Below are 55,982 nucleotides of genomic sequence, written 5' to 3'. Positions count from 1 at the left end.
GTCCACCACCAGCGCCAGGCGCCGAGGCGGCCGGCGAAGGTCAGGATCAGCAGGCCCACCGCACCGAAGGACAACCAGAAGCCCGGCTGCAGCACCACCAGGGGCTCGTCCAGCAGCACGATGCAGAGAGCGGCGAGCAAGGGCGTGAGCAGACCCAGATGGCGAAAACGCAGGCGCCAGAGCAGGACTACCGCGATCATCACGCAAGCCCGGCGGACCGGTACATCGAAGCCCGCCAGCAGCCCGTACCCGAGGGCGCCGGCCAGGCCCAGGGCACAGGCGCAGGGCAACCAGGGCAGGCGCTGCGGCCAAAGGCCGAATCGCGCCAGGGCGGCCACCAGGCCATAGAGCACGCCGGCGAACAGGGTGATGTGCTGGCCGGATATCACCATCAGGTGAGTGGTTCCGGTGTCCTGCAGCAGACGCCAATCCCGGTCCTGCAGCCCGGAGCCATCCCCCAGCACCAGCGCGGCGAGCCCTCCCGCCCGGCCATGGGGGTCCACCCGCAACAGGCGCTGGCGCAGGCCGTCGCGCCAGGCGGCGGCGCCACTGGCGGGCTGCAGCAGCTGGCCGGCCTTGACCGAGCCGCTAGCGCCTATTCGCCGCGCCAGCAGCCAGGCCCCATGATCGAAAGTCGCCGGGTTCACCAGCCCGCGTGGACGCTTGAGCCTGACCGCCAGGCGCCAGCGCTCGCCGGCCAGCACTGGCGGACCATCGCGCCAGGACAGTCGCAGGCGCATCGGCAGCCGCGCCCTCGCGGACTCGATGTCCTCCAGCTCGAAGCGCACCACGCCATCGGCTGCGCCGGGCAGGCCCACCACTCTGCCCTCCAGCCAGCGCACCTGGCCGTCCAGCGCCGGGTCCAGCCGGTCGTCGAGCGCCCACTGGGCGCTCAGGCAGGCCCAGCCGAGCCCGAGCAGGAAAAACCCCAGGCGCCAGGCGCGCCCCATGAGCAGCAGGAGACCGAGAAGCAGCTGCAGATACAGCCACCAGACCGGCGGCAGGCTGGGCATCCAGCGCAACAGCAGGAGGCCGGCGGCAAGCGCGACCAGGCCCGAAACCATGGGCATTCCATTTCCCCTCCCTGGGACGGGCGCCGCGGCAACGTCTTGTTCCACGGTGCGCCAAGCGATCCGGCCGGCGCTGCACCCTGTTAATCCGCCGACACAAAGTGACCCGGCGATGTCATATCTTTGCGTGCATAATACCCGGCGCTTTCGTCCGCCAGAGACCGCCCATGCCGCGTCGCATCTTCAAACGCTACATGCCGAATCCGGACACCATCAGGGAACACAAGTCCCTGCGTTTTCTCGGCACCCTGATCCACGACCCGAACCTCTGGCACCTCAATCGCCACTCGGTCGCACGCGCCATGGCCATGGGCCTGTTCGCGGCCTTCGTGCCGATTCCCATGCAGATGCTGCTGGCCGCCGGCCTGGCCATCCTGGTCCGCGCCAACCTGCCGATCTCCGTCGGCCTGGTCTGGCTGACCAACCCCATCACCATGCCGCCGGTCTTCTACTGCACCTACAAGATGGGTGCCTGGATCATGCAGATTTCCCCCCGCGCCCTACCCGATCAACTGACGTGGGACTGGATCACCCAGGAGCTTTCCAGCCTCTGGCAGCCCTTTCTCCTAGGTTCCCTGGTCTGCGGCGTGCTGGTCGGCGCCCTGGGCTACATGCTGACCATGCTTTATTGGCGCTGGTGGGTCGGACACAGCTGGCGCAAGCGCCAGAAAGCGCGACGGGCAGCCAGCCGCTGAAATGAAAAACGCCGCATCGAATGCGGCGTTTTTCGTTGCGTGCGCAAGCCCTTATTCGTAGCGAAGGGCCTCGGCGGGCTGAGTCTGGGCTGCGCGCCAGGCCGGGTAGAGAGTGGCGAGGAAGCTCAGCACCAGTGCTGCGACGCAGATCAGCACCACGTCGCTCACCTGCAGCTCGGACGGCAGGTAGCTGACGAAGTAGACGTCGGAGCTGAATATCTGCCGGCCGCTGGCGCGTTCCAGGGCGGCTATCCACTGGCTGACGTTGAGGGCGGTGATGATGCCCAGTACGGTGCCGATCAGGGTGCCGATGGTGCCGATCACGCTGCCCTGGACCATGAACACGGCCATGATCTGCCGCGGCGTGGCGCCCAGGGTGCGGAGGATGGCGATGTCCGCGCGCTTGTCAGCGACGACCATGATCAGGGTGGCGATGATGTTGAAGGCAGCGACGGCCACGATCAGCAGCAGAAGCAGGCCGATCATGGTCTTCTCCATCTTCATGGCGCTGAACAGGCTGCCCTGGGTGTGGGTCCAGTCGTCGGCGCGGTAGCCCTGGCCCAGTTCGGCGACTATCTGCTGCGAGACCTCGGGGGCCAGGTAGAGGTCCTTCAGGGCGATGCGCACGCTCTGCACCTGGCCTTCCTTCAGGCGCTGGATGGCCGAGGCGTCGGCGACATTGATCAGCGCCAGGGAACTGTCCAGCTCCGCACCGACCTTGAACACCCCCACCACATTGAGGCGCTGCATGCGCGGGGTGATACCACCCGGTGCGCTGCTCACCTCGGGGACGATGAGGGTCAGCTTGTCGCCGACATTGAGGCGGAAGCGCCGCGCGGTGATCTCGCCGATGACGATGCCCGACTCGCCCGGCTTCAGGTCATCCAGGTCGCCTTGCACCATGTGCTTGCCGATGATGGAAACCTTGGTTTCCTGCTGGGGATCGATGCCGTTGATCTGCACCGGCTGCATCATGCCCTTGAACGAGAGCATGCCCTCCAGCTCGGCGAAGGGCACTGCGCCCACCACTTCCGGATGCTTCATGGCGGCATCGGCCACGCGCCGCCAGTCATCCAGGGGCTGTTCGCCGCTCAGGGTGGCATGGGAGACCATGCCGAGGATGCGCGAACTCATTTCCTTCTGGAAACCGTTCATGACCGAGAGCACCACGATCATGGCCAGCACACCCAGGGCCAGGCCGATCATAGAGGTCAGCGAGATGAAGGAGATGTAGTGGTTACGGCGCTTGGCGCGGGTATAGCGCGTGCCGATGAAAATCGAGAGAGGTCTGAACATCTCAGGCAGCCACCAGTCGGCCTTCTTCCAGGCGCAGCACCCGGTCCATCTGGTGGGCCAGCTGCAGGTCATGGGTCACCACCAGGAAGGCGGTCTGCAAGGAGCGGTTCAGCTCCAGCATCAGCTCCTGGATGCCGTGAGCGGTGTGCTGGTCGAGGTTGCCGGTGGGCTCGTCGAGCAGCACCAGTGCCGGCCGGTTGACCAGGGCACGGGCAATGGCCACACGCTGGCGCTCGCCGCCGGACAGCTCGGCCGGCTTGTGCGACAGGCGATGGCCCAGGCCCACGCGCTCCAGCAGCGCCGTGGCGCGCTGGCGCGCTTCGCTGATGGCGGTGCGACCGATCAGCAGCGGCATGCAGACGTTCTCCAGGGCGGTGAACTCCGGCAGCAGGTGGTGGAACTGGTAGACGAAACCCAGGGCGCGGTTGCGCAGCAGGCCGCGGGCGGTTTCGCTGAGGGAGGACAACTCCTCGCCGGCCAGCCAGACGCTGCCTTTGCTCGGGGTATCCAGGCCACCCAGCATGTTCAACAGGGTGCTCTTGCCGGAGCCGGAACTGCCGACGATGGCCACCCGCTCTCCCGGATGCAATTCCAGCTCGACGCCGGACAGCACTTCCACGGACTGCGGGCCTTCGTCGTAGCTCTTGCCCAGGTTGCGGCAACTCAGGACTGCCTTGTTACTCATAGCGCAAAGCCTCTGCTGGCTGGGTGCGCGCGGCACGCCAGGCGGGGTAAAGGGTGGCGAAGAAGCTCAGGACCAGTGCGGCCGAACAGACCAGCACCACATCCTCGGCCATCAGCTGGGATGGCAGGTAATCGATGAAGTAGACGTCGGCGTTGAGGAACTTGTGCCCCAGCAGCCGCTCCAGCAGGGCGATAGCGTCGCTCACGTTCAGCGCTGCGAGGATGCCCAGCACGCCGCCGATCAGGGTGCCGACCACACCGATGACGGTGCCCTGGACCATGAACACGCCCATGATCTGCCGCGGCGTGGCGCCCAGGGTGCGGAGGATGGCGATGTCACCGCGCTTGTCGGTCACCACCATGACCAGGGTGGAAATGATGTTGAAGGCGGCCACCGCGACTATCAGGAGCAGCAGTAGGCCGATCATGGCCTTCTCCATCTTGATCGCCTGGTAGAGGTTGCCGTGGGTGCGGGTCCAGTCACGGGCATAGAAATCCTCGCCCCGGAGTTCGCCGGCAATCTGCCAGGCCACCTGGGGCGCCTGGAACAGGTCGTCGAGCTTCAGGCGCAGGCCCTGCACCTGGTCAGGCTTCCAGCGCTTGAGGCGGGCGACGTCGGAGAGATTGGCGATGGCCAGGTAGCCATCCAGCTCACCGGCGCCGACATGGAAGATGCCGACCACGGTGAAGCGCTTCATGCGCGGGAATACGCCGGCGGGGGTCACGGCCACCTCTGGCAGTACGAAGGTGACCTTGTCGCCCAGTCCGACCCCCAGCTTGGTGGCGGCCTTGTCGCCGATGACGATGCCGAACTCGCCGGCCTTGAGCTCCGCCAGACTGCCCTGGCGGAAGAAGTCGCCGATGATGGAGACCTTGGCCTCTTCCTGCGGGTCGACGGCGTTGACCAGCACCTTCTGCACCTTTCCGTCGGCGGTCAGCAGGCCCTGGACCTGGGTGTAAGGCGCCACCGCCTTCACCTCGGAGTGGCGGGCGACGCCTTCGGCCAGCTTGCGCCAGTCATTGATGGGTACGGCGGACTCCACCGTGGCGTGGGGCACCATGCCCAGCACGCGGGTACGCATCTCGTGGTCGAAGCCGTTCATGACCGAAAGCACCAGGATCATCACCAGTACGCCCAGGGCGAGGCCGATCATCGAAGTGAGGGAAATGAACGAGACGAAGTAGTTGCGGCGCTTGGCGCGCGTGTAGCGGGCGCCTATGTACAGGGACAGCGGTCTGAACATGGAAGTGAGGTTCGCTGGCGAAAGAAGAGACGTCCTTGTGGCGGGCCTTGGCGAGCAGCGTTTACACTCAAATTCTGTTCATGATCTGCTGCGTCGCTGGGCGGCGCTGCAAACGGGCTCGCGAGATGCTGAACAGCTCTTCGACCACCACTGCTGCCATGGGTTCGCCATGTCGACACGAGACGCGGATGACCGCCGCGAATACTACCGCATCGAAGATTCGATCGCACTGGAATTTCGCCCATTGCAACAGGGCGAAACAGGTGGGGAAGGCAGCGCCGACAACGCCTCGACGCTGTTCAGCCTGCTCAGCGACCTGCACGTGATGGACTTCGAATCCCAACACCTGCTGCGGCATATCCACGAACGCGATCGCACCCTGGCCAGTTACCTCAAGGTGATCAACAAGCGCATCGACCTGCTCGGCCAGGCTCTGGCGCAGAGTCTGTTGCGCGACATCGGCCCGGCGCGACAGGTGATCCTGTCCGAAGGCGGTATCGGCTTCACCAGTCCGGAACCCATCGAACCCGGCACCCAGCTGGCGATCAAGATGGTGCTGATGCCCCAGGCACTCGGCCTGCTGGTGCAGGCCGTGGTGATCCACAGCCAGGTGCGCGCCGATGGCGAGTTCGACATAGGCACCGAGTTCGAAGCCCAGACCGACGCCCAGCGTCAGTTGCTGGCACGACACATATTGCAGAAGCAGGCCCAGCAGAGACGCGAGGCCCGCGAACGCTCCTCCCCGCCCGCCTGAGACCTCGCATGACGCGCCCCGGCCTTTTGCTGACCTGCCTCCTCCTCGCGCTGCCCGCCGCCGCCGAGACTATCGAGATCCCTGTCGGCGACCAGGGCCACCCGGGGCTTTCCCTGCCCGCCCGTGGTGAAAGCCAGCGCGCCGTGCTGGAGCGTTTCGGCCTGCCCGCCCAGGAACACCCAGCGGTCGGCAAGCCGCCGATCAGCCGCTGGGACTATCGTGAATTTTCCGTCTACTTCGAAAGCGGACAAGTCGTCGACAGCGTCCGCCACCACCAACCCAGAACACCAAGGGAATACAAGTGACCCTGATCTACGGCCATCGAGGCGCCAAGGGCGAATGCCCGGAGAACACCCTGGCCAGCTTCCAGCACTGCCTGTCACATGGCGTGAAGCGCTGCGAACTGGACCTGCACCTGTCCCGCGACGGCGAGCTGATGGTGATCCACGACTCCAGCCTGAAGCGCACCACTGGGCGCCGCGGCAAGGTATCGGAACACGACGCCGAGGAGCTGGAGAGCTATGACGCCCGCCTGGGCGGTCCGGGCTGGAACCAGCCCTGCCCCGTGCCGCGCCTGGCGACCCTGTTCGAGCAGTGCGAGTTCGAGCACTGGCAGCTGGAAGTGAAGAGCGCATCGAGGGTGCGGGCCGCGCGGACCGTGCTGGCGATCCAGGAGCTGGTCGAACGTCATGGCCTGGCGGACAAGGTGACGGTCACCTCCAGTTCGCGCGAGGTCCTGCGCGCGCTCAACCGGCTGACGCCGAAACTGTCTCGCGGCCTGGTGGCGGAATATGCTTGGCTCGACCCGCTGAAGGTGGCCAAGCACCACGGCTGCGAGCTGCTGGCGCTGAACTGGACCCTCTGCACCCCGGAACGCCTGCTAAGGGCGCAGAAGGAAGGGCTGCACGTGTCGGTATGGACCGTCAACGAGCCGGCACTGATGCGCCGACTCGCCGACTTCGGCGTGGACAGCATCATCACCGACTTCCCCGGGTTGGCCAGTACCACTGTCGGGATTCGCTGAGCGCCGGGCCGGCTTCAAGGTATCTTCGGAGCCACGACCCGTAGGGTGGATAGAGCTTTTCTATCCACCATTTCCGCGCTCAGGCCTGACGCGGCGGTGGAAATCCACCTTGTGGATTTCCACCCTACGCAGCAACAACACCCGCTGGTGGGCCGCCCCAAAAGAAAAACCGGCACAAGGGCCGGTTTTCTTTTAGGCGTCGCCTGATCAGAAGCTCTCACGGTTCGGCCAGCGCCAGAAGCGCGGATCGCCGAGAGGATCCTCCCCGGCCGGCTCAGGCGCCCGGCCGGTGCCGCTCAAAAAAGCCGGTTCAGGCCGTCGAACGCCGCCACCCGATAGGCCTCGGCCATGGTCGGGTAGTTGAAGGTGGTGTTGATGAAGTACTTGATGGTATTCGCCTCACCCTTCTGGTTCATGATCGCCTGGCCGATGTGCACGATCTCCGAGGCCTGGTAGCCGAAGCAGTGCACGCCGAGGATCTCCAGGGTGTCGCGGTGGAAGAGGATCTTCAGCATGCCCACCGGCTCGTGGGAGATCTGCGCACGGGCCATGCCCTTGAAGAAGGCCTTGCCCACTTCGTAGGGGATCTTCGCCTGGGTCAGCTCGCGCTCGTTCTTGCCGATGGAGCTGATCTCCGGAATGGTGTAGATGCCGGTGGGCACGTCGTCGACGAAACGCCAACTGTCATTCTCCACCGCGCTGCCAGCGGCCGAACGACCCTGGTCGGCGGCGGCGCTGGCCAGGCTCGGCCAGCCGATCACATCGCCAGCGGCGAAGATATTGCTGACCTCGGTGCGGTAGTACTGGTCGACGTTGATCTGGCCACGGCTGTTGACCTTGATGCCGATGTTCTCCAGGCCCAGCTTGTCGGTGTTGCCGGTACGGCCGTTGCACCACAGCAGCGCGTCTGCCTTGATCTTCTTGCCGGATTTGAGGTGCAGGATCACCCCGTTCTCCAGGCCCTCGATGCGCTCGTACTCCTCGTTGTGACGGATCAGCACGTTGTTGTTGCGCAGGTGGTAGCTGAGGGCGTCGGAGATCTCGTCGTCGAGGAAGCTGAGCAGTTGGTCGCGGTTGTCGATCAGGTCCACCAGCACGCCCAGGCCGCTGAAGATCGAGGCGTACTCGGAGCCGATCACCCCGGCGCCGTAGATGATGATGCGGCGCGGCGTGTGGGTCAGGCTGAGGATGGTGTCGCTGTCGTAGATGCGCGGATGGTGGAAGTCGACGTCCGCCGGACGATAGGGGCGCGAGCCGGTGGCGACGATGACCTGCTTGGCCACCAGCTTTTCCACCACGCCGCTGGTGCAGACCACTTCCACGGTCTGCTCGTCGGAGAAACTGGCGGTGCCGAAGAACACGTCGACGCGATTGCGCGCGTAGAAGCCGGTGCGCGAAGCCACTTGCTTGGAAATCACCCGCTCGGCGCTCTTCAGCACGTCGGGGAAGGAGAACCAGCGCGGCTCGCCGATCTGACGGAACAGCGGGTTGGTGTTGTACTGCATGATCTGCCGTACCGAGTGACGCAGGGCCTTGGACGGGATGGTGCCCAGATGGGTGCAGTTGCCGCCGACCAGCGGGCGGTTGTCCACCACCGCCACTTTGCGTCCGGCCTTGGCGGCGTTCATCGCCGCGCCCTCACCCGCCGGGCCGGAACCCAGCACCACTACGTCGTAGTTGTAGACAGCCATGCTTACTCCTCATAACGGGCCGGGGCGCCCTCTGGCGCCCCCGGCAAGGTCCGCGATGAACGACACCGCGGAATTCGGAACCTGTTTCGGCGATCCGCCGGGGACCTTGAACTGGCGTGCAGACTAGCCGAGCCGCTTGGCGCTGCACATTAGCGCTTGGTCGCGTCGTAGGCGAGCTTTGAATCCACTACATCGCCCTGCTGTGCTTCTTCGCACTTCTGGCGATCGCCGCCGCAGATGGAACACTCCTTCTCGATGCCGAGGTTGGCGACGCCGCCGCAGGATCCGGCGATGGGTTTGCGCCCCATGATCACGCCGACGGCCATGCCCAGCACCACCAGCAGCATGATCAGGAATACCAGCAGGAAGGTCATGCTCAGTTCTCCTGTTTGTCGAACAGCTGCCCGAAGCGACTGCTGCCATGACTGACGAAGGCCTCTCCCTCCCGGGTCACGAACAAGGCGGCGATGCCGTTCGATTCAGCGTAGTCCTCACCCGCCTCCGGCCCCAGCACCATCAGCAGGGTCGACAGGCCATCGGCACGCAGGGCCGATGCGTCCACCACCGTCACCGCCGCCAGCTTGTGGCTGATCGGGGCGCCGGTCTTGGGGTCGAGGGTGTGCGAATAGCGCTTGCCGTTCTTTTCAAAGTAGTTGCGATAGTCGCCGGAGGTGGACACCCCGAGACCGTCCAGCGAGACGATCTTCTGCGCCACCTGGCGGTCGTCCCATGGCGCCTCGATGGCGACGCGCCAGGGCGAGCCATCTGGCTTGCGCCCTACCGCCTTGAGTTCGCCGGTGATTTCCACCAGGGAGCTGGCGACGCCCAGTTCCACCAGGCGCACGCTGACGCGGTCAACCGCGTAGCCGGCGGCGATGCTGTTGAAGTCCAGTTGCACCGCCGCATCCTTGCACAGCTCCTGCCCGCGGATGGACAGGTGCTGCTGGCCGACCTGGGCGCGCGCTTGGGCGATGGCTTCGGCGCTGGGTACCTGGTCGCCTCGGGATTGCGGGCCGAAGCCCCAGAGGTTGAGCAACGGCTCCACCGTCATGTCGAAGGCGCCATCGCTGTCCTTCGACAGCTCGCCGGCGAAGGCCACCAGCTCCAACATGGGCGCCGGCAGTATCATGCAGCTACTGGCCGGCAAGGCGTTGAAGCGCTCCACCTCGGAGTCCGCACGGTAGGTGGACATCTGCCGGTCGATCTCCGCCAGGATTCCTTCCACCTCGCCGCGCGCCTGCTCCACTGAGGGGCCGGATGCGCTGCGCACATACTTCACCGAGTAACTGCTGCCCATGGTCGGGCCGCCGAACTGCTCGAGGCGATCGCCGCAGCCAGCGAGCAGCAGGCTGAACGCCAGCAGCCAGGAGCGCGCCCCAGGCATCGACGGTTTCGCCCCACGCTCGACTCTCATCATGATCTCGGCATCGGACTCCAGGGGCCGACATGCAGAAACGGGAGCCGCAGCTCCCGTTCGCCTTCGCCTCAGTCAGCGGTTGCCCGCGCGGCAGAGCGTTTGAAGAAGTAGCAGATGGCGATGAAGCCCAACCAGAACGGAATGGCGTAGACCGACACATTGATGCCCGGAATCATCAGCATCACGCCGAGGATCAGCGCCACGAAAGCCAGGCACAGGTAGTTGCCGACGGGATACCAGAGCGCTTTGAAGAAAGGCTGGATTCCCTGGGACTCCAGGCTCTTGCGGAACATCAGGTGGGACAGGCTGATCATCGCCCAGTTGATCACCAGGGCTGCCACCACCAGGGCCATCAGCAGCTCCAGCGCCTTCTGCGGCGCCAGGTAATTGACCACCACGCAGAGCAAGGTGATCAGCGCCGAGAGACCGATGGCCAGCACCGGAACGCCGCGATCATCCACCTTCATCAGCGCCTTCGGCGCATCGCCCTGCTCCGCCAGGCCGTAGAGCATCCGGCTGTTGCAGTAGACGCCGCTGTTGTAGACCGACAGGGCCGCGGTCAGCACCACGAAGTTGAGGATGTGCGCCGCCGCATCGCTACCGATCAGCGAGAAGATCTGCACGAAGGGGCTGCCACTGTAGGGGTCGCCGGCGGCCCCCAGGGTTTCCAGCAGCTTGTCCCAGGGGTAGAGCATCAGCAGCACGCTGAGGGCGCCGATGTAGAAGATCAGGATGCGGTAGATCACCTGGTTGATCGCCTTGGGGATCACCTTCTTCGGCTCGCTGGCCTCGGCCGCGGTGATGCCGATCAGCTCCAGGCCACCGAAGGAGAACATGATGATGGCCAGCACCATCACCAGGCCTTCCAGGCCATTGGGGAAAAAGCCGCCATGGCTCCAGAGGTTGTCGACCGCAGCCTGGGGACCACCTTCACCGCTCACCAGCAGATAGATGCCGAGTACGATCATGCCGATGATGGCCACCACCTTGATCAGCGCGAACCAGAACTCCGTCTCGCCGAACGCCTTCACGTTGGCCAGGTTGATCAGGTTGATCAGCACGAAGAAGGCCGCCGCCGACGCCCAGGTCGGCACTTCGGGCCACCAGAACTGGATGTACTTGCCTACCGCGGTCAGCTCGGCCATGCCCACCAGCACGTAGAGCACCCAGTAGTTCCAGCCCGACAGGAAGCCGGCGTAGCCGCCCCAGTACTTGTGGGCGAAGTGGCTGAAAGAGCCGGCCACCGGCTCCTCGACTATCATCTCGCCCAACTGGCGCATGATCAGGAAAGCGAAGAAGCCGGCAATGGCATAGCCGAGAATCATCGACGGCCCCGCCGACTTGAGCACCCCGGCCGAGCCCAGGAACAGGCCGGTACCGATGGCGCCGCCCAGCGCGATAAGCTGGATGTGGCGGTTTTTCAGGCCCCTTTTGAGCGGCCCCTGGTGAAGGTGATGTCCTTCCATCTGGGTAATCCCCAAGCGATTCTTGTTATCCGATTACAGACGCAAAAATGAAAAACGGGAGCCCGAGAGCTCCCGTTTTAATGCCGCAGTGGCTTAGTTAGGGAAAGACGGCGGGTTGACCCCGGCCATGTCTTCCATCACGCGGACCACCTGGCAGCTGTAGCCGAACTCGTTGTCGTACCAGACATAGAGGACGACGCGGTTGTCGTTGCAGATGGTCGCCTCGGCGTCCACCACACCGGCGTGGCGGGAACCGACGAAGTCCGAGGACACCACTTCCTGAGAGGAGACGTAGTCGATCTGCTTGTGCAGGTCCGAGTGCATGGCCGCATGGCGCAGGTACTCGTTGATCTCGTCGCGAGTGGTGGCCTTCTCCAGGTTCAGGTTCAGGATAGCCATGGAGACGTTCGGCGTCGGTACGCGGATGGCGTTGCCGGTCAGCTTGCCTTTCAGCACCGGCAGGGCCTTGGCGGCGGCGGTGGCGGCACCGGTCTCGGTGATCACCATGTTCAGCGGAGCGCTGCGGCCGCGGCGGCTGCCCTTGTGGAAGTTGTCGATCAGGTTCTGGTCGTTGGTGTACGAGTGAACGGTTTCGACGTGGCCGTTGATGATGCCGAACTGATCGTTGACCGCCTTCAGCACCGGCACGATGGCGTTGGTGGTGCAGGAAGCCGCGGAGACAATGCGGTCTTCAGCGGTGATCTCGCCGTGGTTGATGCCATGGACGATGTTCTTCAGCGCGCCTTTGCCCGGAGCGGTCAGGACCACGCGATCGATGCCCGGGCACTTCAGGTGCTGGCCCAGGCCTTCGGCGTCGCGCCACTTGCCGGTATTGTCGACCAGCAGGGCCTTCTTGATGCCGTAGGCGGTGTAGTCGATCGAGGCCGGATCGTTGGAGTAGATCACCTGGATCAGGTTGCCATTGGCGGTCAGGGTGTTGTTTTCTTCGTCGATGACGATGGTGCCGTCGAACGGACCGTGTACGGAGTCGCGGCGCAGCAGGCTGGCGCGCTTGACCAGGTCGTTCTCGGCGCCCTTGCGGACGACGATGGCGCGCAGACGCAGGCCGTCGCCACCACCGGTCTTCTCGATCAGGATGCGCGCCAGCAGGCGACCGATACGGCCGAAGCCGTAAAGGACGACGTCGGTGCCTTCGCGGCCGGAGCCGTTCTGCTTGCCGACCACATCGGCCAGCTCGTCCTTGGTGAACTGCTCGATGCTGCGGCCATTACCTTCGGCCTTGAACTTGGCGACCATCTTGCCCAGGTCCACGGAGGCGGCGCCCAGCTTGAGCTCGCTCATGGCCTTGAGGATGGGGAAGGTCTCGTGGACCGACAGCTCGGCCTCATCGGCCAGGCGATGACGCGCGAAGCGGTGGGCCTTGAGGATGGCAATCACGGAGCGGTTGATCAGGCCACGGCCATAGATCGAGGTCACAACGTTGTTGTTGCGATAAAGCTGGCCGATCATCGGAATCATGGCTTCCGCGAGGGCTTCACGATCGATCCATTCACCGAGACACTGGTCGGGCTTCTGAGTCACGGGCAGTACCTTCCACATATGTAGGGGATGAAAAAAGGGGCTACATTATGACGGCGCGCGTAGGCGTCGGCAATCAGTAGCAGCCTGAAGACTGACATCCGCTAGTCGGGATAGTTACAATCCGCCGATCATTTTTCCGACCGGAGCCCCCCTTGCCCGCGTCCGTATTGCGCCTCCCGACCCTGCCCTCCACCGCCGGCAAGCAGCACTGGGGCAACCTGCCCGGTGCCGCCCTGAGCCTGGCGATTGCCGAAGCGGCCAGCGCCGGCAAGCGCTTCACCTTGCTGCTCACCGCCGACAGCCAGACTGCCGAACGCCTGGAACAGGAGCTCGGTTTCTTCGCCCCGGGCCTGGACGTACTGCACTTTCCCGATTGGGAAACCCTGCCCTACGACCTCTTCTCGCCGCACCAGGACATCATTTCCCAGCGGGTCGACAGCCTTTACCGACTGCCCGGGGTAAAGCGCGGAGTTCTGGTGGTGCCCATCACCACCGCCCTCCACCGCCTGGCGCCGACGCGCTTCCTGCTGGGCTCCAGCCTGGTGCTGGACGTCGGCCAGAAGCTGGACGTGGAACAGATGCGCCTGCGTCTGGAAGCCGCCGGCTACCGTTGCGTGGATACCGTCTACGAACACGGCGAGTTCGCCGTGCGTGGCGCCCTGATCGACCTCTTCCCCATGGGCAGCGACCTGCCCTATCGGATCGACCTGTTCGATGACGAGATCGAAACCCTGCGCACCTTCGATCCCGAGACCCAGCGCTCGGTGGACAAGGTGGAGTCGATCCGCCTATTGCCGGCCCGCGAGTTCCCCCTGGACAAGAAGGCCGTCACCGACTTCCGTGGACGATTCCGCGAGCGCTTCGATGTCGATTTCCGTCGCTGCCCCATCTACCAGGACCTGGCCAGCGGCATCACCCCGGCCGGCATCGAGTACTACCTGCCGCTGTTCTTCGAGGAATCCGCCACCCTCTTCGACTACCTGCCGGCGGACACCCAGGTGTTCTCCCTGCCGGGCATCGAGCAGGCCGCCGAGCAGTTCTGGACTGATGTACGCAATCGCTATGAGGAACGCCGCGTCGATCCCGAGCGCCCACTGGTGCCGCCCGCCGAACTGTTCCTCCCGGTGGAGGACTGCTTCGCCCGACTCAAGGGCTCACCGCGCCTGGTGCTGAGCCAGGACGACATCGACTCCGGTGTCGGCCGCGAGCGCTTCTCCGCCCGCGCCCTGCCCGACCTGGCGATCCAGGCCAAGGCCACCGAGCCCCTGGCCGCCCTGCGCCGCTTTCTCGACGAATTCCCAGGCCGCGTGCTGTTCAGCGCCGAATCCGCCGGGCGCCGCGAGGTGTTGCTGGAGATGCTCGCCCGTCTCAAGCTGCGTCCGCAGGAAGTCGAGGGCTGGCCGGCGTTCATCGCCAGCTCCGAGCGCCTGGTCATCACCATCGCCCCGCTGGACGAAGGCCTGTTGCTGGATGATCCGGGGATTGCGCTGATCGCCGAGAGTCCGCTGTTCGGCCAGAGGGTGATGCAGCGTCGCCGCCGCGAACGCCGTGGCGACGCCGGCGACAACGTGATCAAGAACCTCGCCGAATTGCGCGAGGGCGCGCCTGTGGTGCACATCGACCACGGCGTCGGCCGCTACCTGGGCCTGATCACCCTGGAGATCGAGGACCAGGCCGCAGAATTCCTCGCCCTGCAATACGCCGAGGAAGCCAAGCTCTACGTGCCGGTGGCCAGCCTGCACCTGATCGCCCGCTACACCGGCAGCGACGACGCCCTGGCGCCGCTGCACCGCCTGGGCTCGGAAACCTGGCAGAAGGCCAAGCGCAAGGCCGCCGAGCAGGTGCGCGATGTCGCCGCCGAACTGTTGGACGTCTATGCCCGCCGCGCCGCCCGCGAAGGCTATGCATTCAAGGACCCCAAGGCCGACTACGCCACCTTCGCCGCCGGCTTCCCCTTCGAGGAAACCCCAGACCAGCAGTCCGCCATCGAAGCCGTGCTGGAGGACATGCTGACGCCCAAGCCCATGGACCGCCTGGTCTGCGGCGACGTCGGCTTCGGCAAGACCGAAGTCGCCATGCGCGCTGCCTTCGTCGCGGTGCACAGCGGCAAGCAGGTCGCCGTGCTGGTCCCCACCACCCTGCTCGCCCAGCAGCACTACAACAGCTTCCGCGACCGCTTCGCCGACTGGCCGGTGACGGTCGAGGTGATGAGCCGCTTCAAGTCGGCCAAGGAAGTGGAAAGCGCGGCGCAGCAGCTTTCCGACGGCAAGATCGACATCATCATCGGCACCCACAAGCTGCTGCAGGATGACGTGCGCTTCAAGAACCTGGGCCTGGCGATCATCGACGAAGAACACCGCTTCGGCGTGCGGCAGAAGGAACAGCTGAAATCCCTGCGCAGCGAGGTCGACATCCTCACCCTCACCGCCACACCCATTCCACGCACCCTGAACATGGCCGTGGCGGGCATGCGCGACCTGTCCATCATCGCCACGCCGCCGGCACGCCGGCTGTCGGTGCGCACCTTCGTCATGGAGCGGCAGAAGACCGCGATCAAGGAGGCGCTGCTGCGCGAGCTGCTGCGCGGCGGCCAGGTGTACTACCTGCACAACGAGGTGGCGAGCATCGAGAAATGCGCCGCCGAGCTGGCCGAACTGGTGCCGGAGGCGCGTATCGCCGTCGGCCATGGGCAGATGCGCGAGCGCGATCTCGAACAGGTGATGAGCGACTTCTACCACAAGCGCTTCAATGTGCTGGTGGCCTCGACCATTATCGAGACCGGCATCGACGTGCCCAGTGCCAATACCATCGTCATCGAGCGGGCCGACAAGTTCGGCCTGGCCCAGCTGCACCAGCTGCGCGGCCGGGTCGGTCGCAGCCACCACCAGGCCTACGCCTACCTGCTGACGCCGCCGCGCAAGCAGATGACCCCGGACGCGGAAAAGCGCCTGGAGGCCATCGCCAACGCCCAGGACCTGGGCGCCGGTTTCGTCCTCGCCACCCACGACCTGGAAATCCGCGGCGCCGGCGAATTGCTGGGCGAAGGCCAGAGCGGCCAGATCCAGGCCGTCGGCTTCACCCTGTACATGGAAATGCTCGAGCGCGCGGTGAAGGCCATCCGCAAGGGCGAGCAGCCCAACCTGGAGCAACCGCTCGGCGGCGGGCCGGAGGTCAACCTGCGGGTGCCGGCATTGATCCCCGAGGACTACCTGCCTGACGTGCATGCCCGCCTGATCCTCTACAAGCGCATCGCCTCGGCGGCCGACGAAGACGGCCTGAAGGAACTGCAGGTGGAGATGATCGACCGCTTCGGCCTGCTGCCCGAGCCCACCAAGAACCTGGTGCGCCTGACCCTGCTCAAGCTGCAGGCGGAGAAGCTCGGCATCCGCAAGGTGGATTCCGGCCCCCAGGGCGGCCGCATCGAGTTCGCTGCCGACACCTGCGTCGATCCGCTGGTGCTGATCAAGCTGATCCAGGGCCAACCCAAGCGCTACAAGTTCGAAGGCGCCACTCTGTTCAAGTTCCAGGTGCCCATGGAACGCCCGGAAGAACGCTTCAATACCCTTGAAGCGCTGTTCGAACGCCTGACCCCGCAGTAGTCTGCGGAACGATTGCCCATACCAAGGAACAACCCATGCGTGCCATCCGTAACTTCGCCCTGCTGCTCGCCCTGCTGGCCCCGACTGCCTTCGCCGACGGCCTCTATTCGGTGGAAATGATCATCTTCCGCCAGGCTGGCGACCCCATCCCCGCCAGCCAGCCCGCTCCGGACGACTGGGCGGCCGGCAGCCAGTCCATCGCCGGCAGCGAGCGCGGCACGGCGCTGGACGGCGAAGCGGCCAAGCTGAACCCCAACGCCGGTTATGAGGTGCTGCTGCACAAGGCTTGGTCCCAGGACCTCTCCGCCATCCCGAGCAAGGTTTCGCTGACCTCCGGCGAGCAGCAGCTGGGCCACTTCCCCGTTGAAGGCACCCTGGCCCTGGCCATCGACCGCAGCATCGACGTCCAGGCCGACTTCTGGATCAACCGTTTCGACGGCAGCGGCCTGATCAGCACCAGCGAGCGCCTGCACCAGGGCAGCCGCCTGAAGAACGGCGAACTCACCTTCCTGGACCACGGCAATCTGGGCATCCTGATCCGCGTCAGCCCGCTCTAAGGCGCCATGAGCGTCCTGCTCGACCAGCTCCAGCAGATGGATTGGCGCCTGGACTTCGATCCAGGCGCCTTGAGCCGCGGCCTCGCCTACGCGAAAGAAGATCGCATCCGCCTGCTCAGCCTGAGCGACAAGGCCATCGAGACCAGTTGCGAAGGCTCCGCTGGCCACTTCTACACGCAACTGATCCGCCTGGCACCCAAGGGCCTGGGCGTGGTCGGCCGCTGCAGCTGCCCGGTGGGCTTCAACTGCAAGCACTGCGTCGCTGCCATCGCCCACCTGCTGTCGCTGCCGGCCTCCGGCTGGCAGACCGTGCCGCCACCCAGCGAGCGCCTGGTGGACGACCTGCAACCCGTTCCGCACCTGATACTCGGCAGCCATGCCCAGAGCCAGTACGACCTGCGCAGTGGCCGCATGGTGGGCAACCAGCAGCACAGGGCCGGCCTGGTGTTCGACTACGGCGGCGCCCTCACCCATGGCAAGCCGGCAAGGCCGGAGCGCCTGCACCATCGCGTCAATGGCGAGCGCCTGGCCATCGCCCGGCAATTCCGCGTCGAACAGGCCTGGCGCGACGCCTTGCGCCAGTTGGGATTCAAGGAAGCCCTGCGGCAGAGCCTGGCGCTGCCCGCCAACAGCGCGGAAATGTTCGAGCTGCCCGGCGACGAGCACTGGCTGCACTTCATGAAGCAGCAGCTGCCGCTCCTGCGCGAGCAAGGCTGGCAGATCGATATCCGCCCCGGCTTCCAGTTCGACCTGACCCAGGTCGAGGGCTGGTATGCCGAAGTGGACGAAGCGCCCGGCCGCGAATGGTTCGACCTGGAGCTGGGCATAGTGGTCGAAGGCCGCCGCATCAGCCTGCTGCCGGTGCTGCTGCGCCTGATCCAGCGCAACCCCGAACTGCTGGACGCGCACCACCTGCAACGGCGCAAGGACGACGAGGCGCTGCGCCTCCAGCTCGACGCCACCCGCGCCACCGATGGCCGGCCGCTGCAGGTGATGCTGCCCTTCTCCCGGCTGAAACCCTTGCTGGCCACCCTGGGCGAACTCTACCTGCGCGACCAGGACCCCACCCAGACCCTGCGCCTCGCCCGCCCCGACGCGGCGCGCCTGAGCCATCTGGAGGGGATGGACCTGCAGTGGCAGGGCGGCGACGAACTGCGCCAGGTGGCGCACAAGCTGCGGGAAAGCGGCAAAGCCGCGATTTCCCCACCCAAAGGCCTCCATGCCGAGCTCCGGCCCTACCAGCTGGAAGGCCTGGCCTGGCTGCAGACCCTCCGGGAAGTCGGCGCCGGCGGCATCCTTGGCGACGACATGGGCCTGGGCAAGACGCTGCAGACCCTCGCCCACCTACTCACCGAGAAGGCGGCCGGCCGCCTGGACCGCCCAGCCCTGGTGGTGATGCCCACCAGCCTGATCCCCAACTGGCTCGACGAAACCGAGCGTTTCGCACCGGAACTCAGGGTCCTCGCCCTGCATGGTCCGGGGCGCAAGAAAGCCTTCGAACAGATGGCCGGGCATGACCTGCTGCTGACCACTTACGCCCTGCTGCCGCGCGACCTCGAGCGCTTCCAGGACCTGCCGCTGCACCTGCTGATCCTCGATGAGGCGCAGTACATCAAGAATCCGACAAGCAAGGCTGCCCAGGCCGTACGCCAGCTGGAAGCGCGGCAGCGCATCTGCCTCACCGGCACGCCGCTGGAAAACCATTTGGGCGAACTCTGGTCGCTGTTCCACTTCCTGATGCCCGGCTGGCTGGGCGACAGCCAGCACTTCCTGCGCAACTACCGCAATCCCATCGAAAAGCACGGCGACAGCACCCGTCTGGCGCACCTCAATGCGCGCATCAAGCCATTCCTGCTGCGCCGCAGCAAGGAAGCAGTGGCCACCGAATTGCCCGCCAAGAGCGAGATCACCCAATGGGTCGAGCTCAGCGATCGTCAGCGCGACCTCTACGAAACAGTGCGCCTGGCCATGGACAGCAAGGTGCGCGAAGAAATCGGCCGCAAGGGCCTCGCCCGCAGCCAGATCGTGATCCTCGAAGCGCTACTGAAGCTCCGCCAGGTCTGCTGCGATACGCGGCTGATCGAGGAGAGCGGCACGCGCTCACCGCGCAGCAGCAGCTCAGGCAAGCTGGACAGCCTGATGGAGATGCTCGAGGAACTGATCGCCGAGGGCCGCAAGGTACTGCTGTTCTCGCAGTTCACCAGCATGCTGGCCCTGATCGAGGATGAATTGCACAAGCGCGCCATCGACTATGTGCAGATCACCGGCGATACCCGCGACCGGCGCACCCCGGTCCAACGCTTCCAGAAGGGCGAAGTGCCGCTCTTCCTGATCAGCCTCAAGGCCGGCGGCACCGGCCTGAACCTCACCGCTGCCGATACCGTGATCCATTACGACCCTTGGTGGAACCCGGCCGTAGAGCGCCAGGCCACCGACCGCGCCTACCGCATTGGCCAGGACAAGCCGGTATTCGTCTACCGGTTGATTTCGCGGGGAACGGTGGAAGAGAAGATCCAGCAATTGCAGGCGCAAAAGGCCGCACTGGCGCGCGGCATTCTCGAGGGACGCGAGAAGGAAGACTGGCGGCTGCACGACGAGGACATCGACGCCCTCTTCGCGCCCCTGCCCCGCTTCGCCTGAGCCAGGGGAAACCGACCGCAGGCTGCGCCATGCGCACCGCGAACTCCACAGTGCGCGCAGCGTACCCTGCGGGATGGACTGACCTGAATTCAGCCTTTCAGCACATGGGCCAGGACATTGCGCACCTTGCCGATACCCTCGTCCAGGGCCGCCTGGATCTCTTCCATGGTGATGATGCCTTCGGACTTGCCGGCGGCCGGATTCACCACCAGGGACAGGCAGGCATAAGGCAGGTTCAGCTCGCGAGCCAGGGCCGCCTCGGGCATGCCGGTCATGCCCACCAGGTCGCAGCCGTCACGCTCCAGGCGGGTGATCTCGGCCACGGTTTCCAGGCGCGGGCCCTGGGTGCAGCCGTACACACCGAAGTCGCTGTGCGGATAGTCGCAGGCATTCAGCGCCGCCAGCAGCTTGCCGCGCAGTCCTTCGTCATAGGGATGGCTGAAATCGATATGAGTGACGTGGTCCAGGTCGCCCTCGAAGTAGGTACCGATACGACCCTGGGTGTAGTCGATCAGTTGGTGCGGAACCACCAGGTGCCCGCTGCCCATGGCCGGATGGATGCCACCCACCGCGTTCACCGCGATCACCGCCTGGGCGCCGGCATGCCTGAGTGCCCAGAGATTCGCGCGGTAGTTCACCTGGTGCGGTGGAATTCGGTGCGGGTGGCCGTGGCGGGCAAGGAAGAGCACGTCGTGCCCGGCATACGCGCCATGGACAATTCCGGCCGAAGGCGCGCCATAGGGCGTGTCAGGGTGGAGCAGCGCTTTCATGCTCAGGCCTTCGAGCTGGGTCAGGCCTGTACCACCGATGATGGCGTAGACGGTCATGTCGGTTCCTCAATCGATCAACTGGGCTTCGCGCAGGGCTGCAACGGCTTGCAGCCAGCGGGGATCCTGGCGGTACTCGGTGCCGGGAAAGGCACGGCGGCGCATCCGCAAAAGGCTCGCCGGAGGCTTGGCACCCAGGCGCTGCAGGCGCTCCAGGGCCAGCTCGGCGGAGGCGCGGTCGTTGCACACCAGGCCCATGTCGCAGCCAGCGGACAGCGCGGCCTCGATACGCTCGGCGGCATCGCCCACCACGTGGGCGCCGGCCATGGATAGGTCATCGCTGAAAATGACCCCGGAAAACTTCAGCTCGCCGCGCAGGATGTCCTGCAACCAGCGCCGGGAGAATCCGGCCGGCTGGTTGTCCACCTGGGGGTAGATGACGTGGGCGGGCATCATGCCGTCCAGCTCCGAGGCCAGGCGGGCGAAGGGAATCAGGTCGGCCTGGCGTATCTGCTCCAGGCTGCGCTCGTCGGTGGGAATCGCCACGTGGGAATCGGCCTCGGCCCAGCCGTGGCCGGGGAAGTGCTTGCCGGTGGCGGCCATGCCCGCGGCGCGCAGGCCACGGATGAAGGCGCCGGCCAGGGACGCGGCGCGCGCCGGGTCGCCCTCGAAGGCGCGACTGCCGACCACGGCGCTGCGCTGGTGGTCGAGATCCAGCACGGGCGCGAAGCTGATATCCAGCCCTACGGCCAGCACCTCGGTAGCCATCAGCCAGCCACACTGCTCGGCCAGTTGCTCGGCATTGGCGTTGTCGGCCAGGGCACGCATGGCCGGCAGGCGCAGGAAGCCCTGGCGCAGGCGCTGCACGCGACCGCCTTCCTGGTCGACGGCCAGGATCAGGTCCGGGCGCACCGCGCGAATGGACGCGCAGAGCTCGCGCACCTGGCGCGGGCTTTCTATATTGCGGGCGAAAATGATCAGACCGGCGACTTCCGGCTGACGAAGGATCTGCCGATCCTCGGCGGTCAGCCAGGTGCCGCCGATATCCAGCATCAGGGAACCTTGCATGGAAAATCCTTAGGAGAGTTCTGCCGCGGCCCAGTCGGGGCACGGCGCTTCGTCTATGCGTACCGCACAGTGGACGGGTACCCGGTCGAAGAGTTCCAGCACATCGGCATTGCGCAGACGAATGCAGCCGTGGGAGCGGGCTTCCCCCATGGGCTCGCTGTCCGGCGTGCCGTGCAGATAGATGTAGCGGCGGAAGCTGTCCACCTTCCCCAGGCGGTTGCGGCCAGGCTCGCAGCCGCTAAGCCAGAGGATGCGGCTGAGAATCCAGTCGCGCCCCGGAAAGCGCTCGTGCAGCTCGGCGCTCCAGACTTCACCGGTCCAGCGCCGGCCACGCAGCACGGCGCCGACTGGCAATCCGGCACCGATGCGCGCACGCACCTGGTGCAGGCCGCGAGGCGTGCAATTGGAGCCATTGGTTTCGCCCACACCGTTCAAGGCGGTAGACACGGGCAGGCGCAGAACCAGCCGCCCCCCGGCAAAGCCGTAGAGCTGCTGGTCGGCAATGGAGATATGCAGGAGATCGAGGGTTTGCATGGGCCGCAAGCTTAGCCGATCAGGCCAGCCGCGCCCATCGTTTTAAACCTTCGCGGCGGCGGACGGGGCCTTGTTGCGTGGCTTGAGCACCGCCTTGGCCAGCGCGTCGTCGGTGACGCCGGTTTCGGCGCGCATGCCGGCGGCGAGGAAGGGCACCATCAGGCGCATTACCTGCTCGATCGAGGTGTTCACCCCGAAGTCGTTTTCCGCCATGGCGCGCAGCGCCTTGATGCCCGACATGCTGAACGCCGCGGCGCCGAGCATGAAATGCACCCTCCAGAACAGCTCCAGCGGCGGCACCCTGGGGGCGGATTCGTTCACCAGCAGCATGTAGCGACGGAAAACTTTGCCATAAACCTCTTCGAGGTACTTGCGCAAGTGACCCTGGCTCTGACTGAATGCGAGTCCGAGCAGGCGCATGAAGATCGACAGGTCATTGCCGCTGCGGGGCTTTACCGCCAGGGCCTGTTCGACGAGCATTTCCAGCAGCTCTTCGAGGCTGGGCCTGCTCTCTGTTTTGGCCTGGCGCCGATCGAGCTCGCGCTCGAGGCTCTGGCAGAAGGGACCGAGAAAGCGCGAGAAGACGGCCTGGATCAGCGCCTTCTTCGAGCCGAAGTGGTAGTTCACCGCTGCCAGGTTGACCCCGGCCTTGCTGGTGATCAGGCGCAACGAAGTCTCGGCGAAGCCTTTCTCCGCGAACAGCTGTTCCGCAGCATCCAGGATGCGTTCGACGGTTTCCGACTGGGCCATGGCTCCTCCGCCTGACAAACACTTGTTTGAAACATACGTTTCAGCCAGCCGACTTGTCAAGCCGCGCATCCCATTATCCGACGCAACCGCCACGCCTTCATCGGCCGGCTCCTCCACGGCCGGTCCGGCCGGTAGCAACTCCCCTGCCCCGCACCTGCAATCCGAAAAGAGGCGTTGCCAAGACCGGATCACTGTATATAATTCCAGTCACTGTATAAAAAAACAGAGCGCCGCCATGCTGAAACTGACGCCCCGCCAAGCCGAGATTCTCGCATTCATCAAGCGCTGCCTTGAAGACAACGGCTTCCCCCCGACCCGCGCGGAAATCGCCCAGGAGCTCGGCTTCAAGTCACCCAACGCCGCCGAAGAGCACCTCAAGGCCCTGGCCCGCAAGGGAGCCATCGAGATGACTCCGGGCGCGTCCCGCGGCATCCGCATTCCCGGCTTCGAGCCCGGCGCCAACGATGACGACGGCCTGCCCGTGATCGGTCGGGTCGCCGCCGGCGCCCCCATCCTCGCGCAACAGAACATCGAGGAATCCTGCCGTATCAGCCCGGACTTCTTCCACCCTCGCGCCGACTACCTGCTGCGTGTTCGCGGCATGTCCATGAAGGACATCGGGATCTACGACGGCGACCTGCTCGCCGTGCACAGCACCCGTGAGGCCCGCAATGGCCAGGTGGTGGTGGCGCGCCTGGGCGACGAAGTCACCGTCAAGCGCTTCAAGCGCGAAGGCGCCAAGGCATGGCTGATAGCCGAGAACCCCGAGTTCGCCCCCATCGAAGTGAACCTGGATGAACAGGACCTGGTGATCGAAGGTTTGAGTGTCGGCGTGATTCGCCGCTAAAGGAGGCGTTATGCAGTTCCCGCAGTCGCTTGGCCGGTCCCAGCTCCCGCTGTTCCACGACGCCATCCTGGCCAACCCCGTGGTGCCGATGCTGACCGAGATGGTCGATGAAGCCCCCACGGAAGAACCGGAGGCCTTCAGCGAATTGTCCCTACGCGGCGCCACCGGCCACTGTCGGTACCTGCTGGCCTCCGTGCTGCGGGAACTGAGCGAAGAACAGGACGCGCGCTGGCTGACGTTGATCGGCGCCCCCGCCAGCCTGTCCCAGGCCTGGCTACGGGAGTCCGGGCTCAATCGCGAACGCATCCTCCTCTTGCAACCGCGAGGCGAGCAAAGCGCGCTGGAACTGGCCTGCGAAGCGCTGCGCCTGGGGCGTAGCCATACAGTCGTCAGCTGGCTGCAACTGGGCCAGAAAGCCAGACGGCAGCTGGCGCAGGCCGCACGCCAGGGTGGCGCGCAAAGCCTGAACATTCTGCTGGGCTGAAAAGAAGCGGGCGCCGGGCAAAAGCCTGGGCCTCATGACATCAGACGGTAACCGAATCAGCGGAAGATTCGGCACCAAGCCTCAATGCAGGACGCGCGGACCGTCGTTTTGGTCCATCTCGCCTTCGGCAAGCCGGCCAGCCATCTGCACACCGACATTCAGCATGGCCTTGGCGACTTCCAGGTGATGCCCCTGGAGGAAGGCCTTGGCATCGGCAGAGAAGTCCAGCGTCACCAACGCCTCCTCGTCCTCAGCCCGGCGCAGGATGATGCGCCCGTCAGGCAGTTCGACTATTTCCAGAAAGGACGTAGGCATAGACTCAAATCTCCACGAAAGGCGACCATTGTAACAGTCAGCCGCCAGCACGCCCTAGTCCGTCGATCAAATCAGCATTCGCTCAGGGTTTCCCGGAAGCGCAGCGCCAGGTCTTTCAGGTTCTGCCGCCAGGACTCCAGGGTTTCCCGAGAAATTGGCGCCACTTCCTCTTCCACGCTTACCGCCGTAATCAGCGGCAGGGTCGGATCGACCTTGGCCTGCTTCGGCGCCTGCGGCGGCTGGAACAACGCCCGGTAGGCCGCAAGCAGTTCGGCCAGCCAGGTTTCGCCCTGCTGGGCCAACTCCACCAGTTCGGCCAGTTCCGGGCTGGGCGCAGCAGCCAGCACCTGCGGGGTCAGCAGCAGCTCGACGCGCGGCGCATTGGCCTCGGGCAAGCGGTAGTAGCCGGCAATCTCGTGGCAAAGACCGAGCAAGGCGCCGTAGAGGTGAAAGAGCGACGCCTCGCGCTCGGACTGCACCAGGGCCTGTGCATTCATCGCCCTGCCCTCTTCAGCCTTGCGCCAGGACTCCAGCGACAGACCGGCGAAGAACAGTTTCTGGTTGGTGCGGGTATAGAGCTCATGGGCCATGACGGCGCCCTCCACAGGGAACTCAGGCAGTATATGCGCGCCCGTTGCCGGGCGCGCAGCAGTCGGTCAGCGCTTGTCCTCGACCCTCCACTTGCCGCCGTCGAAGAAGGCGCGCCAGCCGGTGGGCTTGCCCTCCACCTCGGTCTGCACGTACTGCTCCTTGGTCTTGCGGCTGAAACGAATCACCGCCGGACGCCCTTCGGGATCCTTGGCCGGCGCAGCCAGCAAGTAGTGGTACTTGGCGTCCAGTTCATCCTTGTGCGGGATCAGCTCCTGCACCAGCGGCGCACGGGTCTCGCGGTTCTTGGGGAACTGGCTGGCGGCCAGGAACAGGCCGGAAGCACCGTCACGCAGCACGTAGATGTCGTCGACCTTCTCGCACTTCAGCTCCGGCATGCGGATCGGATCAATTTTCGGCGGCGCCGCTTCGCCGCTCTTCAGCAGCTTGCGGGTGTTCTTGCAGCTGGCATTGGTGCAGCCGAAGAACTTGCCGAAGCGGCCGGTCTTGAGCTGCATCTCGCTGCCGCACTTGTCGCACTCCAGGCTCGGGCCTTCGTAACCCTTGATGCGGTACTGGCCCTGCTCGATCTCATAGCCCGAGCAATCCGGGTTGTTGCCGCAGATGTGCAGCTTGCGGGTCTCGTCCAGCAGGTAGGCGTCCATGGCGGTGGCACAGATCGGGCAGCGGTGCTTGCCCAGCAACACGCGGGATTCGGACTCGCCTTCGTCGTCCGCGGCGATCTCGTCGCCCGGCACCAGGTTAATGGTGGCCTTGCAGCGCTCTTTCGGCGGCAGGCTGTAGCCCGAGCAACCGAGGAACACGCCGGTGGAGGCAGTCCGGATCATCATCGGCCGGCCGCATTCGCGGCAGGCGATGTCGGTCAGGGTCGGCTGGTTGGCGCGCATGCCCTTGTCGGCGCCTTCGGCCAGCTCCAGCTTCTTCTTGAAGTCGCCGTAGAACTCGTCCAGCAGGTGCTTCCAGTCACGCTCACCCTGGGCGACGTCGTCCAGATGCTCTTCCATGCCGGCGGTGAAGCCGTAGTCCATCAGGTTGGCGAAGCTCTCGTTGAGGCGCTCGGTGACGATGTCGCCCATCTTCTCCGCGTAGAAACGGCGGTTCTGCACCGCCACGTAGCCACGTTCCTGGATGGTGGAAATGATCGCCGCGTAGGTGGACGGGCGACCGATGCCGCGCTTCTCCAGCTCCTTGACCAGGCTGGCCTCGGAGTAACGCGCCGGCGGCTTGGTGAAGTGCTGGCTGGGCTCCAGCTGCAGCAGCTTGAGCAGCTCGCCTTCGTTCATTTCCGGCAGCACATCGTCCTCGCCCGGCTTGCTCTGTTGCGGCAGGACGCGGGTGTAGCCGTCGAACTTGAGGATGCGACCCTTGGCGCGCAGCTCGAACTTGCTGGCGGTGACGGCGACGCTGGTGGACAGGTACTCGGCCGGCGGCATCTGGCAGGCGACGAACTGGCGCCAGATCAGGTCGTAGAGACGCTCGGCGTCACGCTCCATGCCGGACAGCTGGGTCGGCTTGAGATTGACGTCGGACGGGCGGATGGCCTCGTGAGCCTCCTGCGCGCCTTCCTTGCTCGAATAGAAGTTCGGCTTGGCAGGCAGGTATTTCTTGCCGAACTCGCTGTCGATGAAGCCACGCACCATATCAATGGCGTCGGCGGACAGGTTGGTCGAGTCGGTACGCATATAGGTGATGTAGCCGGCCTCATAGAGACGCTGGGCCATCATCATGGTCTTCTTCACACCGAAACCGAGGCGGTTGCTCGCCGCCTGCTGCAGGGTGGAGGTGATGAAGGGCGCGGAGGGGCGGCTGGAAGTCGGCTTGTCCTCGCGCTTGGCGACCGTATAGGCCGACGCCTTGAGCTTCTCCAGGGCCGCCATGGCCTGGGCTTCATTCAGCGGCTTGAAGGCCTCGCCATTCTCCCGCGCCACTTCGAAGCGCACCTTGGCGCCCTTGGCGGTGCCGAGGTCGGCGTGTACTTCCCAGTACTCTTCCGGCACGAAGGCGCGGATCTCCCGCTCGCGCTCCACTACCAGCTTCACCGCGACCGACTGCACGCGGCCGGCGGACAGGCCGCGGGCGATCTTCTGCCAGAGCAGCGGCGAGACCATGTAGCCCACCACGCGATCGAGGAAGCGGCGCGCCTGCTGGGCGTTGACGCGATTGATATCGAGGTCGCCGGGCTGGGAGAAGGCTTCCTGGATGGCCTTCTTGGTGATCTCGTTGAACACCACGCGTTTGTAGCGGCTGTCATCGCCGCCGATGGATTCCCGCAGGTGCCAGGCAATGGCCTCCCCTTCGCGGTCCAAGTCGGTTGCGAGATAGATGGTGTCGGCATCCTTGGCCAGGCGGCGCAGCTCTTCGATCACCTTCTCCTTGCCGGGAAGGATCTCGTACTTGGCCTTCCAGCCATGGTCCGGGTCGACACCCATGCGGGCGACCAGCTGGCGCTTGGCCTTTTCCTTGGCGGACAGGGCCGGAGCCTCGGCAGCGGCCTTGCCACGCTTGGCCGGCTCCTTGGCGGCACTGGCCGAACCACTGGTAGGCAGGTCACGGATGTGGCCGATGCTCGACTTCACCACGTACTGGTTGCCCAGGTACTTGTTGATGGTCTTGGCCTTGGCCGGGGATTCCACGATGACCAGCGATTTGCCCATTGATCGGTGTATTCCTGAATGAAATATGTAAAAGGCGGGAGCCGCCCGTCGCGGCACCGCTATATATAGTGGCCAGCGCGGCGCGGTCAAGCACGCCCCTGGCCGTACAGCCCTCAGGGCTGCGGAAAGGGATCCGCCTCGGCACTCACCAGTGCGAAGCGCGCGATCTGCTCGCCATTCACCTGGACGGTCTCGGTGAACATGCTGAGCGGGCGTACCCAAAGGCCGTAATCACCATAGAGAGCCTGGTAGACCACCAGTTCCTCTTCGGTCTCTGAATGCCGGGCAATACCGATGACCCGGTACTGCTGCCCCTTGTAGTGACGATAGAGACCCGGTTGCAGGCTCATGGTTGCCTCACAGTGTTGATGCAGGCTATCCCGCAAAAGTTGCGCATGGTGCCGTTTCATTCGGCCCGAGGCCAGCCCTTGTTGGAAATTTCCTACAGTGGCATTCCACATATAAAGCAAAAACCGGGGCACTGGGCCCCGGTTTTTCATCTCCGCTACGCTCAGATGCGCTCGAAGACGGTGGTGATGCCCTGGCCGAGGCCCACGCACATGGTGGACACGCCCAGGGTACCGCCGTTCTGCTTCATCACGTTCAGCAGGGTGCCGGAGATGCGCGCACCGGAGCAGCCGAACGGGTGACCCAGGGCGATGGCGCCGCCGTGCAGGTTGACCTTCTGCTCCATCTTGTCGAGGAGCTTGAGGTCCTTCAGCACCGGCAGGGCCTGGGCGGCGAAGGCTTCGTTGAGTTCGACGAAATCGATGTCATCCATGGTCAGGCCGGCGCGCTTGAGCGCCTTCTGGGTGGACGGCACCGGGCCGTAGCCCATGATCGCCGGGTCGACGCCAGCGACCGCCATGGCGCGAACCACGGCCATCGGCTGGATACCCAGGTCCTGGGCGCGCTGGGCGGACATGACGATCATGCAGGAAGCGCCGTCGGTGATCTGCGAGGAGGTACCCGCGGTCACGGTGCCGCCCTTCGGGTTGAACGCCGGCTTCAGGTTGGCCAGGCTTTCGAGGGTGGTCTCCGGACGAATGGTTTCGTCGAAGTCGAACACCTTCAGGAAGCCGTTCTCATCGAAGCCCTGCATCGGGATGATTTCATCCTTGAACTTGCCTTCGACGGTGGCCTTGTGGGCCAGTTGGTGCGAACGCACACCGAACTGGTCCTGGGCTTCACGGCTGATGCCGTGCATCTTGCCGAGCATCTCGGCGGTCAGGCCCATCATGCCCGAGGCCTTGGCGGCGTACAGGGACAGGTGCGGGTTCGGGTCGACGCCGTGCATCATGCCGACGTGGCCCATGTGCTCCACGCCACCGATCACGAAGACGTCGCCGTTGCCGGTCTGGATCGCCTGCACGGCGGTGTGCAGGGCGCTCATGGAGGAACCGCACAGGCGGCTCACGGTCTGGCCGGCGCTGGTGTGCGGGATCTGGGTCATCAGCGACGCCATGCGCGCGATGTTCCAGCCCTGCTCCAGGGTCTGGTTCACGCAGCCCCAGATCACATCCTCGACTTCCGCCGGGTCGACCTTGGTGTTGCGCTCCAGCAGCTTGCTGATCAGGTGCGCCGACATGTCTTCGGCGCGGGTGTTGCGGTGCATGCCACCCTTGGAGCGACCCATCGGGGTGCGGCCGAAGTCGACAATGACTGCATCTCTAGGATTCAGGCTCATATTCTTCACTCTCGCTCAATTAGCCGAAAAACTTCTGGCCGTTCTTGGCCATTTCGCGAAGCTTGGCGGTCGGGTGATACAGCGCGCCCAGGTCGGCGTACTTGTCGGCCAGGGCCACGAATTCGGCCACGCCGATGCTGTCGATGTAACGCAGCGCACCACCACGGAAGGGCGGGAAGCCGATGCCGTAGATCAGGCCCATGTCGGCCTCGGCAGCGGTCGATACGATGCCGTCTTCCAGGCAGCGCACGGTTTCCAGGCACAGCGGGATCATCATGAAGTTGATGATGTCCTCATCGGTGACTTCACGCTGCTCGGTGACGATCGGCTTGAGCACTTCGTAGGCGACCGGGTCGGTGACCTTTTTCGGCTTGCCGCGCTTGTCCATCTCGTAGGCGTAGAAGCCCTTGCCGTTCTTCTGGCCCAGGCGGTTGGCCTCGTACATGGCGTCGACGGCGGTCTTGCCTTCAACGGCCATGCGGTCCGGGAAGCCTTCGGCCATCACGTCGCGGCCGTGGTGGCCGGTGTCGATGCCGACCACGTCGGACAGGTAGGCCGGGCCCATGGGCCAGCCGAACCTCTCCATCACCTTGTCGATGCGCACGAAGTCGACGCCGAAGCCCAGCAGCTTGGAGAAGCCGCCGAAGTACGGGAAGAGCACACGGTTGACCAGGAAGCCGGGGCAGTCGTTGACCACGATCGGGGTCTTGCCCATCTTCTTGGCGTAGGCGACGGTGGTGGCGATGGCGGTTTCACCGGACTTCTCGCCACGGATCACTTCCACCAGCGGCATCATGTGCACCGGGTTGAAGAAGTGCATGCCGCAGAAGTTTTCCGGACGCTTGAGCGCCTTGGCCAGCAGGCTGATGGAGATGGTGGAGGTGTTGGAAGTGAGGATCGCATCCTCCTTCACCACGCCTTCCACTTCGGCCAGCACGGCCTGCTTGACCTTCGGGTTCTCGACCACGGCCTCGACCACGATGTCGACATTGGCGAAATCGCCGTAGGACAGGGTCGGACGGATGGCATTGAGGGCCTGGGCCATCTTGGCGGCCGGCAGCTTGCCGCGGGAAACGCGCTTGTCCAGCAGCTTGCTGGCCTCGTTCAGGCCGAGCTGGATGGCTTCCTCGCGGATGTCCTTCATCAGGATCGGCGTGCCCTTGACCGCGGACTGGTAGGCGATGCCGCCGCCCATGATGCCGGCGCCCAGTACGGCGGCCAGTTTCACGTCCTTGGCAGCCTCGTCGTACAGCTTGCCCTTCTTCTTCAGCTCCTGATCGTTCAGGAACAGGCCGATCAGGCTGGCGGCGACCGGGGTCTTGGCCAGCTTGACGAAGCCTGCGGCTTCCACTTCCAGCGCCTTGTCACGACCGAAGTTGGCGGCTTTCTGGATGGTCTTGATGGCTTCGACCGGAGCCGGGTAGTTCGGGCCGGCCTGGCCAGCGACGAAGCCCTTGGCGGTCTCGAAGGCCATCATCTGCTCGATGGCGTTGAGCTTGAGTTTTTCCAGCTTGGGCTGGCGCTTGGCCTTGAAGTCCAGCTCGCCGGCGATGGCGCGCTTGACCAGGTCCAGGGCACCGGCCTGCAGCAGCTCAGGAGCGATCACGGCGTCGACGGCGCCGACTTTCAGCGCGTCCTCGGCCTTGTTCTCCTTGCCGGAGGCGATCCACTCGATGGCGTTATCGGTACCGATGATGCGCGGCAGGCGCACGGTGCCGCCGAAGCCCGGGTAGATGCCCAGCTTGACTTCCGGCAGGCCGATCTTGGCTTCAGTGCTCATCACGCGGTAGTCGGCCGCCAGGCACATTTCCAGGCCGCCGCCCAGGGCGATGCCGTTGATCGCGGCAACGGTGGGGACTTCCAGGTCTTCAAAGGCGCTGAAGATCTTGTTGGCTTCGAGGTTGCCGGCCATCAGCTCTTCGTCGGGCAGCTGGAAGTTGTCGACGAATTCGGTGATGTCGGCGCCGACGATGAACACGTCCTTGCCGCTGCTGACAACCACGCCCTTAACCGAAGCATCGTCCTTGATGGCTACGACTGCATCGCGCAGTTCATTCAGGGTGAGACGGTTGAATTTATTGACGGACTCACCCTTGAGGTCGAATTTCAGTTCGACGATACCGCCCTCAAGAGCCTTAACCGTGATGGCTTTACCTTCGTAAATCATCAACTGATCTCCACGGTTTGGGAAACTGGACTGTACGCATCGGAGCCGACCGGCGGACTCGCCCCCCGGCGCTGCCGGAGCATAGTCCCAATCGATCCGGCACACCCACCGACGCGATATTCGGGCTGGGTCAGGAGCGTCCGACAAGACAAACGCTCAATTCATACGCCCGTTTGATTTGGGTGAGCGCAGATTCGGGGAAAAGTCCGCGCTTGTCAATGACGCAACGTGACCGGCCGGCCACGATCCGAAGGCTCTGCTGCTGGGCTCGCGGCAAGTCGCGGAGGGAGCTGCAGCACTATTCGCTACGGCTATGGCACCCCATCACGGCCCCGTTGGCTGGCCCGCGGTACCTCCCGGGAGACGCTGGCAAATTGCCCTCCCCACAGGTACATTCGTGCCGACTCGCCCCGTACCGGGCGCCGAGTCACAGAACAACAACAATCGAGGCCAATGGCCCACGGAGTAGCACCAATGACGAGCCGCTTGCTTGCCATTCTGCTGAGCACACTGCTTACCCTTTCCGCCTTCGCCACCGAGTCCGCCCCGGCAGACAGCCTCCTCAAGCTGCACCAGATGCGCCTGGCCGCCCAGCGCAGCCTCGGCGACTTCTATATGTACAACGGCATGGAAGGCGACCAGCGCTATGCGCGCATGATTGACGAGTCGGTGCAGCAGGCCGACGCCCGCCTCAAGGAACTGGGCAAGATGCCCGGCGAAGCCTCCAAGGCCCTGAGCGCGCAGTTGACGCAGGAGTGGCAGGACTACCATGGCGAGCTGTCCGGACTGGTCACCGCGCTCAAGCAGGCGGGCTTCACCGACCTGCAACCGGTGGCGGACCTGACCGACCGCAACAAACGCCTGATGGAACTCTGCAACGCGCTTTACGCCAAGATCCAGCAGGAAGGCGCCGCCCAGGTGCCGCCACTGACCCAGCGCAGCCGGGACCAAAGCCTGCTGATGCAGACCATAGCGGTCGACTACGCGTCGCGCAGCGCCTCGGTAGGCGGCAGTTTCATGGGCGGCAGCGGCGGCAAGGCCATCGACGAGCTGGCCAGCGACTTCGCCTCCCAGCTGGCGAGCCTGGAGCAGGCGCCGCAGAACACCCCGGAAATCCGCCAGGCGCTGGATGGCATCAGCACCAAATGGCGCTACATCGAGAAATCGCTGAAGAACTACAACGAGAAAAGCGTGCCTTTCCTCATCAACAAGTACTCGGATCGCATCATCGACGGTCTCGAGGACGTTTCCGCCCGCTACTCGGCAGCCCAGAGCTGACCCCGCGGCGAGCGGCGCGACGGCAGGCCCGTCGCGCCGCCCCTCAGGCCAGCGCCTTGAGCGTGTCGGCGATGCGCTGGAGGTCCTCCGGCGTGCCGCGCTCCCCCCAGTAGAGGGCGATCATCTGCGAACTTGCCTCGACCTTGTAGACATCCTTCGGCAACCCAGCCAGGTGAGCCAGGACGGCCGCATCCTCGCACGGCTCGCGCCACTGGTTCACCCAATGTCCCGGCTCGCTCTGCCAGTAGCACCAGGCTTCATGCCCGCGCAGCCGTGGCCGGTGGTACTGGGCGCAGGAATGCGGCGGCTCCTGGGCCAGCCAGTGGGGCCAGTCCTGGCGCGACAACTGCATGGCCAGCCCCATTCGCCGCGCCTGCAGGCGCAGTTCCATGCGGCCCCGCTGTCCCTTCGACGGAACCAGCCAGACCAGCGGGCTGAGCGCCGCCAGGAGGAGCAAGAGGACGATCCAGAGGGTCATAAAGGTAATCCCTGCGCAAAAGCCTGTGTTAAATGTTGCGGACAGCCATACTTGTGATCATGCGTAACCTTAAGGAGGAGTCACCCATGCCCTACCAGCACATTCTGGTCGCTGTCGACCTGACCGATGAATGCCACCCGGTGGTGCGTCGTGCCCAGGCGCTGGCCCAAGGCAGCAATGCCAAGCTGTCGCTGGTGCACATTGTCGAACCCATGGCCATGGCCTTCGGTGGTGACGTACCCATGGACCTCTCGATGCTGCAGCAACAGCAGTTCGAACAGGCCCGCGAACGGCTGCAGGCCTTCGCCGGCATCTACTCCGAATTGCATGCCGATCAGCGCCACCTGGCCTACGGCCAGCCGCGCCAGGAAATCCACCGCCTGGCCGAGGAACAGGGCTGCGACCTGATCGTGGTCGGCAGCCATGGCCGCCACGGCCTCGCTCTGCTACTCGGATCGACCGCCAACGATGTACTGCACGGTGCGCCCTGCGACGTGCTGGCGGTACGTCTGAAGAAATCCGAATAGCACCCGTGAAACGCGCCGGCGCTGGCTTCAGTCGAAGCCTTCGCCAGCGCTCATTACCAGGGGACGGATCTTCTGCAACTGGGTTTCCAGCGAGTAGGTCATGCTGGAGGCCATGGAGAAGAAGGTCAGGAAGGCCTTGAGGTTCGAATCTCCTTCGCAGGTATCGTGGATGCGCTGCCAGAAGGCCTGGTTCACCAGCTGCAGCTGCTGGAACAACCGCACCAGCCCTTTCAGCTCCCAGTCCGCATGACGCCCTTCTCGGAAGTTGAAGTACTGCCGCGACAGGTAGAGCGACACCGCCCGCAGGATGAACTCCTGATTGCTGGCAAACGGCAGGTGCTGCTGGGCCATCGGCTTGAGCTTGCCCAGTACCGGGCAGGCGCTGGTGGCCATGATCACCCCCAGCAGGGCCCGCAAGCCCTCTTCCAATCCCACCGACTTGGCGTACTCGCGCTCCGGGGTCCTCACCCACACCTGCACCTTCTTGAAGGCTGGCAAGCCCTGGAAATCCTCGATCACCCGGTGCAGGTCCACCGCGGCCGGACAGTGGCTGTGGGCCTCCCGGCTGAATGGGCAGTTGCTGCACTGCTGGTGTTCGAGGCGCGTCCAATTCGGCGCGGCCACGGCTCGCTCCGGGCCGTATTCACGATCCAGCTCGATGCGATAGCTGAACTCGTGCAGGTCATCCAGGGTGATGCGGTATTCGATGGCCATGGGCTCTCCGGCTCACTTCCTCAACTGTCTTCCAGCTCCGCCCAGCGCTCGATCAGGCGGTCCAGTTCCTTCTGCACACCATCCAGACGCTCCAGTACCGCACGGGTCTCCTCCGCCGGACGCTGGTAGAAGGCTGGCGCGGAGATCTCTTCCTGCACCTTGGCCTGCTCCGCCTCCAGGGCTTCGATCTGACCGGGAATAGCCTCGAGCTCACGCTGCAGCTTGTAGCTCAGTTTCTTCTTCTGCGTCTCTGCCGGGGCCGCCTGGACCACGGGTACCGGTTCGGCGGCTTTTGGCGCCTCAGGCTTGCTCTCGCGGCTGTCGCCCACACCCAGCAGGCGCGGCGAGCCGCCCTGGCGCAACCAGTCCTGGTAGCCGCCGACGTATTCGCGTACCCGGCCCTGGCCTTCGAACACCAGGGTGCTGGTGACCACGTTGTCGAGGAAGGCCCGGTCGTGGCTGACCATCAGCACGGTGCCGGGGAAGCTGAGCAGCACTTCTTCGAGCAGTTCCAGGGTTTCCACGTCCAGGTCGTTGGTCGGTTCGTCCAGCACCAGCAGGTTCGCCGGCTTGCTGAACAGCTTGGCCAGCAACAGGCGTGCCCGTTCGCCGCCGGACAGCGCCTTCACCGGTGTGCGGGCACGCTGCGGGCTGAACAGGAAGTCGCCGAGGTAGCTCAGCACATGGCGGTTCTGACCATCGATGGTGATGAACTCGCGGCCTTCGGCGAGGTTGTCGATCACGGTCTTTTCCAGGTCGAGCTGGTGACGCAGCTGGTCGAAATACGCCACTTCGAGGCGAGTGCCCACCTCGATGGCGCCACCGGTGGGCTGGAGATCGCCGAGCAGCAGCTTGAGCAGGGTGGTCTTGCCGGTGCCGTTGGCGCCGAGCAAGCCGATGCGGTCGGAACGCTGCAGCACCAGGTTGAAATCGCGGATCAGTGGCTCGCCACCCGGATGGGCAAAGCTGACGTTCTCCGCCACCATCACCTGCTTGCCGGACTTCTCCGCCGTCTCCAGCTGGAAGCTGGCCTTGCCCTGGCGCTCGCGACGCTCGGAACGCTCGCGGCGCATTTCCTTCAGCGCGCGCACCCGGCCTTCATTGCGGGTGCGGCGGGCCTTGATGCCCTGGCGGATCCACACTTCTTCCTGGGCCAGGCGCTTGTCGAACAGCGCGTTGGCCGTCTCTTCCGCCGCCAGCTGCTGCTCCTTGTGCACCAGGAAGCTGGCGTAGTCGCCGTTCCAGTCGATCAGGTTGCCGCGGTCCAGTTCGAGGATGCGCGTGGCCAGGTTCTGCAGGAAGGAACGGTCGTGGGTGATGAACAGCACGGCGCCGTTGAAGCCCAGCAGTGCCTCTTCCAGCCAGGCGATGGCGCCGATGTCCAGGTGGTTGGTCGGCTCGTCGAGCAGCAGCAGATCGGGCTCGGCCACCAGGGCCTGGGCCAGCAGCACGCGGCGTCGCCAACCGCCGGACAGCTCGGCGAGGGTCTTGTCCGCCGGCAATTGCAGGCGGCTCAGGGTGCTGTCCACCAGCTGCTGCAGGCGCCAGCCGTCGCGGGCCTCGAGCTCCTGCTGGACGCGGGTCAGCTTGGTCAGGTCGGAATCGGACTGGATGTGCTGGCTGAGGTGGTGGAACTCGGCGAGCAGCGCACCGACCCCCGCCAGCCCCTCGGCCACCACGTCGAACACGGTGCGATCGTCAGCGGGCGGCAGCTCCTGCGGCAATTCGCCGATCTTCAACGCCGGTGCACGCCAGATCTCGCCGTCGTCGGCGAACTGGTCGCCCTTGACCAGGCGCAGCAGGCTGGACTTGCCAGTGCCGTTGCGGCCGATGATGCACACCCGCTCGCCGCGGGCGATCTGCCAGGACACCTTATCCAGCAGCGGCATGGCGCCGTAGGCGAGGGATACGTCGGTGAACTTGAGCAGTGTCATGGGGGGCCTCCGGAATCAGGGCGCGCATTCTACCCGGTTTGCCGGACCGTCTCTCGGGCATTTTTTACCGCCGATTTCGCTGGCTGGCGCAATGCTTTCACCGCCCTTGGCTAACGGCTAAGCTAGAACCTATTCGATGCCCGGAATGGAGCATCCACAACGATATACCTGCCCCCGGAAGTGTCATGCGCGGTCGTCTGCTCAGCCTGTTTTCCTGTTTGCTCCTTTCCACGGTCGGCCTGGAAGCCGCCCAGGCCGCCTCGGTGCCACTCGCCCAGCAACGATCGATGTACGACGAGGCCAAGCGCGCCCTGGCCAAGGGCGATACCGGCCCCTACCGCCGCTATGCCAATGCCCTGCGCGACTATCCGCTGGAGCCCTATCTCGCCTACGACGAGTTGACCGCCCGTCTGAAATGGGCGAGCAACGAAGAGATCGAGAAATTCCTCGCCGAACACGGCGACCTGCCTCAGGCGGGCTGGATGAAGCTGCGCTGGTTGCGCTGGCTCGCCGAGCGCGGTGAATGGAAGACCTTCGTCAACTATTACGACCCCAAGCTCAATTTCACCGAACTGGACTGCCTCTTCGGCCAGTACCAGCTCAAGCACGGCATGAAGACCGAGGGCTACGCCACGGCGAAGAAGCTCTGGCTGGTGGGCAAGTCGCAACCTGAAGCCTGCGACGTGCTCTTCGGCATGTGGAGTGCGCAGGGCCAGTTGACCGAGGAGCTGCGCTGGAAACGCGCCAAGCTGGCGGCCGAGGCACGCAACTATGGCCTGGCCAAGCACCTGGTGAAGACCATGCCGCGCCTGGGCGCCCAGGGACAACTCATGGTGGAGGTGGCGCAGAAGCCCCAGCTGCTCAGCCAGACCGGACGTTTCACCCCCGCCGACCGGCACATGGCCGATGCCGTCGGTCTCGGCCTGCGCCGCCTGGCGCGCCAGGAACCGGAGAAGGCCCTGAGCCTGCTGGACGTCTATGCCACCCGCCTGCCCTTCTCCAAGAGCGAGAAGGTGGCCATTGCCCGCGAGATCGGCCTGACTCTGGCCAAGCGATTCGATTCCCGCGCCCTACAGGTGATGACCCAGTACGATCCCGAGCTGCGCGACAACACCGTCAGCGAGTGGCGCGCCCGCCTGCTGCTGCGCCTCGGTCAGTGGCAGGACGCCTACCAACTGACCCAGCGCATGCCCGAGGAGCTGGCCAAGACCAACCGCTGGCGCTACTGGCAGGCCCGCAGCCTGCAACTGGCCCAGCCACAGAGCCAGCAGCCGATCCCGCTCTACCAGCCGGTGGCCCGCGAACGGGATTTCTACGGCTTCCTCGCCGCCGACCGTATCCAGGCGCCCTACCAGCTGAACAACAAGCCGCTGGCGCTGGACCCCAAGGTGATGCAGAAGGTACGCAACACCGCCGGCATCCGCCGCGCCCTGGAATTCCACGACCGCGGCGAGATCGTCAATGGCCGCCGTGAGTGGTACCACGTCAGCCGTCTGTTCAACCGCGACGAGATGGTGGCGCAGGCCAAGCTGGCCTACGACATGCAATGGTATTTCCCGGCCATCCGCACCATCAGCCAGGCCCAGTATTGGGACGACCTGGACATCCGTTTCCCCATGGCCCATCGCTCCGCCCTGACCCAGCAAGCCAAGGTGCGCGGCCTGCATTCGAGCTGGGTGTTCGCCATCACCCGCCAGGAAAGCGCCTTCATGGCCGACGCCCGCTCCGGTGTCGGCGCCATGGGCCTGATGCAGCTGATGCCGGCCACCGCCAAGGAAACCTCGCGCAAGTTCGGCATCCCGCTGTCTTCCCCGCAGCAGGTGCTCAACCCCAACGTCAACATCCAGCTCGGCGCCGCCTACCTGAGCCAGGTGCACGGCCAATTCAACGGCAACCGCGTGCTGGCCTCCGCCGCCTACAACGCCGGCCCCGGCCGTGTGCGCCAGTGGCTGCGCGGCGCCAATCACCTGTCGTTCGATGTCTGGGTGGAAACCATCCCCTTCGACGAGACCCGCCAATACGTGCAGAACGTGCTGTCCTACTCGGTGATCTACGGGCACAAGCTCAACGCCCCGCAACCGCTGGTGGACTGGCATGAGCGGTATTTCGACGATCAGTGATGAATGAAAAAAGGGCGCCGATAGCGCCCTTCTTCATTGCCCTTCGCGGCCCGCGTAGCCCGGATGCAATCCGGGAAGGTCCAGTCCCGGATTGCATCCGGGCTACGGCATCGGGTGCGCCATCCCGTTACTCCAGTGCGTAGGGTGGGCTTCAGCCCACCGAAAAACTCCGCGCCAATGCCTCACTCCAGCACCTCGACCTCCATCCCCACTTCCAGCACGCCGGTGCCGCGGTTGATCAGGTTCTGGCCGAAATACACCTCGCCCTCGCGCTCGCGGTAGGTCTTGAGGGTGGTAAGCGGTTCGCGGTCGGTGCTGCGATCGCCTGTGGCCGGGTCGATGGTGGTGAGGATGCAACGGCTGCAGCCCTTGGCCACGCTGAACTCGATGCCGCCGATACGAATGCGCTTCCAGCCGTCCTCGGCGTACGGGTCGCTGCCCTCCACCACCAGGTTCGGACGGAAGCGCAGCATTTCCAGGGGCCGTCCTACCCGCCCGCTCAGGTCATCGAGGGAGGCCTGGCCGATCAGCAACAACGGGAAGCCATCGGCGAAGCCCACCTTTTCCTCGGGCAGCAGGCTGCCGGGAATGTCCCGCGCGCGGTGCTCCGGCACATGCACCAGGCGACAGGCCTTGCCGAGGAAGCCGCTGAGCCATTCCGCCGCTTCGTCGCCGGCATCCGGCACGAACATGGAGGCACCCCAGACAAAGGCACCGCGCAGGTTGGCATCGGGCTCCGGCAGCGGCACCTGCAACGTCGGCATGCCTTCGGTGCTCAGGGTCAGCCCACCGGATTCGTTCCAGCGTGCCGACAGCTGGGACATCCGCGAATACGCTCGCTGGGTCAGGAATCGGCCGTTCTCGGCATCCACCAGCATCCAGCGGCGATCGCCCTCGAGACCCAGGCCGTCGAGGCGGGCCTGCTGCAGGCTTTCGCCAGTTGCGGACTTCATGGGGAAACGATAAAGGGACGAGAGACGCAACATGGCCAGCTTCCTGATGGGCGTTCGAGCAAAGCCCCCTTATACGCAGCCGCAGGCCTTCAGCTCAAGTTCAGCGGTCCCGTTGCAAGCGGTCCAGCACCACGTCCACCAACTTATCCGGCTGGAACTTGGAGAGGAAGTTGTCGCAGCCGACCTTCTTCACCATCGCGTCGTTGAAGCTGCCGGAAAGCGAGGTGTGCAGCACCACGTAGAGATTGCGCAGGCGCGGGTCGTTGCGAATCTCGGTGGTCAGGCGGTAGCCGTCCATTTCCGGCATTTCCGCATCGGTGAAGACCATCAGCAGCTTCTCGGTCATGTCCTCGCCGCGGTCCGCCCAGGCCTTCAGCATTTTCAGCGCCTTCAGGCCGTCGCTGGCCATATGCATGCGCATGCCCAGTTGCGAGAGGGTTTCCCGCAGCTGGGTCAGGGCAACCGTGGAGTCATCCACCAGCAGCACCTCGCGGCCCACCGCCATCTGCAGCAGCGGGTTGTCCAGGCGGTCGGCGGATACGCGGGTGCTCATGGGCACGATCTCGGCCAGGACCTTCTCGACGTCGATGATTTCCACGATCTGCTCGTCCACCTTGGTGATGGCGGTCAGGTAGTGCTGGCGGCCCGCGCCACCGGGCGGCGGCATGATGGACTCCCAGTTGAGGTTGAGGATGCGGTCCACGCCACCGACCAGGAAAGCCTGCACCGAGCGGTTGTACTCGGTGACGATGATAGTGCTGCGCTCATCCGGCACCAGCGGGCGCATGCCGACGGCCTGGGACAGGTCGATCACCGGCAGGGTCTGGCCGCGCAGGTTGACCACGCCGCACACCACCGGGTGGCGCTGGGGGATCAGGGTCAGCTTCGGCAACTGCAGCACTTCCTGCACCTTGAACACGTTGATGGCGAAGAGTTGGCGGCCGCTCAGGCGGAACATGAGGATTTCCAGCCGGTTCTCACCCACCAGCTGGGTGCGTTGGTCGACTGTGTCGAGAATACCGGCCATGGGACTTCCTCTGCTGCGAATGCGATGGGGGCGGACTGCCATGGCAGCTTGTCGGCAGGAAACCGGGAAACTGAATAGATATCACTGAGCCATCATTTCGTAGCCAATCCCATGACGCCAGCACCCCGGCGCTCAGGCCGGCAGCAACAGCGGCGAGTCCACCGGCAGGTGCACCCGCAGCGCCCGCTCCCGTGTGGCGATACGCAAGTTGGTGCTTTCCAGGGGCTCGCCATCAAGGTTGAGGTCCAGCCCTTCGGGCGCAGCCACGTCCACCCAGGGCAGCCGCGCACAGATGGACACCGCTTCCAGACCGAGAATGCCGCCCGACAGCAGCGTGGTCAGGGTGCCTGTCACGTCCTGGGGCGCAGGGACGATGCACAGCTCGAGCAGCCCGTCGTTCACCGTCGCCTGCGGACACAGGGGATGACCACCGCCCGCCTGGCGGCCGTTGCCGATACCCAGGGCGAGGAAGTCACCTTCCCAGTCGAAACCCGGACCGTGAAAGCGACCGAAGGCCGAATGCACTTCGGCGAAGTGAGTCAGGCCGGTCAGGAAATAGGCCGCGCCTCCGAGCACCCTCTTCAGGTCTTCGGAGGTATTGGCGGTAATCTTCGAGCCGAAGCCGCCGGTGACCATATTGAGGAAGAGATGGCCATCGGCGTCTCCCAGGTCGATGGCCAAAGGCTCCGCTTCGAGCAGCGCCAATGCTGCATCAGGCTCCAGGGGAATGCCCGCCGCGCGGGCGAAATCATTGGCGGTGCCCAGGGGCAGCAGCACCAGGCTGGCGTCGTTCCCGGCCCGGGCCATGGCCTCGGCCACCTCGCGCAGGGTCCCGTCACCGCCCCCGGCGATCAGGGTCCGGTAGCCCGCGGCCAGGGCTTCGTCCACCAGGCGACGGGCGTCCCCGCTCTCCCAGGTAACCCGTACCGCCAGGTCCCAACCCGCGGCACGGCGCGCCTGCACTGCCGCACGCACCTCGTCATTGGTGGCCTGCTTGCCATGCAGGATCAGCAAAGCCTTGCGCTCCCCCATGCTCACCTCCATCTGATCCGGATTCGCCCGAGTATAGGACCGCGCCCTTGCCGGAATGGCGTCATCGCCTGGCCGTCCGCCAATTAATCTATCGAAATAGAAGATATGAAAGCCGCACATATTGCGCTTTTACAGGGTTATATGATGATTGATCATGCAGCCCATTCCTCCCGGAGAAGCCCCTCCGCGAGCAGACAGGAGACTCGAACATGATCGAAGTACGCCCCTTCGCCGAACTGGGTGGTGCTCACCACGGCTGGCTCAATGCCCGCCACCACTTCTCCTTCGCCGGCTACTACGACAACCAGCGGATGAGCTGGGGCCAGCTGCGCGTCTGGAACGACGATGAGATCGCGCCCCACTCCGGCTTTCCGGCGCACCCGCACCAGGACATGGAGATCATCACCTACGTCCGCGAAGGTGCCATCACCCACCAGGACAACCTGGGCAACAAGGGCCGCACCGAGGCCGGCGACGTCCAGGTGATGAGTGCGGGCACCGGCATCGCCCACAGCGAGTACAACCTGGAGGACACGACCACCAAGATCTTCCAGATCTGGATCATGCCCACCGAGTATGGCGCCGCGCCCTCCTGGGGTGCCCGGCCGTTCCCCAGGGGCGAGCGCGCCGGCAGCTTCGTGACCCTGGCCAGCGGCATAGATGAGGGCACCGACGCCCTGCATATCCGCGCCAACGCACGGCTGGCAGCCGCCACGCTCAAGGCCGGCCAGAGCGCCGAGTACCGCCTGGAGAAGGGTCGCAAGGCCTACCTGGTCGCCGCCACCGGGCGTTACGAAGTCAACGGCATCGCCGCCGAGGCCCGCGACGGCGTGGCGGTGCAGGATGTGGAAGTCCTCAGCTTCACCGCCAGCGAGGACAGTGAAATCGTCCTGGTGGATGTGGCCTGAGTGCCGGACCCCACTTGGGGTCCCCTGTTGTGGGAGCGAATTTATTCGCGAATGAATTCGCTCCCACAAAACCCTCGATGCCTACCCAGCCTTACGCCGGATAGCCGGTAATCTCCCGGATCTTCCGGTACAGCGGCCGCAGCTGCTTGTACATCCCCTGGTAGACCTCTCGATACAACCGCTCGTAGGTCCGCTGCGCCTGCGGGTCGGGCTGGAACACCTGCCCCACCCGCGTCATGGCGCGGATTGCGGTCGGGAAGTCCGGGTGCAGGCCCAGGCCTACCGCGCAATCGATGGCCGCCCCCAGGCCCGAGGTTTCGTAGACATGGGGCCGCTCCGCCGGCAGACCGAAGATGTCCGCGGTCAGCTGCATGGCCGCATCGCTCTGCGAACCGCCGCCCGACACCCGCAGTCGGGTGATGGCCGTGCCGGAGCGTTTCTCGATCTGCTCCTTGCCCTGGCGCAGGGCGTAGGCCAGGCCTTCGAGAATGGCGCGGTAGATATGCGCACGGGTATGCACGTCGCCAAAACCGATGATCGAGCCCTTGGCCTCAAGCCCCGGCTCGCGGATGCCCGGTGACCAGTAGGGTTGCAGCATCAGCCCCATGGAGCCCGGAGGCACGCTGTTCACCAGTTCGTCGAACAATGCCTCCGGCTCCACGCCCAACTCCTGCGCCCGCTGCATCTCGCGCAGGCCGAACTCCTGCTTGAACCAGCTGACCATCCAGAAGCCCCGGTAGATCATCACCTCGGTATTGAAATGGTCGGGAATGGCCGCCGGATAGGGCGGAATCAGCGGAATGGTTTCCAGATACTTGCGCCGGGTGGTGTTGATGGTCGCCGTGGTGCCGTAGGACAGGCAGGCGACACTGGGCTCCACCCCACCGGCGCCGAGCACCTCGCAGGCCTTGTCGGCGCCGGCGGCGATCAGCGGCAGACCTTCCGGAATCCCGGTATGGCGGCTGGCCTCGGCGGTAATGCTGCCCAGGCGCTCACCGGGCTTGAACAGCTCCGGCAACTGCTCGCGGCGGACCGGCATGGACTGCCATTTCCAGTCCCGCGGCGCGGCCCATTTCAGGCGCTTGTAGTCGAAGGGCAGGTAGGCGACCTGGCAGGCCACCGAATCAACGAAGCGGCCGCACAGGCGATGGCTGATGAAACCGGAGAGCAATAGCACCTTGTGAGTCCGTGCCCAGATCCCGGGCTGGTTTTGCGCCACCCAATTGGCCTCGGCCTGGGCGCGGAAGTAGTCCACCGTGGATTCGAGGCCGATGGCCTTGAACAGCCAGCCCCAGGGCCCCTTGATACGCCCTTGCAACTCGGCCTGGCGCTGGTCCAGCCAGAGAATGGCCGGGCGTAGAGCCTTGCCCTGTTCATCTACATTGATCACCGTGCCACGCTGGGTGGTAAGGGACACGCCGCGAATCAGCCGGCGGTCGATGTCCACCGACGCCCAGAGCAGGCGGCAGGCTTCACCCAGGCATTCCCAGTAGTACTCGGGGTCCTGCTCCGCCCAGCCGGGCTGCCTGGAATAGTAGGCCTCGAGCGGCACCTTGCCCTTGCCGACCAGGTTGCCCTCCAGGTCGAACAACAGGGCCCGCACGCTCTGGGTGCCGTTGTCGATGGCCAGCAGATAGCTCTTTTCGCTCACGATGCGTCCTTGTTCTTGTTCTAGTCAGGCCGGCAGGCTGTAGCAGCGCTGCCAGAGCGCCAGGTAGGAGGCCTCTTCCCGGGCCCAATGGGCATCGTCCCAACCCAGCAGCGGCTGGCACAGGGCGCGGATGCGCGGCAGTTCAGCACGGGCGCCCCCGGGCAGCAGGAGGCCGAGCCGAGTGCGGCGCAGCAGCAGGTCGTCCAGGTGCAGCACCAGTTCGCCCTCCGCGGCCCAGGCCAGTTCGGCCCAGAGGGTATCGGTGGCGCCGACCCGCTCATTGCCCAGCAATCCGACCCAACGCGCCAGCTCGGCCTGGGCGCGTCCATGGCGGCCCGCCAGGCGCAGCCGCTGGCCGGGCGAAAGCCCGGGCATAGCCGACGACTCGCAGGGCGCGAAGACCGCGCCGCCGTGATCCTCCAGGCTGCGGCCGACGAAGGCGGCGCAGGCTTGCAGTACTTCCAGGGCCAACAAGCGGAAGGTGGTCAGCTTGCCGCCGGCCAGGGTCACGCAGCCAGGCTCCACCCAGAGGACATGCTCACGCTTCTCATCCGATGGCTTGCGCCGCGCCTCTCCGTCGCCCACTACCGGACGCACGCCCGCCCAGGTGGACAGCACATCGTCGCGCCCGATTCCAGCAGACGGGAACTGCAGGGTGCAGGCGGCCAGCAGGTACTCCACTTCCGCCTCGCTGATGCGCGCGTCCTGGTCCAGCCCGTCCTCGTGGTCGAGGTCGGTGGTGCCGATCACCGTCGCGCCCTCCCAGGGGAAGACGAACACCGGGCGCCCGTCGGCCGGGTGCATGAAGCTGATGGCGTGGGCCAGCGGCAGGCGCCAGCCCGGCAGCAGCAGATGGCTACCGCGCAGTGGGCGGATATGCTCCGAGCCCTGGACATTGCGCAGCCGGTCGGCCCAGGCGCCGGTGGCCAGGGCCACGGATCTGGCGCGAAAGCTGAAGCGCCGACCGCTTTCCACGTCCTCGGCCTCCAGGCCGGTGACCTTGCCCTGTTCCCGCCGCAACGCCAGCACGCGCATGCCGTTCAGCGCTTCGCCGCCTTCGGCCCGGGCCTCGCCCAGCACCCGCAGCACCAGCCGGGCATCGTCGGTGACCGCGTCGAAGAAGCGCGTACCGCCTTGCAAACCATCCTCAGTCAGACCGGGAACCATATAGCGCAGTTGCTGCAGCGGGTAATAGAGATGATTGCGTCGCCCGGCCAGGGCGTCGTATAGCGCCAGCAGGCCGCCGAATACCTTGGGCCCCGGGAAGCCGCCGCGATGGGGCATGACGAAGCTCAAGGGCTCCACCAGTCCCGGCGCCTCGGCCAGCAGGCGCTGGCGCTCGCGCACCGAGGCGCGGGTCAGGCCGAACTGGCCCTTGGCGATATAGCGCAGGCCGCCATGGACCATCTTCGAGGAGCGACTGGAAGTGCCCCAGGCGAAATCCCGCTGCTCCAGCAGCAGGCATTTCCAACCCCGGCGCGCCGCTTCCCGGAGGATGCCGGCGCCGCAGATACCACCGCCGACGACTATCAGATCCCAGTCGCGGCTGGCCAGCTCGGGCAACGCCGCGGCGCGCCAGTCGGCATTCCATTTGCTCATCGTCAGTCCTCGAGCAGCACGCCGGGGGCCAGGCGCCCCTCGGGGTCGAAATGCCGCGCGAGGGTTCGCAAGGCGGCCATGCCCAGCGGCCCCTTCTCGACCGGCAGCCAGGGCGCGTGGTCGCGGCCGACGCCATGCTGGTGGCTGATGGTGCCGCGGTTGTGGGCGATCACCTCGCTGGCGGCCGTCTTCAACTTGCGCCAGCGCGCCAGGGCCTCGGCGTAGCTGCCGCCGGGCCGGTAGACGTAGGTGGTGTAGATGCTCGAACCCTCGCCGTAGACGTGGGACAGGTGGGTGAACACGTGCACCCGCTCGCCCTCCTCCGCCAGGCCATTGCGCAGGCTCTCCTCGACTCGCCCAAGGAGGTTGTCGACGTTGACCCAGTCGGTGGCGGTTTCCAGGGTGTCCACCACGTAGCCGGCGCTCCACAGGCCGTGACGCAGGTAGGGGAAGCGGAAGCGGTTCTCCGCCCACTTCCGGCCCAGCAGGGTGCCGGTGAAGACGCCGCCGAAGCCCTTCAGCAGGCGCCGGGCCTGCTTCAGCGAGGCGGCATTCTGGGTGCGGCTGCCGGTGACGCCGAAAGTCAGCATGCACTTGCCTGCAGCGGCACCGCGCAAGGCCAGGTACTTTTCCAGCAGGGCGATCTGTCCCGGGTGGCCGGCCAGGGCCAGCTGGGTCTCGGTTTCGATGGCGTTGGACAAGCGCAGCATCGACAGCGGCACGCGCGCCTGGGCCAAGCTGCGGATGCCCTTGAGCGCCTGTTCCCAGCTGGGCATGAAGACTGCGTAGAACGACTCCTGCTCGGCCAGTCGGCTGACCCGCACCCGCACCTCGGATATGACCCCGAAGCGCCCTTCCGAGCCCAGCACCAGCTCGCGCAGGTCAGGGCCCGCCGCGGAAGCCGGGAAGGTGGGCAGTGCCATGGGCCCGGCGAAGGTTTCCAGGGTGCCGCCCGCGAACAGCTGCTCGATGCGGCCATAGCGCAGCGACTGCTGGCCGCTGGAACGGCTGGCAACCCATCCGCCCAGAGTGGACAGCTCCCAGGACTGCGGGAAATGGCCCAGGGTGTAGCCACGGGCACGCAACTGGCTTTCCACCTGCGGACCGCTGGCGCCTGGGCCGAAGGTGGCGATGAGGCTTTCTTCATCCAGTTCGAGGAGGCGGTTCATGCGCTCCAGGGAAAGGGTCAGCACCGGCCGCTCGCCGGCCTGGGGATTGATATGCCCCGCCACCGACGTGCCGCCGCCGTAAGGGATCAGCACCAGGTCGCGTTCGGCGGCCAGGACCAGCAGTTCACGGATCTGCTCCGGGGTTTCCGGAAATGCGACGCCATCGGGGAACTGGCCGAACTCGCCCTCGCGCATCGCCAGCCAGTCCGGCAGGCTCTGGCCACGGGCGTGGCGCACACGGAGCTCGGCATCCAGGCTGATCAGCGGATGGGCATCCAGCCGCGAGGCCGGCACCCGCCCCAGCACCTGCTGCAGGCCGGCATCGGCCAGGGGCTGGCCGGCGCCTATACGTTCGGCCAGGAAAGCCGCTCCATGGGCGGGCAACTCCACCACCGTTGCCTCATCACCCCAGCCGTTCCAGCGTCGCATGCCATTCTCCTTGTTCGGGTTGTTTCGAAGGCTTTCGATGGTTGCCTATACTAGCCAGCCGCCAAAGGGCGTCACTGTCGAATCGGGACAGTGGCCTTCGCCAATCAGGACATAACAAGAAAACACATGCACTCGCTCGGCTATACCTCGGTTCCCGCCCTCCTTAAATACCTGCGCCATGCCGAACAGTTGGGCCTCGACCAGGCCGCCACCCTCGCTGCCGCCGGCATCCGCGCCGCGGACCTGGCGGACAACGGCCGGCGCTTGCCCAGCGAAGCCCATGAACGCCTGCTCGGCCACCTGATCCGCGAATCCGGCGATGCCTTGTTCGGCTTGCATTCGGCGCGCTACGTGCAGCCGGGTTCCTGGAGCGTGCTGGGCTACATCACCATGAACTGCGCCACCCTGGGCGAGGCCATGAGCCGCATCGCGCCCTACGAGAAACTGGTGGGCGACATGGGCGTGAGCCGCATGGAGGCGGAGGGTGATCTGGTGCGGATGATCTGGAGCTGCCGCCACCAGGACCCGGCCATCCGCCGCCATATGGTGGAGAACGTGCTGGCTTCCTGGCTGCTATACGCACGCTGGATCGCCGACATGCAGCGCTCGCCGCAGGAGGTCTGGTTCGAACACGCCCAGCCCGAGGCGACGCGAATGGAGGACTACGAAGAGGTGTTCGGCTGCCCGGTGCGCTTCGAGCAACCCTGCAACGCCCTGCTGGTGCCCCTGGATTACCTGGCCGTGCCCCTGCGCCAGGCCGACGCCAACCTGCTGCGCACCCTGGAAGAACACGCGCTGGCGCTGATGGCCGGGCTGGACAACGACGAACCGCTGCCGCAGCGCGTGAAGAACGCCCTGCGCCTGCTGATGAAGGACGGCCTGCCACGCAAGGAAAGGGTGGCGGAGAAATTCCACATGACGGTTCGCACCCTGCAGCGTCACCTGCAACAAGCCGGCACCAGCTATCAGCAGATACTCGACGAGCTGCGCCGCGAGTTGGCCGAGCACTACCTCCTGCGTAGCGACCTGCCGATCCAGGACATCGCCTGCTACCTGGGTTTCACCGAGTCCCGCTCCTTCCACCGCAGCTTCAAGGCCTGGACCGGGCAGACGCCGGGGGAGTACCGCGAGGCGAAGCGGCAGGGTTGAGGGCAGGAACAGACCTGTGGGGGCGATTTCAATCGCTAAGCAGGACGCAGTCCTGCCTAGAGGCTTGCACGGGGCAGCTGCGCTGCCCTCAGCGAATGAATTCGCCCCCACAAGGAGAGGCAGATGCCTCGCAGTTGCTAAGCTTGCAACTCACTCAACGGAATGAACCGCAGGCTATCCCCCTCGGCCAGCGTGGTGCCCTCCAGCACCTCCACCAGCCCCTCGGCCCAGGCCGCGCTGCGCAGCACGCCGGAGCTCTGGTTCGGGTAGATCACCGCGCGGCCGTTCTCCAGCCGCGCGCGCAGATACTCCCGGCGATTGCCCGGCTTCTTCCAGGTGAAGCCGGCAGGCACCGCGAATCCCAGCGGTTCCACCTCCACCACTCCGAGGCGGCGCAGCAGATAGGGACGTGCCAGCAAGCCGAAGGTCACCAGGGTGGAGGCCGGGTTGCCCGGCAGGCCGATCACCGGCACCCCTCGGAAATGCCCGAAGGTCAGCGGCTTGCCCGGTTTGATCGCCAGCTTCCACAGCGCCAGTTCGCCTTCCTCGCGCAGGGCCGCACCGAGGAAGTCCGCCTCGCCTACCGAGACACCGCCGGTGGAAAGGATCAGGTCCACCTCCGCCAGCCCGGCCAGGGCCTGGCGGGTCAGCTCCAGATCGTCGGCGAGGATGCCGGCATCCACGACCGCGCAGCCGAGACGCTTGAGCCAGGCGATCAGCAGGCTGCGGTTGCTGTTGTAAATCTGCCCCGGCCCCAGGGGCTGACCCGGCGGCACCAGCTCGTCGCCAGTGGAGAGGACCGCCACCAGGGGCCGGCGGCGCACACTGAGTTCGGCGGCCCCCAGGGACGCGCACAGGCCCATTTCGATGGGGCCCAGGCGGGTGCCGGCGGGCAGCACGGATTCACCGGTATGGGTTTCCTGGCCACGGGGGCGCACGTTCTGTCCGGCCTTGAGGGATTCGAGCAACCGCACCCGGCCATCGGCCAGGACCTCGACGTTCTCCTGCATCTCCACCACATCCGCGCCTTGGGGCAGCGGCGCGCCGGTGAAGATGCGCGCGCAGGTGCCCGGCTGCAGCGGCTGCGGCGCGCTGCCGGCGAGGATGCGTTGGCTCACCGATAGCGGCTCGCCCTGCCAGTCGGCCAGGCGCAACGCATAACCGTCCATGGCGCTGTTGTCCCAGGGCGGCAGGTCCAGGCCGGCCACCAGCGGTTCGGCCAGCACGCGGCCATCGGCCTCGGCCAGGGCGACGCGTTCGATGGCCTCGATGGGCGCCGCCTCGGCCAGCGCCAGCAGGCGCGCCAGGGCGTCTTCCACCGGCATCAGGCCGGGGCCGCTCATCCGCGGCTCTCGCAGGCCTCGGCCTGCTTCAGGTGCGGGACGAAATTGCAGGGACGATGACGGTTGTCCAACTGCTCGGCGAAGATGCCATCCCAGGCGGTGCGGCAGGCATTGGTGGAGCCCGGCAGGCAGCACACCAGGGTGCCATTCGCCAGCCCGGCCAGGGCGCGGGACTGCATGGTCGAAGTGCCGATATCGGCCACGGAAATCTGCCGGAAGTACTCACCGAAGCCTTCGACCTGCTTGTCCAGCAGGCAGCTGACTGCCTCGGGGGTGCTGTCACGGCCGGTGAAGCCGGTGCCGCCGGTGATCAGCACCACCTGCACGCTGTCGTCGGCGATCCAGGTGGCGACCTGGGCGCGGATCTTGTACAGGTCGTCCTTCAACAGCACCCGTGCGGCCAGGTTGTGGCCAGCCGCGGTGAGGCGGTCGACGAACAGCTGGCCGGAGGTGTCGGTCTCCAGGCTGCGGGTATCACTGACGGTAAGAACGGCGATATTGAGCGGCACGAATACCGCCTCGGCCTTGTGACTCATGGCAGGCTTCCAGTTGTTAGAGTGAATGCCCGGTGTTATATCACAGCGCCGCCCCGGAGACCGTGCCATGTCCGACACGCCATTGCCGCCCTGCTCTATCCTGCTGCTTTCCGGCGGTCGCGGGCAGCGCATGGGCGGCCGCGACAAGGGCCTGCTGGAGTGGCAGGGCCGGCCATTGATCGCCTGGCTGCACGAGCGCGTGCGCCCCTACACCGACGACCTGATCATCTCCTGCAACCGCAATGCCGAGCGTTACGCCGCCTGGGCCGACCAACTGGTGCAGGACGACAGCCCGGACTACCCCGGCCCGCTCGCCGGCATCCGCGCCGGCCTGGCGGTGGCCCGCCACGAGCAGGTGCTGGTCCTGCCCTGCGACGCGCCGCTGGTGGATGACGCGCTGATCGACAGCCTGCTGCAAGCCGCCTGCGGGCGGCCCGTCATGCTGCGCCAGGGAAAATTCTGGGAGCCGCTGTTCTGCGTCCTGCCCCGCGCCTTGCTACCCGCCCTGGACGCCGGCTGGCGGGCAGGAGAACGCAGCCCACAACGCATTTTGCGCCAACTCGACCCGGTGGCGGTGGACTGCCCCGAAGGCGATCCGCGCCTGGCCAATATCAATACGCCCCAACTGCTGGGCGATTACCAGCCGAAGAATTGAACCGGTTCGCTGGAACTTTGGACGGATGTCTCTCGTCAGAAACGTCGTACAACCAGCGTAATCATCTAAGGAGATGACAAATGAACCAGCGGATAGTCCCCGCTTTCCTGCTCGCAATGGGTCTTATCACTCTCGCCGGCTGCTCCTCGCCGAGCGTGATCACCCTCAATGACGGGCGCGAGCTTCAGGTCGTGGACACTCCCGAATACGACGAGGACACCGGCTTCTACCAGTTCGAACAACTCGACGGCAAACAGGCCAAGGTGAACAAGGACCAGGTCCGTACCATCAAGGAACTGTGATCCTCGCGGCCCGCTCCCGTTTCTCCAGCGGAGCGGGCCCTTGCCTCCCCCGCCAACCCCGCGCCGTTCGCAGCCTCTCGCCCTTGCCCTCATCGCAGCGCAAAAAAATCAAAAAATTTTTCGCTAACCCCTTGTAGACCAAAAAGTTTTCTGTAGAATGCGCGCCACACAACGGAGCGTAGCGCAGCTTGGTAGCGCGTCTCGTTCGGGACGAGAAGGTCGCTGGTTCGAATCCAGTCGCTCCGACCAAATCCCGAAAAACCCGCCTTAAAAGGCGGGTTTTTTATTGCCTGCGATTTGTGCCTGAACACCCAATCCCGCCTTCTCCCCTGCCCTGGTCGATAGCCTTGCCTGCCAGCGGTTAGCGCAAGTCCGCACGTCACGGTCAATCCCGTGGCCGACCTTGGCCTAAAGGAGGCGCACAAGCGCCCAAGCTTATGCGGGCGCTTTTTTGCTGCATGCGCTTCGTGGCGGCTGTGCGCGGGACACCTGTCGCTGTCAGACGCCAGCCATCTGTTCGCGGCCGCGCGAAAGGCGCCGCTCAGGGCAAGTCCGTAGGTCGGCGCCGAACCTGCGAGGCCCAACGGGCGATGTTGGGCTTCGCTACGCTCAGCACCAACCCGCGAAGGCGCTCAGCTGGAAAGGAAGGACGCCACCGCGGTCGCATCGAAGGGCCAGCCCAGTTCGCTGCCGTTATCGCAACGGCGCAGGACGGGAATGCGCAGGCCGTAGGCCTGGACCCACTCTTCCCGGTCGGCGATATCCACCAACTCCACCATCAGGCCGCGCTCGACGAAGGGCATGAGCACACCTTCCGCCACCTCGCACAGGTGACAGCCAAGGGTGCCGAAGAGTTGGCATTCAGGAAGCATCGGGACGCGCCTCGAAGATCAGCGAGGCGCGAATTCTAGCACGCGGTCAGGCTGCCGGGGATGCCCCTGGGCCTTGTCCTGCAAGGGTTGCAGGCCATCCAGCAGGCGCATGTTGAGCGTCTCGGCCTTGGCCACCTGGGCCGGGTCGGCGCCGCGGGCGACGGTGTCCCCTCTGTTGCGGCCGAAGGCCGAGGCACTTGAGCCAGCCCCGACCAGTGGATCGAGGCTCAGGCGCCGGCGGCGCGCAACAGGATGACCGCCGCGTCCTTGGCTTCCAGCGCCTGGTCACCCGGCCCCTGGATATGGGCCATGGTGATGGCCCCTTCCATCAGGTACTGCAACTGGCGCGCCAGGCGCTCGGGCTCGGCGACTTCCAGGCGTTCCAGGGCGATGCGGAAATGCCGCTCGGCGTTGGCCTTGTGGCTCGCGGCGACACGATGGATGGGGTGCTCGCGGTCATGGAACTCGGCGGCGGCGTTGACGAAGGCGCAGCCGAAGAACTCGCCGTCGAGGATCAGCGCCTGCAGCCCGTCGAAGACAGCGAGGATCGCCGCCTTCGGCGAGAGGTTATCCAAGGCCCAGGCCATGCGTTGCCGGCTCGGCTCCAGGCGTTGCTGCAAGGCCGCCTCGATCAGTTCGTCCTTGGACTTGAAGTGCTTGTAGAGGGTCATTTTCGCCACCCCGGACTCGGCGAGGATCCGGTCGATGCCGGTGGCATGGAAGCCGTCGCGGTAGAACAGCGCGATGGCGGTGTCGATCAACAGATCGCGTTTGCTTGAAGCCATGTGAACCTCCTGGACCGACGCATTATGCGCAACCGCCCGCGCCGGCTCAAACCCGCGCCACACAGGCCCTGGCGACATTCGGGTGAAAATGGCCTTGAAATATACAGACCTGTCTGTCTAGTATTCGACACCATAACCCACAACAAAGGACGCCGCCATGCAACTCCACGACTTCCCCCTTTCCGGCAATTGCTACAAGGTGCGCCTGTTCCTTGGCCTGATCGGCCAGCAGGCCGAGGTGGTGCATGTCGACCTGCCCGCCGGCGCGCAGAAACGCCCGGAATTCCTTGCCATCAACCCGCGCGGCCAGGTGCCGGTACTGGTGGACCAGGGCCAGCCGGTGGCCGACTCCCAGGCCATACTTGTTTATCTGGCACGGCGCTACGCACCCGCCTGGCTCCCCGAAGACGCCCTGCAGCAGGCCCATGTCGCCAGCTGGCTGAGCTACGCCGCCAATGAAGTGCACCAGGGCCCCGCCTCGGCGAGGGTGTTCCTTCTGTTCCGCCGCCCCGGCGACCTCGAAGGCGCGCAGACCAAGGGCCGCCAGGTGCTGGAACTGGTGAACGCGCACCTGGCCGACCGCACCTGGCTGGTGGGCGGGCAACCGAGCATCGCCGACGTGGCGGTCTACCCCTATCTCGCCATGGCCGAAGAAGGCGGACTTTCGCTGGCGCCCTACCCCCATCTCCAGGCCTGGTTCGCGCGCATCCACGCCCTGCCTGGCTACCACGAACTGCCCCGCCTGTAACGGGCCCGGAGGCCATATGAGCAGCCCCTTCCATCCTGGCGAGCAGAGCATCCAGACTCGCCTTGGCGTTCGCGAGCAACTGGAGGCGGTGGGCAGCCGGGTGATCCGCGACCACATGCCGGAACAGCACCGCGAGTTCTTCGCCCTGTTGCCCTGGCTGCTGGTGGGCAGCCTGGATGCGGATGGCCAGCCCCAGGCCTCGGTGCTCTGGGGAAAGCCGGGCTTCGCTCGCTCTCCGGAAGCCACCCTGCTGCGCGTCAATGCCCGGCCCGAGGCGGACGATCCATTGGCCGCCAACCTGCACAGCGAGGCACGCCTCGGCCTGCTGGGCCTGGAGCTGCCGACGCGGCGGCGCAATCGCATGAACGGCCCGCTGGTGGAGAGCGACGGCGAAGGTTTCACCGTCGCCGTCCAGCAGTCCTTCGGCAACTGCCCGAAATACATCCAGGCCCGCGACTGGCGCTGGGAAGCTCGCCCGGCAGGCCCTCTGGAACAGGGCGTTGGCCTCGATCCGCGCTGGCTGGAGCTGGTGCGGCGCAGCGACACCCTGTTCATCGCCAGCCAGCATCTCGATCCCCACAGCGGCGGCGTGGACATCTCCCACCGGGGCGGTGCACCGGGTTTCGTGCACCTGGGCGAGGACGGCCAACTCTGGCTGCCGGATTACAGCGGCAACCTGATGTTCAACACCCTCGGCAACCTGCTGCTGGAACCCCGCTGCGGTCTGCTCTGGGCGGACTTCGACAGTGGCGACCTGCTGCACCTGGAAGCCCGCGCGCAACTCTACTGGCCGGAGCAGGCCGGGCAGGTCGATTTGCCGGCGCTGCCCGGCGCCGAGCGCCTGCTGGCTCTCACCCCCGGCCGCTGGCGCCTGCGCCGCAACCGTTTGCCGTTGCGCTTCGATGTAGCGCGGCCCTCCCCCTTCCTGCCCCAAGGAAACTGACCCATGCGCCTGCATTCGCTATTCCTGCTGGTCCTGCTCGGCACCTGCAGCCTCGCCGCCCAGGCCGAGGGCTTGCGTTTCGCCCTGGTGAAGACCGCCCAGACCGAGACCCTGGACGCCTTCACTCTGGCCGATGGCAAATGGACCGAGAAGGTGACCGTCAACCACGTGGCCGTGCTGATCCAGCACCACGCTGCCACCCTGCTCTTCGATACCGGCCTGGGCCGCCAGGTGGACGGCCAGTTCGACAAGGAGATGCCCTGGTGGGACAAGCCACTGATGAAGTACGGCGCGGTCACGCCGGCCCGCGACCAACTGGATCGCGACGGTATCCGCGTCGATCGCATCTACCTCAGCCATGCCCACTGGGACCACGCTTCGGCGCTGGTGGATTTCCCCGAGGTGCCGGTCTGGGCGCCCTACGAGGAAATCGAGTTCACCGAGATCGCCGCACCGCCGGCGGTGCTGCCGAGCCAGTTCGCCCATGGGGTGAAGTGGCGGCCCTTCACCTTCCTGCCCATCCCCTTCCTGGGATTCGAGGAGAGCCTCGACCTCTTCGGTGACCGCAGCCTGGTGCTGGTGCCCCTCGGCGGCCATACACCCGGCGCGGTGGGCCTGTTCGTGACGCTGGAAGATGGCCGCCGCTTCTTCTTCACCGGTGATGCCAGCTGGCGCCTGGAAGGTTTCACCGGACCGAAGGAAAAGTTCTGGATCAGCCGGAACATGGTGGACAACGACCGCGAAGGCACCCGCGCCCAGTTGCAGAAGGTCCACGAGCTGCTGCAGCGCGAGCCCGGGCTCACCGTGATTCCGGCCCACGACGCCCGTGTGCAGGACAAGCTCGGCTACTACCCGCAGTGGATCCAGTGAGCGGCCGACCATCGTCTAACTGCGGAATCTGTAACGAAATGCTTTAGTCACCTCGTTGTAACAGGACGACCCGACCGACCTGCAACCCACGAGGAGACAATAACAATGAGCAAGACCTCGCTTGCCAAAGCCGTGGCCCTGGTCACGCTTGGCGCCAGTATCACCCTGCCGGGCATCGCCCAGGCCGAGTTCATCAAGGACAGCAAGGCCAGCCTGGAACTGCGCAACTTCTACTTCAACCGCGACTTCCGCCAGGACAATGCGCCCCAGTCCAAGGCCGAGGAGTGGGCCCAGGGTTTCCTCCTGCGTTATGAATCCGGCTTTACCGAAGGCACGGTCGGCGTCGGCGTCGATGCCCTCGGCCTGCTCGGCGTCAAGCTCGACTCCAGCCCCGACCGC

52 protein-coding genes and 1 tRNA gene (1 of these 53 only partly in view) are annotated in these 55,982 nt (G+C 65.5%); 21 read left to right on the top strand and 32 right to left on the bottom strand.

Going from position 1 to position 55,982, the window contains the following annotated elements; all coding sequences use genetic code 11:
- Positions 1-1,070, bottom strand: the 5' portion of a protein-coding gene (locus tag E8F11_RS20880; protein WP_280290782.1) for a DNA internalization-related competence protein ComEC/Rec2. The gene continues 1,162 nt to the left of window position 1, outside the view; 1,070 of the gene's 2,232 nt are visible here — the first part of the coding sequence; it begins with the start codon at positions 1,068-1,070; the stop codon falls past the left edge of the window.
- 167 nt (positions 1,071-1,237) lie between these two features.
- Here E8F11_RS20880 and E8F11_RS20875 point away from each other — a divergent pair, with 167 nt between their 5' ends.
- Complete coding sequence (locus E8F11_RS20875) at positions 1,238-1,765, top strand: DUF2062 domain-containing protein (protein WP_280290780.1); 528 nt, start codon at positions 1,238-1,240, stop codon at positions 1,763-1,765.
- A gap of 51 nt (positions 1,766-1,816) precedes the next feature.
- Here the strand turns inward: E8F11_RS20875 and E8F11_RS20870 are convergent, their stop codons facing one another.
- From E8F11_RS20870 to E8F11_RS20860, 3 genes are read right to left on the bottom strand one after another with little or no spacing between them, the layout of a single operon-like run.
- Entirely contained in the window at positions 1,817-3,061 is a 1,245-nt protein-coding gene (locus E8F11_RS20870; protein ID WP_280290779.1) for a lipoprotein-releasing ABC transporter permease subunit, read from the bottom strand.
- A gap of 1 nt (position 3,062) precedes the next feature.
- On the bottom strand, positions 3,063-3,746 hold the full coding sequence (gene lolD / locus E8F11_RS20865) for a lipoprotein-releasing ABC transporter ATP-binding protein LolD (RefSeq protein WP_280290778.1): 684 nt from the start codon (positions 3,744-3,746) through the stop codon (positions 3,063-3,065).
- Positions 3,739-4,989, bottom strand: a complete 1,251-nt coding sequence (locus E8F11_RS20860; protein WP_280290777.1) for a lipoprotein-releasing ABC transporter permease subunit — start codon at positions 4,987-4,989, stop codon at positions 3,739-3,741. Before E8F11_RS20860 ends, lolD begins: the two co-directional genes overlap by 8 nt.
- Before the next feature lie 169 nt (positions 4,990-5,158).
- Between E8F11_RS20860 and E8F11_RS20855 the strand changes: the two genes are divergently transcribed.
- The 3 genes from E8F11_RS20855 to E8F11_RS20845 are packed head-to-tail and all read left to right on the top strand — an operon-like array spanning position 5,159 to position 6,767.
- On the top strand, positions 5,159-5,743 hold the full coding sequence (locus tag E8F11_RS20855; RefSeq protein WP_280290776.1) for a PilZ domain-containing protein: 585 nt from the start codon (positions 5,159-5,161) through the stop codon (positions 5,741-5,743).
- 8 nt (positions 5,744-5,751) lie between these two features.
- Positions 5,752-6,048 (top strand): phosphodiesterase, encoded by a 297-nt coding sequence (locus E8F11_RS20850; RefSeq protein ID WP_280290775.1) that lies wholly within the window; start codon positions 5,752-5,754, stop codon positions 6,046-6,048.
- Positions 6,045-6,767, top strand: a complete 723-nt coding sequence (locus E8F11_RS20845) for a glycerophosphodiester phosphodiesterase (RefSeq protein WP_280290774.1) — start codon at positions 6,045-6,047, stop codon at positions 6,765-6,767. Before E8F11_RS20850 ends, E8F11_RS20845 begins: the two co-directional genes overlap by 4 nt.
- A 296-nt stretch (positions 6,768-7,063) precedes the next feature.
- Here E8F11_RS20845 and sthA read toward each other — a convergent pair whose 3' ends face one another.
- From sthA to E8F11_RS20820, 5 genes are all read right to left on the bottom strand, one after another.
- Positions 7,064-8,458 carry a Si-specific NAD(P)(+) transhydrogenase gene (sthA, locus tag E8F11_RS20840; protein ID WP_280290773.1) on the bottom strand — a complete coding sequence of 465 codons (1,395 nt, stop codon included), beginning with the start codon at positions 8,456-8,458 and terminating at the stop codon, positions 7,064-7,066.
- A gap of 149 nt (positions 8,459-8,607) precedes the next feature.
- Entirely contained in the window at positions 8,608-8,832 is a 225-nt protein-coding gene (gene nqrM, locus E8F11_RS20835) for a (Na+)-NQR maturation NqrM (RefSeq protein ID WP_280290772.1), read from the bottom strand.
- A 2-nt stretch (positions 8,833-8,834) separates the two neighbouring features.
- The gene (locus tag E8F11_RS20830) at positions 8,835-9,842 is read right to left on the bottom strand and encodes an FAD:protein FMN transferase (RefSeq protein ID WP_280290771.1); all 1,008 of its coding nucleotides are present in this window, start codon (positions 9,840-9,842) and stop codon (positions 8,835-8,837) included.
- A gap of 101 nt (positions 9,843-9,943) precedes the next feature.
- On the bottom strand, positions 9,944-11,341 hold the full coding sequence (locus tag E8F11_RS20825) for an amino acid permease (RefSeq protein ID WP_280290770.1): 1,398 nt from the start codon (positions 11,339-11,341) through the stop codon (positions 9,944-9,946).
- A 93-nt stretch (positions 11,342-11,434) separates the two neighbouring features.
- The gene (locus tag E8F11_RS20820) at positions 11,435-12,901 is read right to left on the bottom strand and encodes a glyceraldehyde-3-phosphate dehydrogenase (RefSeq protein WP_280290769.1); all 1,467 of its coding nucleotides are present in this window, start codon (positions 12,899-12,901) and stop codon (positions 11,435-11,437) included.
- A 134-nt stretch (positions 12,902-13,035) separates the two neighbouring features.
- On the opposite strand from E8F11_RS20820, the gene mfd reads away from it, so the two are divergent.
- Genes mfd through E8F11_RS20805 form a run of 3 tightly spaced genes read left to right on the top strand, consistent with a single transcriptional unit; the run spans position 13,036 to position 19,679 of the window.
- The gene (mfd, locus tag E8F11_RS20815; RefSeq protein WP_280290768.1) at positions 13,036-16,482 is read left to right on the top strand and encodes a transcription-repair coupling factor; all 3,447 of its coding nucleotides are present in this window, start codon (positions 13,036-13,038) and stop codon (positions 16,480-16,482) included.
- 35 nt (positions 16,483-16,517) lie between these two features.
- Entirely contained in the window at positions 16,518-17,039 is a 522-nt protein-coding gene (locus tag E8F11_RS20810) for a CsiV family protein (RefSeq protein ID WP_280290767.1), read from the top strand.
- Positions 17,040-17,075: 36 nt separating this feature from the next.
- On the top strand, positions 17,076-19,679 hold the full coding sequence (locus E8F11_RS20805; protein ID WP_280290794.1) for a DEAD/DEAH box helicase: 2,604 nt from the start codon (positions 17,076-17,078) through the stop codon (positions 19,677-19,679).
- 89 nt (positions 19,680-19,768) lie between these two features.
- On the opposite strand, the gene E8F11_RS20800 is transcribed toward E8F11_RS20805, so the two are convergent.
- Genes E8F11_RS20800 through E8F11_RS20785 form a run of 4 tightly spaced genes read right to left on the bottom strand, consistent with a single transcriptional unit; the run spans position 19,769 to position 22,798 of the window.
- Complete coding sequence (locus E8F11_RS20800) at positions 19,769-20,506, bottom strand: S-methyl-5'-thioinosine phosphorylase (protein ID WP_280290766.1); 738 nt, start codon at positions 20,504-20,506, stop codon at positions 19,769-19,771.
- A gap of 9 nt (positions 20,507-20,515) precedes the next feature.
- Complete coding sequence (gene nagZ / locus E8F11_RS20795) at positions 20,516-21,514, bottom strand: beta-N-acetylhexosaminidase (RefSeq protein WP_280290765.1); 999 nt, start codon at positions 21,512-21,514, stop codon at positions 20,516-20,518.
- A gap of 9 nt (positions 21,515-21,523) precedes the next feature.
- Positions 21,524-22,048, bottom strand: a complete 525-nt coding sequence (locus tag E8F11_RS20790) for a L,D-transpeptidase (protein ID WP_280290764.1) — start codon at positions 22,046-22,048, stop codon at positions 21,524-21,526.
- A 42-nt stretch (positions 22,049-22,090) separates the two neighbouring features.
- Positions 22,091-22,798, bottom strand: a complete 708-nt coding sequence (locus E8F11_RS20785) for a TetR/AcrR family transcriptional regulator (RefSeq protein WP_280290763.1) — start codon at positions 22,796-22,798, stop codon at positions 22,091-22,093.
- A 235-nt stretch (positions 22,799-23,033) separates the two neighbouring features.
- Here E8F11_RS20785 and lexA point away from each other — a divergent pair, with 235 nt between their 5' ends.
- Both lexA and sulA read left to right on the top strand, forming a co-directional pair.
- Positions 23,034-23,645 carry a transcriptional repressor LexA gene (lexA, locus tag E8F11_RS20780; protein WP_280290762.1) on the top strand — a complete coding sequence of 204 codons (612 nt, stop codon included), beginning with the start codon at positions 23,034-23,036 and terminating at the stop codon, positions 23,643-23,645.
- Between the two features lie 10 nt (positions 23,646-23,655).
- On the top strand, positions 23,656-24,129 hold the full coding sequence (gene sulA, locus E8F11_RS20775) for an SOS-induced cell division inhibitor SulA (protein ID WP_280290761.1): 474 nt from the start codon (positions 23,656-23,658) through the stop codon (positions 24,127-24,129).
- Positions 24,130-24,210: 81 nt separating this feature from the next.
- On the opposite strand, the gene E8F11_RS20770 is transcribed toward sulA, so the two are convergent.
- The 6 genes from E8F11_RS20770 to fadB form a co-directional block, all read right to left on the bottom strand.
- A complete protein-coding gene (locus tag E8F11_RS20770) occupies positions 24,211-24,444 on the bottom strand; it encodes a hypothetical protein (RefSeq protein WP_280290760.1) in 234 nt (77 codons plus the stop codon).
- Between the two features lie 71 nt (positions 24,445-24,515).
- Positions 24,516-25,034, bottom strand: a complete 519-nt coding sequence (locus E8F11_RS20765) for a DUF6586 family protein (protein ID WP_280290759.1) — start codon at positions 25,032-25,034, stop codon at positions 24,516-24,518.
- A 66-nt stretch (positions 25,035-25,100) separates the two neighbouring features.
- The gene (topA, locus tag E8F11_RS20760) at positions 25,101-27,707 is read right to left on the bottom strand and encodes a type I DNA topoisomerase (protein ID WP_280290758.1); all 2,607 of its coding nucleotides are present in this window, start codon (positions 27,705-27,707) and stop codon (positions 25,101-25,103) included.
- A 113-nt stretch (positions 27,708-27,820) separates the two neighbouring features.
- On the bottom strand, positions 27,821-28,057 hold the full coding sequence (locus E8F11_RS20755) for a DUF1653 domain-containing protein (RefSeq protein WP_280290756.1): 237 nt from the start codon (positions 28,055-28,057) through the stop codon (positions 27,821-27,823).
- A gap of 161 nt (positions 28,058-28,218) precedes the next feature.
- Positions 28,219-29,394 (bottom strand): acetyl-CoA C-acyltransferase FadA, encoded by a 1,176-nt coding sequence (gene fadA / locus E8F11_RS20750; RefSeq protein ID WP_280290754.1) that lies wholly within the window; start codon positions 29,392-29,394, stop codon positions 28,219-28,221.
- A 19-nt stretch (positions 29,395-29,413) separates the two neighbouring features.
- Entirely contained in the window at positions 29,414-31,561 is a 2,148-nt protein-coding gene (gene fadB, locus E8F11_RS20745) for a fatty acid oxidation complex subunit alpha FadB (protein WP_280290752.1), read from the bottom strand.
- Between the two features lie 474 nt (positions 31,562-32,035).
- Here fadB and E8F11_RS20740 point away from each other — a divergent pair, with 474 nt between their 5' ends.
- On the top strand, positions 32,036-32,839 hold the full coding sequence (locus E8F11_RS20740) for a hypothetical protein (protein ID WP_280290751.1): 804 nt from the start codon (positions 32,036-32,038) through the stop codon (positions 32,837-32,839).
- A gap of 43 nt (positions 32,840-32,882) precedes the next feature.
- On the opposite strand, the gene E8F11_RS20735 is transcribed toward E8F11_RS20740, so the two are convergent.
- A complete protein-coding gene (locus E8F11_RS20735; protein WP_280290750.1) occupies positions 32,883-33,317 on the bottom strand; it encodes a hypothetical protein in 435 nt (144 codons plus the stop codon).
- Positions 33,318-33,403: 86 nt separating this feature from the next.
- Here E8F11_RS20735 and E8F11_RS20730 point away from each other — a divergent pair, with 86 nt between their 5' ends.
- A complete protein-coding gene (locus E8F11_RS20730; RefSeq protein ID WP_280290749.1) occupies positions 33,404-33,844 on the top strand; it encodes a universal stress protein in 441 nt (146 codons plus the stop codon).
- Positions 33,845-33,871: 27 nt separating this feature from the next.
- On the opposite strand, the gene E8F11_RS20725 is transcribed toward E8F11_RS20730, so the two are convergent.
- A complete protein-coding gene (locus E8F11_RS20725) occupies positions 33,872-34,558 on the bottom strand; it encodes a hypothetical protein (protein ID WP_280290748.1) in 687 nt (228 codons plus the stop codon).
- Between the two features lie 20 nt (positions 34,559-34,578).
- Complete coding sequence (locus tag E8F11_RS20720) at positions 34,579-36,492, bottom strand: ATP-binding cassette domain-containing protein (protein ID WP_280290747.1); 1,914 nt, start codon at positions 36,490-36,492, stop codon at positions 34,579-34,581.
- Positions 36,493-36,677: 185 nt separating this feature from the next.
- Here E8F11_RS20720 and E8F11_RS20715 point away from each other — a divergent pair, with 185 nt between their 5' ends.
- The gene (locus tag E8F11_RS20715; RefSeq protein WP_280290746.1) at positions 36,678-38,612 is read left to right on the top strand and encodes a transglycosylase SLT domain-containing protein; all 1,935 of its coding nucleotides are present in this window, start codon (positions 36,678-36,680) and stop codon (positions 38,610-38,612) included.
- A gap of 182 nt (positions 38,613-38,794) precedes the next feature.
- Here E8F11_RS20715 and E8F11_RS20710 read toward each other — a convergent pair whose 3' ends face one another.
- From E8F11_RS20710 to yegS, 3 genes are all read right to left on the bottom strand, one after another.
- On the bottom strand, positions 38,795-39,598 hold the full coding sequence (locus E8F11_RS20710; RefSeq protein WP_280290745.1) for an MOSC domain-containing protein: 804 nt from the start codon (positions 39,596-39,598) through the stop codon (positions 38,795-38,797).
- A gap of 67 nt (positions 39,599-39,665) precedes the next feature.
- On the bottom strand, positions 39,666-40,592 hold the full coding sequence (locus E8F11_RS20705) for a chemotaxis protein CheV (protein ID WP_280290744.1): 927 nt from the start codon (positions 40,590-40,592) through the stop codon (positions 39,666-39,668).
- 132 nt (positions 40,593-40,724) lie between these two features.
- A complete protein-coding gene (yegS, locus tag E8F11_RS20700) occupies positions 40,725-41,624 on the bottom strand; it encodes a lipid kinase YegS (RefSeq protein ID WP_280290743.1) in 900 nt (299 codons plus the stop codon).
- Positions 41,625-41,833: 209 nt separating this feature from the next.
- On the opposite strand from yegS, the gene E8F11_RS20695 reads away from it, so the two are divergent.
- A complete protein-coding gene (locus E8F11_RS20695; protein ID WP_280290742.1) occupies positions 41,834-42,532 on the top strand; it encodes a pirin family protein in 699 nt (232 codons plus the stop codon).
- A 91-nt stretch (positions 42,533-42,623) separates the two neighbouring features.
- Here E8F11_RS20695 and E8F11_RS20690 read toward each other — a convergent pair whose 3' ends face one another.
- Genes E8F11_RS20690 through E8F11_RS20680 form a run of 3 tightly spaced genes read right to left on the bottom strand, consistent with a single transcriptional unit; the run spans position 42,624 to position 47,380 of the window.
- Complete coding sequence (locus E8F11_RS20690) at positions 42,624-44,183, bottom strand: FGGY-family carbohydrate kinase (protein ID WP_280290741.1); 1,560 nt, start codon at positions 44,181-44,183, stop codon at positions 42,624-42,626.
- A gap of 24 nt (positions 44,184-44,207) precedes the next feature.
- Positions 44,208-45,782, bottom strand: a complete 1,575-nt coding sequence (locus E8F11_RS20685) for a glycerol-3-phosphate dehydrogenase/oxidase (RefSeq protein WP_280290740.1) — start codon at positions 45,780-45,782, stop codon at positions 44,208-44,210.
- A 2-nt stretch (positions 45,783-45,784) separates the two neighbouring features.
- Complete coding sequence (locus tag E8F11_RS20680) at positions 45,785-47,380, bottom strand: FAD-binding oxidoreductase (protein WP_280290739.1); 1,596 nt, start codon at positions 47,378-47,380, stop codon at positions 45,785-45,787.
- Between the two features lie 126 nt (positions 47,381-47,506).
- Between E8F11_RS20680 and E8F11_RS20675 the strand changes: the two genes are divergently transcribed.
- Entirely contained in the window at positions 47,507-48,529 is a 1,023-nt protein-coding gene (locus tag E8F11_RS20675) for an AraC family transcriptional regulator (RefSeq protein ID WP_280290738.1), read from the top strand.
- Between the two features lie 137 nt (positions 48,530-48,666).
- Here the strand turns inward: E8F11_RS20675 and glp are convergent, their stop codons facing one another.
- A complete protein-coding gene (gene glp, locus E8F11_RS20670; RefSeq protein ID WP_280290737.1) occupies positions 48,667-49,872 on the bottom strand; it encodes a gephyrin-like molybdotransferase Glp in 1,206 nt (401 codons plus the stop codon).
- Positions 49,869-50,408, bottom strand: coding sequence for a molybdenum cofactor biosynthesis protein B (gene moaB, locus E8F11_RS20665; RefSeq protein WP_280290736.1), 540 nt, complete (start codon positions 50,406-50,408; stop codon positions 49,869-49,871). Before moaB ends, glp begins: the two co-directional genes overlap by 4 nt.
- A 67-nt stretch (positions 50,409-50,475) precedes the next feature.
- On the opposite strand from moaB, the gene mobA reads away from it, so the two are divergent.
- The 3 genes from mobA (at position 50,476) to E8F11_RS20650 (ending at position 51,614) form a co-directional block, all read left to right on the top strand.
- Entirely contained in the window at positions 50,476-51,063 is a 588-nt protein-coding gene (mobA, locus tag E8F11_RS20660) for a molybdenum cofactor guanylyltransferase MobA (RefSeq protein WP_280290735.1), read from the top strand.
- A gap of 80 nt (positions 51,064-51,143) precedes the next feature.
- A complete protein-coding gene (locus E8F11_RS20655) occupies positions 51,144-51,365 on the top strand; it encodes a YgdI/YgdR family lipoprotein (protein WP_280290734.1) in 222 nt (73 codons plus the stop codon).
- 172 nt (positions 51,366-51,537) lie between these two features.
- Positions 51,538-51,614 (top strand) — tRNA-Pro (locus E8F11_RS20650).
- Between the two features lie 383 nt (positions 51,615-51,997).
- Here E8F11_RS20650 and E8F11_RS20645 read toward each other — a convergent pair.
- Both E8F11_RS20645 and E8F11_RS20640 read right to left on the bottom strand, forming a co-directional pair.
- Entirely contained in the window at positions 51,998-52,237 is a 240-nt protein-coding gene (locus tag E8F11_RS20645; RefSeq protein ID WP_280290733.1) for a glutaredoxin family protein, read from the bottom strand.
- Between the two features lie 227 nt (positions 52,238-52,464).
- Positions 52,465-53,022 carry a TetR family transcriptional regulator gene (locus E8F11_RS20640; protein ID WP_280290732.1) on the bottom strand — a complete coding sequence of 186 codons (558 nt, stop codon included), beginning with the start codon at positions 53,020-53,022 and terminating at the stop codon, positions 52,465-52,467.
- Between the two features lie 157 nt (positions 53,023-53,179).
- On the opposite strand from E8F11_RS20640, the gene E8F11_RS20635 reads away from it, so the two are divergent.
- The 4 genes from E8F11_RS20635 to E8F11_RS20620 form a co-directional block, all read left to right on the top strand.
- The gene (locus E8F11_RS20635; RefSeq protein ID WP_280290731.1) at positions 53,180-53,770 is read left to right on the top strand and encodes a glutathione S-transferase family protein; all 591 of its coding nucleotides are present in this window, start codon (positions 53,180-53,182) and stop codon (positions 53,768-53,770) included.
- A 16-nt stretch (positions 53,771-53,786) separates the two neighbouring features.
- The gene (locus E8F11_RS20630; protein ID WP_280290730.1) at positions 53,787-54,713 is read left to right on the top strand and encodes a pyridoxamine 5'-phosphate oxidase family protein; all 927 of its coding nucleotides are present in this window, start codon (positions 53,787-53,789) and stop codon (positions 54,711-54,713) included.
- A gap of 3 nt (positions 54,714-54,716) precedes the next feature.
- The gene (locus E8F11_RS20625) at positions 54,717-55,583 is read left to right on the top strand and encodes an MBL fold metallo-hydrolase (RefSeq protein ID WP_280290729.1); all 867 of its coding nucleotides are present in this window, start codon (positions 54,717-54,719) and stop codon (positions 55,581-55,583) included.
- Positions 55,584-55,688: 105 nt separating this feature from the next.
- Positions 55,689-55,982 (top strand): OprD family outer membrane porin (locus E8F11_RS20620; protein ID WP_280290728.1); only part of this gene is annotated, 294 nt, incomplete at its 3' end.

Origin of the sequence: Pseudomonas sp. BN417, from assembly GCF_029871205.1 — a bacterium.
GTDB lineage: Bacteria > Pseudomonadota > Gammaproteobacteria > Pseudomonadales > Pseudomonadaceae > Metapseudomonas.
Note: the sequence above shows the minus strand (reverse complement) of the source record. Positions and strands in the feature narration are given on the sequence as shown.

Coding starts and splice junctions, on each gene's coding strand:
- E8F11_RS20705 (WP_280290744.1), bottom strand. CDS start 40,592: ATGGCCGGTATTCTCGACACAGTCGACCAACGCACCCAGCTGGTGGGT.
- E8F11_RS20740 (WP_280290751.1), top strand. CDS start 32,036: ATGACGAGCCGCTTGCTTGCCATTCTGCTGAGCACACTGCTTACCCTT.
- E8F11_RS20860 (WP_280290777.1), bottom strand. CDS start 4,989: ATGTTCAGACCGCTGTCCCTGTACATAGGCGCCCGCTACACGCGCGCC.
- E8F11_RS20770 (WP_280290760.1), bottom strand. CDS start 24,444: ATGCCTACGTCCTTTCTGGAAATAGTCGAACTGCCTGACGGGCGCATC.
- nagZ (WP_280290765.1), bottom strand. CDS start 21,514: ATGCAAGGTTCCCTGATGCTGGATATCGGCGGCACCTGGCTGACCGCC.
- lexA (WP_280290762.1), top strand. CDS start 23,034: ATGCTGAAACTGACGCCCCGCCAAGCCGAGATTCTCGCATTCATCAAG.
- fadB (WP_280290752.1), bottom strand. CDS start 31,561: ATGATTTACGAAGGTAAAGCCATCACGGTTAAGGCTCTTGAGGGCGGT.
- E8F11_RS20825 (WP_280290770.1), bottom strand. CDS start 11,341: ATGGAAGGACATCACCTTCACCAGGGGCCGCTCAAAAGGGGCCTGAAA.
- topA (WP_280290758.1), bottom strand. CDS start 27,707: ATGGGCAAATCGCTGGTCATCGTGGAATCCCCGGCCAAGGCCAAGACC.
- E8F11_RS20850 (WP_280290775.1), top strand. CDS start 5,752: ATGACGCGCCCCGGCCTTTTGCTGACCTGCCTCCTCCTCGCGCTGCCC.
- E8F11_RS20870 (WP_280290779.1), bottom strand. CDS start 3,061: ATGTTCAGACCTCTCTCGATTTTCATCGGCACGCGCTATACCCGCGCC.
- E8F11_RS20830 (WP_280290771.1), bottom strand. CDS start 9,842: ATGCCTGGGGCGCGCTCCTGGCTGCTGGCGTTCAGCCTGCTGCTCGCT.
- mobA (WP_280290735.1), top strand. CDS start 50,476: ATGTCCGACACGCCATTGCCGCCCTGCTCTATCCTGCTGCTTTCCGGC.
- E8F11_RS20695 (WP_280290742.1), top strand. CDS start 41,834: ATGATCGAAGTACGCCCCTTCGCCGAACTGGGTGGTGCTCACCACGGC.
- E8F11_RS20675 (WP_280290738.1), top strand. CDS start 47,507: ATGCACTCGCTCGGCTATACCTCGGTTCCCGCCCTCCTTAAATACCTG.
- E8F11_RS20755 (WP_280290756.1), bottom strand. CDS start 28,057: ATGAGCCTGCAACCGGGTCTCTATCGTCACTACAAGGGGCAGCAGTAC.
- E8F11_RS20710 (WP_280290745.1), bottom strand. CDS start 39,598: ATGTTGCGTCTCTCGTCCCTTTATCGTTTCCCCATGAAGTCCGCAACT.
- E8F11_RS20685 (WP_280290740.1), bottom strand. CDS start 45,782: ATGAGCAAATGGAATGCCGACTGGCGCGCCGCGGCGTTGCCCGAGCTG.
- E8F11_RS20625 (WP_280290729.1), top strand. CDS start 54,717: ATGCGCCTGCATTCGCTATTCCTGCTGGTCCTGCTCGGCACCTGCAGC.
- E8F11_RS20805 (WP_280290794.1), top strand. CDS start 17,076: ATGGATTGGCGCCTGGACTTCGATCCAGGCGCCTTGAGCCGCGGCCTC.
- E8F11_RS20720 (WP_280290747.1), bottom strand. CDS start 36,492: ATGACACTGCTCAAGTTCACCGACGTATCCCTCGCCTACGGCGCCATG.
- E8F11_RS20855 (WP_280290776.1), top strand. CDS start 5,159: ATGTCGACACGAGACGCGGATGACCGCCGCGAATACTACCGCATCGAA.
- E8F11_RS20810 (WP_280290767.1), top strand. CDS start 16,518: ATGCGTGCCATCCGTAACTTCGCCCTGCTGCTCGCCCTGCTGGCCCCG.
- nqrM (WP_280290772.1), bottom strand. CDS start 8,832: ATGACCTTCCTGCTGGTATTCCTGATCATGCTGCTGGTGGTGCTGGGC.
- E8F11_RS20680 (WP_280290739.1), bottom strand. CDS start 47,380: ATGCGACGCTGGAACGGCTGGGGTGATGAGGCAACGGTGGTGGAGTTG.
- sulA (WP_280290761.1), top strand. CDS start 23,656: ATGCAGTTCCCGCAGTCGCTTGGCCGGTCCCAGCTCCCGCTGTTCCAC.
- E8F11_RS20800 (WP_280290766.1), bottom strand. CDS start 20,506: ATGACCGTCTACGCCATCATCGGTGGTACAGGCCTGACCCAGCTCGAA.
- E8F11_RS20820 (WP_280290769.1), bottom strand. CDS start 12,901: ATGTGGAAGGTACTGCCCGTGACTCAGAAGCCCGACCAGTGTCTCGGT.
- E8F11_RS20730 (WP_280290749.1), top strand. CDS start 33,404: ATGCCCTACCAGCACATTCTGGTCGCTGTCGACCTGACCGATGAATGC.
- fadA (WP_280290754.1), bottom strand. CDS start 29,394: ATGAGCCTGAATCCTAGAGATGCAGTCATTGTCGACTTCGGCCGCACC.
- E8F11_RS20640 (WP_280290732.1), bottom strand. CDS start 53,022: ATGGCTTCAAGCAAACGCGATCTGTTGATCGACACCGCCATCGCGCTG.
- E8F11_RS20715 (WP_280290746.1), top strand. CDS start 36,678: ATGCGCGGTCGTCTGCTCAGCCTGTTTTCCTGTTTGCTCCTTTCCACG.
- lolD (WP_280290778.1), bottom strand. CDS start 3,746: ATGAGTAACAAGGCAGTCCTGAGTTGCCGCAACCTGGGCAAGAGCTAC.
- glp (WP_280290737.1), bottom strand. CDS start 49,872: ATGAGCGGCCCCGGCCTGATGCCGGTGGAAGACGCCCTGGCGCGCCTG.
- E8F11_RS20785 (WP_280290763.1), bottom strand. CDS start 22,798: ATGGCCCAGTCGGAAACCGTCGAACGCATCCTGGATGCTGCGGAACAG.
- E8F11_RS20875 (WP_280290780.1), top strand. CDS start 1,238: ATGCCGCGTCGCATCTTCAAACGCTACATGCCGAATCCGGACACCATC.
- E8F11_RS20655 (WP_280290734.1), top strand. CDS start 51,144: ATGAACCAGCGGATAGTCCCCGCTTTCCTGCTCGCAATGGGTCTTATC.
- yegS (WP_280290743.1), bottom strand. CDS start 41,624: ATGGGGGAGCGCAAGGCTTTGCTGATCCTGCATGGCAAGCAGGCCACC.
- E8F11_RS20630 (WP_280290730.1), top strand. CDS start 53,787: ATGAGCAGCCCCTTCCATCCTGGCGAGCAGAGCATCCAGACTCGCCTT.
- sthA (WP_280290773.1), bottom strand. CDS start 8,458: ATGGCTGTCTACAACTACGACGTAGTGGTGCTGGGTTCCGGCCCGGCG.
- E8F11_RS20645 (WP_280290733.1), bottom strand. CDS start 52,237: ATGCTTCCTGAATGCCAACTCTTCGGCACCCTTGGCTGTCACCTGTGC.
- E8F11_RS20765 (WP_280290759.1), bottom strand. CDS start 25,034: ATGGCCCATGAGCTCTATACCCGCACCAACCAGAAACTGTTCTTCGCC.
- E8F11_RS20790 (WP_280290764.1), bottom strand. CDS start 22,048: ATGCAAACCCTCGATCTCCTGCATATCTCCATTGCCGACCAGCAGCTC.
- E8F11_RS20725 (WP_280290748.1), bottom strand. CDS start 34,558: ATGGCCATCGAATACCGCATCACCCTGGATGACCTGCACGAGTTCAGC.
- E8F11_RS20735 (WP_280290750.1), bottom strand. CDS start 33,317: ATGACCCTCTGGATCGTCCTCTTGCTCCTCCTGGCGGCGCTCAGCCCG.
- moaB (WP_280290736.1), bottom strand. CDS start 50,408: ATGAGTCACAAGGCCGAGGCGGTATTCGTGCCGCTCAATATCGCCGTT.
- E8F11_RS20635 (WP_280290731.1), top strand. CDS start 53,180: ATGCAACTCCACGACTTCCCCCTTTCCGGCAATTGCTACAAGGTGCGC.